Here is a 57,671-nt window from a genome sequence, read left to right as displayed (position 1 = left end):
TACGTCCTCGGCGAGGCCGACGTGCTGGGTCAGGCCGAACAGATAGCCGAGCCAGGCGCCATAAATACTCGGCAGGCCGATCAGCATCAGCGGCAACCAGCTGTGCAGGTAGAGGGCGGTGCCGATGACCACGGCATAAATTCCCACCCAGATCCGTGCCGCGCGGAATACCTTGGGCCATTCGGATTCAGGGATGAAGTCGGCCTCCTGGGCACTCATCTTGCCGGCCGCATGACGTGCCACGCCGCTGAAGGTCTTCCAGGCCAGGGGCAGGTTGAACAGGCTGAGGAACATCATCAGGAAGCTCGGCGGACGCGGCTCGACGATCTCCGGGTCGCGGCCGACGACGATGGTGTCGGTGTGGTGCCGCGCATGGCTCCAGCGCCACACATGGGGTTCGAAGATGCACATGAAGCTCGCGACCTGATACAGCACGTCGTTCATCCAGCGGGTCTTGAACGCGGTGCCGTGGCCGGTTTCGTGCCAGCGCGGATTGGACGCGGTGCCGTACAGCACGCCGTACACGATAAAGAACGGCACGCAGGCCCAGGAGCCCCAGAACCAGTAGCCGCCAAATCCGCTGGCGGCCAGCGCGATGACCCACAGGGCGGTGTCGCGCAGGGCCGGGCCGTCGCGGCGTTGCATCAGTTCTTTCATGCGCTTGCGGGAAATCGGTGATTGATACCAGCTGGCCGAGACCAGGCCTTTTTCGGCGGCGCGGGCGGCTTCGGGGCCGGTGAGGCTGTAGTCGCGCCGGGCGGTGTGAGCGGTGTGTTCAGGCATTGTTATTGTTCTCCGCAAGCGTGGGTTTCAGGTGCGTTGTGCAACCCACGATAGAGAAGCGCTAAATCGCCCTCAAGGCCTTGAATTCATTCCCTATCAAGCTATCATCCAGGCCCAGCGGGGCTTGATAGTTTTCTATCAAGACGCTCAAGGGGCCAGCCATGCACAACAATAAACGCCCAACCATCGCCACCGTTGCCGCCCAGGCGGGCCTCAGCGTGGCCACCGTCGACCGGGTGTTGAACGCCCGCGCGCCGGTCAATCCAGACACCGCCGAACAGGTGTTCCAGGCCGCCGAAGCCGTGGGCTATTTCGCCGCGCGGTTGATCGGCCAGCGCATCCGCGAACGCCGGCCGACTTACCGTTTTGGCATCCTGCTGCTGGCCACCGCCCAGGCGTTCTACGCCAGCCTGGCGCAGGCGATTGCCCAGGCGGCCGAGCACCACGCCGGCGCCAACCTGACCTGCCAATTCGACTACATCGTCGATCGCAGCCCCAGCGCCATCGTCGCGCAGATCGAACAACTGGCGGTGCAATGCGATGCCCTGGCGGTGGTGAGTTTTGCCCACCCGCTGATCAATGCCACGCTGGCGCAGATCCGCGCAGCCGGTGTGCCCGTGGTCGCCCTGCTCTCGGATATCCACGAGCAAGCGGCGGAACCCTACGTCGGCCAGGACAACCACGTGGTCGGTCGCACCATGGGCTGGCTGCTCGCCCGTACCTGCGGCGCGCGCAAAGGCAGCGTGGGCATTCTGCTCGGCGGCCACCGCTTCCTCGGCCACCAGGCGCGGGTCACGGGCCTCCACAGCTACCTCGCCGAACACGCGCCGGGGCTCAAGCCGTTGGAGCCCCTGATCAACCTGGACAACTGCGACATCACCGAAGAAGCCACCCTCGACCTGATCACCCGCCACACCGACCTGCGCGGCCTGTGCGTAGTGGGCGGCGGCGGCGACGGCATCATCAGCGCCCTGGCGCAACTGCCCAAGCGGCCGGCGTTGTGTTGCATCTTGCAGGAGTCCACCGAGCTGTCACGCCAGGCGCTGAGCCAGGGGTTGGTGGATGTGGTGATGGATTCGCAGCCGAGGCAGACGGCGGTGGCGTTGGTGGAGTTGTTGGTGGCGTTGCAGAGTGGCGAGGGGTTTGATCCGGTCAGGCATCGGGTGTATGTGCCGCCACAGATCGTGACCTCGGAGAACATGGGTAGCTGACTCATGGAGATCAAAATGTGGGAGCGGGCTTGTGTGGGAGCGGGCTTGCTCGCGAATACGGAGTGTCAGACCCGAATGAGTTGACTGATACACCGCCTTCGCGAGCAAGCCCGCTCCCACATTTGATCTGCGCAAGGCTTGAACTTCAGTTATTGCGATAGTCCCCAGCACTCAAGCCAAACCGGCTCATCTTGTTGTACAGCCCACCCCGCGACACGTTCAGTTGCCGCGCGGCCAAGCGGATATTGCCGCCCGTACTTTCCAGCGCCGCAACGATGGCGTTCATTTCATGGCTACTGAGGTCCTGTGCCGGCTGCGGCTCATACACCCGCAGCGACGTGCGCGGCTTGGTGTCCAACGGCAAATCAAGCGGCTGGATCAACGCCCCCATCGCCAGGTTGGTCGCCCGTTCGATGCTGTTTTCCAGCTCGCGCACATTGCCCGGCCATGGGTAGGCACACAGCAACGCCAGCGCTTCCGGCGCAAAGCCCTCCACCGATTTGCGCAACGAACGGGCGTAACGCGCAAGGAAGTGCCGCGCCAGCAGCGGAATGTCTTCACGGCGCATGCGCAACGGCGGCACGGTCAGGTTCAGCACGTTGAGCCGGTAGTAAAGGTCTTCACGAAACGCGCCCTCGGCCACCGCCTGGCTCAAGTTGCGGTGTGTGGCGGCAATGATGCGCACATCCACGCGCCGCGAGTTCTTTGCGCCGACGCGGGTCACTTCGCCTTCCTGCAACACCCGCAGCAGGCTGACTTGGGCGTCGAAAGCCATGTCGCCAATCTCATCGAGAAAAATCGTGCCGCCATCCGCCAGCTCGAACTTGCCCGCCGAGCCGCCTCGGGTGGCGCCGGTGAACGCGCCTTCGACATGCCCGAACAGTTCGCTTTGCACCAGATCGCGCGGGATCGCGCCGCAGTTGACCGCCACAAACGGGCCTTTATGGCGCTCGCTACCGTTATGGATCGCCTGGGCAAACAGCTCTTTGCCGGTGCCGCTTTCGCCGAGGATCAAGGTGGTGGAGTCGCTGCGACTGGCGATGCGCCCCAGGTGCAGGGCGTCCTGGATCGCCCGTGACTGGCCCTGGATGGTGTCGAAGGTATAGCTGGCCTGGGTGCCGATGATGCGCCGGGTGATTTCGCGGATGCGCCGGTTCTCGCGCAACGAGACGATCACCCCGCCCTGCTCCAGCGGGCACACCGAGACCAGGCACGCGAGTTGGCTGCGGTCGTGCAGGTGGAAAGTGCAGTCAAGGTCGCGCACGGGCTCGCCGAGGGTATCGCTCAGCTCGCTGCGGCCCAGGTGCTGGAACGGGCGGCCGATCAACTCCAGGCCCACGCCGAACAACTGCCGGGCGTAACGGTTGAGCGCCTTGATGCAGCCGCGCTCATCCAGCACCACCAGGCCTTCGTTGAGCACTTCGAGCACGGTTTGCTGTTCTTCCAGCAGCGCTTGCAGGGCCATCTGCCGCGACACCGCATCCGCCGCCGCTTGCACGGTGCCGAGGGTGTGGAAGTGAAACCAGCCGGGCTCGGCGGTGAGGGTGAGCATGGCCAGGGTCTGGCCCTGGGCGTTCTTGATCGGCGCGGCGGCGCAGTGCATGCGGCGCTGGCGCAGGCCCGTGGCGAAGTTTTCCTCGGCCAGCACGTACACCAGGTGATCCTCGGCCAGCGCCAGGCCGGTGCAGTTGGTGCCTTGCACCGACTCCGACAGGCGGCTGCCCACCGGGGTGATATCCAGCCCGCAAAAGTACAGGGTGGTGCCGTCGGCATCGGTGAGGTTGATATGCCCGCGCGGGTTGTAGGCCAGCAGGCCGTGCATGACTTGCGCCGCAGCGTCGATCAGCACGCGGTGCGTGGCCAGGGTCGCAGCCAGGCTATCCGGCGCCACGAAGCGATAGGCGTTGTCTGCCGGATCAATCCCGGCCTGGACACTGCGCCGCCACGAATCCCAGATCACTTGGCGCACAGCGGCCGGGCGTTCGACCGCGCCGGCCCGGCACGCGTGCCACGCCTGTTCCAGCGCGGCAACCGGGCCGTCATTCAACGCCGCAGGCCCCAGGGCGGTGAGGTAGTCGAGGTCTTGTACGCTGAACGTCATGCTCATCGGGGCGTGTCCATGTTCATGTTTTTGACATGTCAGTATAGGCATGTCATAGAAATGAACACTTTTTGTTTATAGATTATTAATAATCGTTAAATATCAACACGTTATAAGTTGGCACAGCCTTTGCTCCTACCCCTTTGCCCATCAGGACTGTCCTGAGGCCAACAATAAAAAAGGGGTCACTTCATGAGTACACAGAACATCCGCCTGGGCTTGATCGGTGCCGGTCGCATGGGCAGCTTCCACGGTTTGACGGCAGCGCGGCATATCCCCGGCGCCAGCCTCGTCGCCATCGCCGACCCCACCCCAGGTCAAGCCGCACGCCTGGCGGCGGAACTGGGGGTGGCCAAGGTCTACACCGACCCGCAGCAGCTGCTCGACGACCCGGACATCGACGGCGTGATCATCGCCGCCCCCGCCCGCAGCCACGCCGAACTGGTGATCAGCGCTGCCCGCGCCGGCAAGGGGATCTTCTGCGAAAAACCCATGGCCATCACCCTCGATGAAGCCGACCGCGCCATCGCCGCCGCTGCCGATGCACGCGTGCCATTGCAGGTCGGTTTCAACCGGCGCTTCGCCAAGAGCTTCCGTACCGCGCACCTCGACGTCGCCGCTGGGCGCATCGGTACGCCGCAGTTGCTGCGCTCGCTGACCCGCGACCCGGCGCTGAACAATCCCGCTGCGTCGCCGCAATGGGTGATTTTCCTCGAAACCCTGATCCACGACTTCGACACCCTGCGCTACCTCAACCCCGGCGCCGAAGCCGTGCAGGTGTATGTCATGGCTGACGCGCTGATCGCCCCGGCGTACAAGAGCAAAGGTTTCCTCGACACCGCCGTGGTCGCGATCCGCTTCGACAACGGCGCCATCGCCACCGCCGAGGCCAACTTCCAGGCCGTGTACGGTTACGACGTGCGCGGCGAAGTGTTCGGCAGCGAAGGCATGCTGAGCATGGGCAGCCTGAATGATTCGGACCTGGTGCGTTACCTGGCCCAGGGCATCCAGGCCGATACCCAGCGCCTGGACACTGATCTTTTGCGCGACGCCTACATCGCCGAACTCAACCACTTCGCCGACTGCCTGCGCACCGGCGCCAAGCCGATGGCCAGCGGCGAAGACGCCCGTGCCGCCCTGGCGATTGCCCGCGCGTGCATCGAGTCGTTCCAGCAAGGCAAGGCGGTGGCCGTATGAGCCCGTTCAAACTGGCGATCAGTGCCGAGATGGTGTTTCTCGACCTGCCGTTCATCGAACGGGTCAAGCGCATTCACGCCTTGGGCTTCAGTGCGGAAATCTGGAACTGGACCGACAAGGACATCGGCGCCCTGGCCGCCACCGGCGCTGACTTCACCTCGATGACCGGCTACATCAGCGGCACCCTCACCGACCCGGATGGCATCCGCCAGCTGCTCGACAGCGCCCGCGAATCCCTCGGCGTTGCCGAACGCTTGAATTGCCCCAGCCTCAACCTGCACGGCACCGGCCTGGGTGACGGCGGCCTGCCGGTGCAACCGGTCAGCCACACCACCGGGCGCATGTGGCTGAGCGCCTGCAAGACCCTGGAAAAAATCGCCCGCCTGGGGGAAGACGCCGGCCGCGTGTTCCTGCTGGAAAACCTCAACACCGAAGTCGACCACCCCGGCACCCCGTTCGCCCGCGCCGACGACACCCTGGGGCTGATCGAAGCCGTGGGCAGCCCGCACCTGAAAATGAACCTGGACCTGTACCACGCGCAGATCGGCGAAGGTAACTTGATCGAACTGATCCAGCGCGCCGGCAGCGCCATCGGTGAAATCCAGGTGGCCGATGTGCCCGGGCGCAAGGAACCCGGCACCGGTGAAATCCACTACCCTGCGATTGCCAGGGCCTTGCATGCCATGGGCTACACCGGCGTGGTCGGCCTTGAAGGCTGGGCCAGCGGCGACAGCGAACTGGCCCTGGAGCGATTCCGTCAAGCGTTCACCCTATAACAATAAAAGGACCACCCTTATGAACCGCTATTCGTTGATTGTTGCCTCGCTGTTACTGCTGTTCAGCCCGTGGACGCTCGCCGATTACCGCATCGGCGTGAGCATTGCGCGGGTCGACGATAACTTCATGACCTACGTGCGCAACGGCCTGGAAACAGCCGCCAAGCAGCAAGGGGTGAAGATCCAGTTCGAAGACGCCCAAGGCGATGTGGTGCGCCAGCTCAACCAGGTCGAAGGCTTTCTCAACCAGAAAGTCGACGCAGTGATCGTGCTGCCGGTGGACACTTCCGCCACCGCCAACATGACCCGCGCCGCCGTGGCCGCCAAGACTCCGCTGGTGTACGTCAACCGCCACCCGGACGAGCGCACCCTGCCCAAGGGCGTGGTCACCGTGGCCTCCAACGACATCGAGGCCGGGCAATTGCAGATGCGCTTCCTCGCGGAAAAACTCGGCGGCAAAGGCAACGTGGCGATCATCATGGGCGACCTCGCACAGAACGCCACCCATGACCGCACCGAAGGCGCCAAGCAGGTGCTCAAGGACTTTCCCGGGATCAAGGTGGTCGAGCAGCAAAGCGCCGAATGGCAACGCAGCAAAGGCATGGACCTGACCAGCAACTGGCTGCTGGCGGGCACCCAGTTCGATGCGATTGTCGCCAACAACGACGAAATGGCCATCGGCGCCGGGATGGCGTTGCAGCAGGCGGGCAAGGCCAAGGGTGATGTGGCGATTGTCGGCATCGACGGCTTGCCGGATGGGCTCGCGGCGGTGAAGCGTGGGTTGTTGGCGGCGTCGGTGTTCCAGGACCCGAAGGCGCAGGCGGCCAAGGCGGTGGAGTCGGCGATCCGGATGATCAAGGGTGAAGCGATTGAGTCGGAGGTGTGGGTGCCGTTTGAGCTGATCAAGCCGGAGCAGGTGGCGGTGTTTGAGCAGCGCTACAAATAGCCTGGAGTACACAGATCCAACTGTGGAACACAGATCCAACTGTGGGAGCGGGCTTGTGTGGGAGCGGGCTTGCTCGCGAATACAGGGTGTCAGTCACTTATATTTCGACTGAACCACCGCATTCGCGAGCAAGCCCGCTCCCACATTTTCTATCGCGTCAGTCCAGGTCGCTTGCGTCGTGCCGCTCGGCCAATTGCTCATGAGGCTCACCGGAAACCCGATTCACCCGCCGCCCCCGCTGCACCGCCGGTCGCGCTTCAATCGCCTCGGCCCAACGCAGCACGTGCTTGTACTCATGCACCGACAAAAACTCCGCCGCCCCATACAAACGCCCTTTGACCAACCCACCGTACCAAGGCCAGATGGCAATATCGGCGATGGTGTATTCATCCCCGGCGATGTATTCACTCACCGCCAAACGCTGGTCCAGCACGTCCAGCTGGCGCTTGGTCTCCATGGCAAAGCGGTTGATCGCGTATTCCATCTTGCTCGGCGCATAGGCATAAAAATGCCCGAAACCGCCGCCCAGGTACGGCGCGCTGCCCATCTGCCAGAACAGCCACGACAGGCACTCCGCACGGGCCGCCGGTTCAGTGGGGAAAAACTCGCCGAACTTCTCTGCCAGGTACTGCAGGATCGCGCCGGACTCGAACACGCGAATCGGCGTGGCGCCGCTGCGGTCCTGCAACGCCGGGATCTTGGAGTTCGGGTTGACCCCGACAAAGCCGCTGCCGAACTGGTCGCCGTCGCCGATCTTGATCAGCCAGGCATCGTATTCGGCGCCGCTGTGCCCCAGGGCCAGCAGCTCTTCGAGGAGAATCGTGACCTTTTGCCCATTGGGCGTGGCCAGGGAATACAACTGCAGCGGGTGCTTGCCGACCGGCAGCTCTTTGTCATGGGTGGCACCGGCAATGGGCCGGTTGATACTGGCAAAGGTGCCGCCGTTTTCGGTGTCCCAGGTCCACACTTTCGGGGGTACGTAGTCGGTCATGCTTACTGCTCCAGAGGCGCTTGCGATCAACGAAGCGCTCCAGACTAAACCAAAGGTTGATGGCTCGTCACACAGTGAATGCCGCCGCCACCCGCCGCAATCGCGTCGATATTGAGCTGTAGCACCTTGCGCTCCGGGTAGAGCCGGGACAGCAAGTCCAGCGCCTTGCGGTCTGCCAGCGGGTCGCCGAACTCCGGGGCGATAACCGCACCGTTTATCACGAAGTAATTGATGTAGCCCGCAGCGAAGTCCGGGTTGCCCTGGCTAAAGCGGTTTTTGCGTGGCTTGAGCGGCGGCGACACAGTGTGCACCTGCAACGGGCGGCCGTCGGCGTCGCTGGCGTTCTTGAGGATATCCAAATGCGCCAGGGTGACCTTGTGGTCGTAGGACTCGGGGTCGGTGTCGAGGTTGGCCAGCACCACGCCTGGTGCGACGAAGCGTGCATAGAAATCCACATGGGCGTCGGTGATGTCCTTGCCCTTGATGCCCGGCAGCCAGATGATCTTGCGCAGGCCCAGGCGCTCCTTAAGTTCGGCTTCGACCTCGGCCTTGCTCCAGTCGGGGTTGCGGTTGCGGTTGATCCAACTGCTTTCGGTCATGATGCCAGTGCCCAGGCCGTCCACCTCGATGGCACCGCCCTCGCCTACCAGCTCACTGCGGACATGCTTGGCCGCGGTTTCTTCGGCGACCAGCGCCGCCAGCAACGCATCGTCGGCGTGCTGCTGCTTGTTGCCCCAGCCGTTGAAATTGAAGTCCACCGCCCGCTGGCCGCCGGCGCCATCAATGACAAAATTGGCGCCGGTGTCGCGCATCCAGATGTCGTCCAGCGCGGTTTCGACAAAGGTGATATTGCGTGTGCCGCAGTGTTTTTCGGCCAGTGAACGCTCGTCTTCGCGGCAGAACACGGTGACCGGTTCATACGTGGCAATCGCTCGGGCGATGCGGCCCAGGGCGGCTTGCACATCGGCGGTGAAGTCCTCCCAGATCGCGTCCTGGGCGCCAAAGGCGATAAAGGCCTGGCGGTGTGTTTCGCCTTCGTCGGGCATGTAGAAACCACCGCGAGTGGCGGCGCGGATGTGCGGGGCAATCAGGGTCATGGCGCAGACCACAGCGGCTTGTTTGATGAAGGTGCGACGGGTTGGCATGAAGTTCTCTGCTTACAATTCTGAATTGAAAAACACCCCCTTTGTGGCGAGGGAGCTTGCTCCCGCTGGAGTGCGCAGCGCTCCCACGCTTCTGGGGCCGCTACGCAGCCCAGCGGGAGCAAGCTCCCTCGCCACAAAAGCATTCTCAGGGAACAAAAGTGTTCTCAGGGCGTTGCTGTCTTGAATTTAGTCCACACACGCATGCGTGCACGCATATCGGCCTGGGGAATGTCCTTGCCGGCGATCAACCTCGTGAAGGTGGCCGCATCGGGGTAGATGTCGGGGTTGTCGCGCAGGCTCGCTTCCACGTCCGGGCGGGCCTTGGCGTTCGACGTGGGGTAGCCGGTGAGGTTGGTGATGGCGGCCATGTTCTGCGGGCGCATCACGAAGTTGATAAACGCGTAGGCGTATTCCGGGTGCCGGGCATCGACGGGGATGGCCATGGTGTCCATCCATACCGTGGTGCCTTCGCGGGGGATGTGATAGCCGAACGTCACCGGCTTGCCGGCCGCGTCGGCGGCGCGCTGGGCCTGGGTCATGTCGCCGCTGTAGCCGAGGGACAGGCACAGATTGCCGTTGACCAGGTCGGTCACCGGTTGCGATTGGAACTTGCGGATATAGGGACGCACCTTGAGCAGCAATGCACTCGCCGCCGCCAGGTCCTCGGGCTTGGCGCTGCGCGGGTCGCGGCCCAGGTAGTTGAGCACCACGGCGAGGACTTCGTCCGGTGAGTCGATCAGCGAGATCCCGCAGTCGGCAAACTTCGCCGCCAGTTCCGGCTTGAACAGCAAGTCGAGGCTGTTGACCGGTGCGTTCGGCAAGCGTTGTTCAATCTGTCGGGTGTTGTAGGTCAGGCCGATGGTGCCCCAGGTGTACGGCACCGTGGCCTGGTTGGAATGCACATAGTGGGTGCGCAGCTGTTGCAGGCCCGGCTCGATATCCGCCAGCGCGGTGAGCTTGGCGGGGTCCAGGGTTTGCAGGCTGCCGGCACGCATCAGCCGTTCGGCCACGGTGTCGCCGGGGAAGATCAGGTCATAGCCGCTGCCGCCGGCCATCAACTTGGCTTCCAGGGTTTCGCTGCCGTCCATCACGTCATAGATCACCTGGATGCCGGTTTCGGCGGTGAAGTTGGCCAGGGTATCGGCGGCGAAATAATCGGCCCAGTTGTAGAGCTTGAGGGTTTTGTCATCCGCGGACACGCAGGCGCTGGTGAGCAGCAGCGCACAACTCAAGAGTATTTTCATGATGGACGACCGTCGAGGGTGAGCAGGCTGGCGTACATCTCCGGGCGACGGTCGCGGAAGATGCCCCAGGTCAGGCGTTCTTCGCGCATTACCGCCAGATCCAGGCGCTGCACGAGCACGCCGGTGCTGTCGCGGTCGGCTTCGGCCAGTAACTTGCCCTTGTGGTCGCAGATAAACGACGAGCCGTAGAAGGCCATTTGCAGCGCCGGGTCGGTGGTCGCCACTTCACGGCCGACGCGGTTGGCGGCCACCACCGGCAGGATATTCGCCGCCGCATGGCCGCGCATGGTCACTTGCCAATGGTCGCGCGAATCCAGGGTGGCACAGCCCGGCTCGGAGCCGATGGCGGTGGGAAACAGCAGCACCTCGGCGCCTTGCAACGCCAGGCAGCGCGCGGTTTCGGGAAACCACTGGTCCCAGCAGATGCCGATACCGAGGCGCCCGAAGGCCGTGTCCCACACGCGAAAACCCGTGTCGCCGGGGCTGAAATATTCCTTCTCCTGATAGCCGATGGCGTTGGGGATATGGGTCTTGCGGTACACCCCCAGCAAACGCCCGTCGGCGTCCGCCACGCTGAGGGAGTTGAAGAAGGCGTTGCCGGCCTTTTCGAACCAGCTCAACGGCAGCACCACCCCCAGTTCCCTGGCTAGGGCGGCGAAGCGCTGCAGCACGCGGCTATGAGCGTACTCCTCGGCCAGCGCCAAATGCTGGTGGTGCTGCTCGATGCAGAAGTACGGCGTGGCAAACAGCTCCTGCAAAAGGATCACTTGCGCGCCCTGCGCTGCCGCATCGCGGACCAGCTGTTCGGCGCGGTCGAGGTTGGCGGGCAGGTCCCAGGTGCAGGGCATCTGGGTGGTGGCAATCGTCAGCAGGCTCATGGCTTCACCCACACTGGCTGTTGTTGGGTGATGCAATGCACGCCGCCGCCGCCATGGGCCAAGTGGTTGATCTGCACCGGCACGATTTCGCGGCCGGGGAACGCCTGGGCCAGTACCTGCGCCGCCTCACGGTCGGCCGCAATGCCATAGGCCGGCATGATGATCGCGCCATTGGCGATGTAGAAGTTGGTGTAGGAGGCGCAGAACACGTCGGCGGCGCTGTCCACGGCGTCGCTGGCTTCGAACAGCTCGATCAGCTCGAAGCGCCGGCCCTGGGCGTCGGTGGCCAGTTCGAGGGCGCGGCGGTTTTCGCGTACTACGTCGGCATAGACCGAGCCTTGGTCGCGGGTGGCGTCTACCAGCAGTGCGCCAGGACGGGCGAACGCGCAAACGCCATCGACATGGCCGTCGGTCATGTCGCCGGTGACGTGATCCGGGTCGCCGGGCAGCCAGATGGTTTTGCGGATGCCCAGCAGGCGCGCGAAGATCTCTTCGATCTCGGCCTTGTTCATGCCCGGGTTGCGATTGGGGTTGAGCAGCACCGATTCGGTGGTGATCAGCGTGCCCTCGCCGTCGACATGGATGGCGCCGCCTTCGTTGCTCAGCGCGGTACCGAAGCAGTCCAGCCCCAGGTGGTTGAGCACCCGGCGCGCCAGGCTTTCATCCAGGTCATGGGCCGACTTGCCGCCCCACGCGTTGAAGCGCCAGCTCACCCCGGCCACGCCCTGTGGCTGGCAGATAAAGGTCGGGCCGGAATCACGGCACCAACTGTCGTTGACCGCCTGCGGGATCAGCTCGATGCCGGGACCGCACAACGCCGTGGCACTGGCCACAGCGGACGGGTCCACCAGCATCTTCACCGGTTCGAAGCGCGCGATGGCGTTGGCGACCCGGGCAAAGTCCTGCTGCACTTGGGCCAGGGTCACGCCCCAGGTGGTCTCCCACAAGGCTTGGTTGTGGGGCCAGACCATCCAGGTCGCCGCGTGCTGCGACCACTCCGCGGGCATCCATCCAATGCTGTTAGGAATTGTAGTGTGCTGCATGACAAGCCCCCTGTAGTTAAGTCATTGTGTTCAGCGAAAACTGCCCACGGGTTCGTGTCACACATGCTACGTAGGCGCATAAAGCCGAACAAACGATGAATTTTGTAGAAAACTGATTAGAGGAACTTATCAGCATGCTTAACCACTGGCCGCCACTCGGCACCCTGCGCGGCTTTGAAGCGGCCGCCCGGCTGGGCAGTTTCCACAAGGCCGCCGAAGAGCTGCACCTGACCCAATCGGCCATCAGCCAACAGATCCGCAGCCTGGAGGCCTACCTGGAACAGCCGCTGTTTCTGCGCAGTGGGCGCAGCGTCAGCCTGACCGACGCCGGCCACGACTTCCTCAGCACCACCCAGGCCCTGCTGCAACAACTGGCGGTGGGCGTGCGGCGCCTGGGGCAGTACCGCAAGCCCAATCAACTGGTGCTCAACACCACGCCGACCTTTGCGCGGCACTGGCTATTGCCGCGCCTGGCTGACTTTCGCCAGCAGCACCCGGAGGTGGACCTGTGGATTTTCAGCACCGACGAAGTGCCCGACATGGCCAGCCAGACCATCGACCTGGCAGTGCGTGACGACATCAGCTCCCAGGCCGAATGCAGCTTCAAGGTGCTGCACGCCGACCGGCTGTTCCCCGCCTGCCACCCGCGCCTGCTGCACACGCCGCCGGCGCAGCGCACTACCCTGCATGGCGAACGGGAAATGGACTGGAGCCACTGGGCGGTGGACGCCGGGATCGATGTGGGCCAGCAGGATCAGGGCCTGAACTTTTCCGACCCCGGCCTGTTGCTGGATGCAGTGTGCACGGGCCTGGGGATCGGCCTGGTCAGCCAGTTACTCAGCCAGCAGGCCCGTGCCGATGGCTTGCTCACGCCCTTGGTGGACGCGACGATTCGCGGGCCGAGTTGGGCGCTGCTGACCCACCGCGACAGTGAAAACGACCCACTGGCGCGCAGCTTTACCGCGTGGTTGCTGAGCCATTTGCAAATAGACGTGGCATAAGCCGCCCCAGTGCCCTTACTCTCTTGGGCCAATGACGTTGAGAGCAATGGAGGCTTCATGAAACTGGTCGGCATGTTGGACTCGCCTTACGTACGCCGCGTGGCTATCTCCCTGGAGCTGTACGGGGTGGAGTTCGAGCATCAATCGCTGTCGGTGTTCAGCACCTTCGACGAATTTTCGCAGATCAACCCGGTGGTCAAGGCCCCCACCCTGGTGCTGGACGACGGCACGGTGTTGATGGATTCCAGCCTGATCCTCGATTACCTGGAAGCCCTCGCCCCAGCCGATAAAAAACTGCTGCCCCAGGCCCCCGCCGCACGCGCCCGCGACTTGCAAGTGCTGGGCCTGGCGCTGGCGGCCTGTGAGAAGAGTGTGCAAATCGTCTATGAGCACAACCTGCGCCCGGCCGAGAAACTGCATGCGCCGTGGCTTGATCGCATCAGTGGGCAACTGCTGGCGGCCTATGGGTTGCTGGACAAGCTTGTGGCGGGCGATGACACGCTGAATCAGGCCAGCATTACTGCCGCTGTGGCGTGGTCGTTCAGCCAGTACACGGTGGCGTCGGTAGTGAAGGCTGAGGCGTTTCCCAACCTGCAACGCCTGGCGGAGCGGCTGGAGCAGCATCCGGCTTTTAAAAAATACCCCATCGAATAGACACCCCCTATCCCCCTGTAGGAATGGGCTTGTGTGGGAGCGGGCTTGCTCGCGAAGGCGGCGTATCAGTCACCAATTTTGTCGACTGACCCACCGCATTCGCGAGCAAGCCCGCTCCCACATTTGTCCTGTGTCGCCTGGAAGACTAGGCCCGGCTCAGACCCACCCACCATCCACAATAAAGTTCTGCGCCGAACACATCGCCGACGCATTCGAGGCCAGAAACAACGCCATATCGGCGATATGTTCCGGCAGTACACTGCCCGGCAAACATTGGCTGCGGGCGATCAGGGCCTTGGCGTCATCATCGACCCACATCGCCAGCTGTTTCTCGGTCATCACCCAACCCGGCACCAAGGTGTTCACGCGGATCTGGCTCGGCCCCAGTTCCCGCGCCAGGGCGCGGGTCATGCCGTGGGCGGCGGCCTTGCTGGCGGCGTATACCGGGTAGCCGGCCGAGGCCATCATCCAGCCGACCGAGCCGAGGTTGATGATCGAGCCGCCGCCCGCGCTTTTCATCATGGGCACCACGGCCTTGGCGGCGAAGAAGGCGTGCTTCAGGTTGACGCTGATGAGCTTGTCGAAGGTGTCCGAGTCGACTTCTTCGAGGGTGTGGCGCACGTCATTGGCGGCGTTGTTCACCAGCACGCTGATCGGCCCCAGGGAATGTTCGAAACGCGCGATGGCGGCCTTGTAGGCGATCTCGTCGGTGATGTCGCACTGCACGAACTCCACCGTGTGCCCCTTGGAACTCAACAGCGCCGCCAGGCGTTCACCCTGGCTTTGCGCACGGTCCACAAAACCGACCTTGGCGCCCTGCGCGGCGAAGGCGCGCACCATGAACTCGCCAATCCCCGATGCCCCTCCGGAGATCAGTACGGTCTTGCCTTCAAGGTCGGGGTATACGGTGTGTGGAGTCGTCATAACGTGTGGCCTCGCTTAATTAGTCTTATTTTATTTTGCATTAAAGGCGTTTAAGGCTATAAATCTGCTGTCGTATCGACAAAATATCGCACATTAGTAGAACTATTCCACTCAAAACAACAAAAGGAAGTTCGATCATGAAGCACCCTCGTTACCTGCTCTCGGGCCTGGCGATGTCCATGCTGATCGCCAGCGGTGGCGCCCAGGCGGCAGGCCTCAGCAGCGAGCACAAACCCTTCGGTAAAACCAATGACGGCACCGCCGTCGAGCAATACGTGCTGCGCAACAGCCATGGCATGCAAGCCACGGTGATTACCTACGGCGGCGTGTTGCAGTCGCTGAAGGTGCCGGACAAACACGGCAAGGTCGAAGACGTAGTGCTCGGCTTCGACGACGTGCAAGGCTATCAGGCCGGCACCGCGTTTTTCGGCGCGACCATCGGCCGCTTCGGCAATCGCCTGGCGGGCGGCGCCTTTGAGCTCGATGGCAAACGCTACCAGGTGCCGCTCAACGACGGCCCCAATTCCCTGCATGGCGGCGCCCAGGGTTTCGACAAGCACGTGTGGACCGCCACGCCCGTCAAGGCCAAGGACTCGGTGGGCGTGACCCTCACCTACCTGTCCAAGGACGGCGAGATGGGCTTCCCCGGCAACCTCAAGACCGAAGTCACCTACCGCCTCAACGACAACAACGAATTGCACATCGACTACAAGGCCACCACCGACAAACCGACGGTGCTCAACCTGACCAACCACAGCTACTTCAACCTTGCCGGCGCGGGCAATGGCGACATCCTCAAGCAAGTCGCCACCCTGCACGCCAGCCATTACACGCCAGTGAATGCCACGTTGATTCCCACCGGTGAACTGGCGCCGGTGAAGGGCACGCCGATGGATTTCCTCGCGCCCACGCCGATTGGCCAGCACATCAAGGACGATCATCCGCAGCTCAAGTTTGCCGAGCCCAAACAAGGTGGGTTCGATTTCAACTGGGCCTTGGATAGCAAAGGTGACGTGAAAAAACTCGCCGCCGAGGTGCATGACCCCGAGTCGGGGCGGCGCTTGCAGCTGTTTACCACCGAGCCTGGGGTGCAGTTTTATACCAGCAACTTCCTCGATGGGACGGTGAAGGGCAAGGCTGGGAAGACGTATCAGCATTGGAGTGGGTTTACGTTGGAGACCCAGCATTTTCCGGATGCGCCTAACCAGCCGACATTTGCGTCCACTCGCTTGAACCCGGGCCAGACCTATACCCAGAACACAATTTTCAGATTCACTGCGGACTAGAGCCCTGAGCTGGCTTCTGTGGGAGCTGGCTTGCCTGCGATAGCATCACCTTGGTACATCTGGCTCACCGAGGTGTCTGCATCGCAGGCAAGCCAGCTCCCACACAAACCAGTGCCCACATTTAGATCTCTATAAGACTTGGAATCAGCGTTGTTTCATCCGGTCGATTACGACCGCCAGGAGGAGGATCGAGCCCCGGATCACGTATTGGTAGAAGGTATCGATGTTCTTCAGGTTCATCGCATTCTCGATAATCGCCAAAATCAACACCCCCGCGATCACATGCCGGATCATGCCAATCCCGCCACTCAACGACACCCCGCCCAACACGCACGCCGAGATCACCGTCAGTTCAAAACCCTGGCCAATCATCGGCTGGCCCGAAGTCATGCGTGACGCCAGGATCACCCCGGCCAGCGCGCCGATCAGGCCGTGCACGGCGAAGATCAGGATCTTGGTGCGATCAACGTTAACCCCCGCGAGCAACGCCGCCTCCGGGTTGCCGCCGATGGCCATGGTGTTGCGCCCGTAGGTGGTGTAGTTGAGCAGCCAGCCAAAAAACAGGAAGCACAGGATCGTGATCAGGATCGGCACCGGCACGCCCAGCAACTGGCCGTTGCCGAACACGAAGAACTGCTCCTGGGACACGCCCACCGCTTTGCCATTCGCAAAGATGTAGGCCAGGCCGCGCACGATCTGCATGGTCGCCAGCGTGGTGATCAACGCGTTGACCCGCAGCTTGGCAATCACGATGCCGTTGATCAGCCCAACGGTCAGGCCCATCAGCAGTGCCGCGCCGATGCCCAGCATCACGCTGTCGGTATCACGCATCACGATGGCCGCAACCACCCCGGCGCAGGCAATCACCGAGCCCACCGACAAGTCGAAGTGCCCCGAGGCCAGGCAGAACAGCATGGTGCACGCGGCGATGCCGACGGTGGAAATCGCCAGGCCCAGGCCACGCATGTTCAGCGGTGAGAGGAAGTTGTCGATAAGCAAGGCGCACAGCAAAAAGATACTCACCGCCGCCAGCAGCATTGCCCAGTTGTCGAGCAGCGCGCGCAGGTCCAGGGGTTTGCGTGCCGTGGGCAACGCGTTTTGTTGAATGGTCATAACGTTCTCTCAGTTCGCCAGGCTGCGCGGCAGGGCCAGTTGCAGCAGGTTGGATTCGGTGGCGTTGGCGCGGGTTTGCTCGCCGCGCAGCGCGCCTTCGCACAGCACCAGGATGCGGTCGCTGATGCCCATCACTTCCATCAGGTCGCTGGACACCACGATCACCGCAATGCCCTGGGCCGCGAGGTTATGGATGATCTGGTAGATCTCGGCCTTGGCGCCGATATCGATGCCACGGGTCGGCTCATCCAGCAGCAGGACTTTCATCGGCATCGACAGCCAGCGTCCGAGGATCGCCTTCTGCTGGTTGCCGCCGGACAGGTACATGATTTTCTGCTGCGCGTTAGGCGTCTTGACCTTCATGGCCTTGATCTGCTGGTCGGCGTTGCCTTTTTCCCAGCCGTCGCGCAACAGCCAACCGAACGCGGAATGGGCGCCTCGGGCGCTGATGTTGATGTTCTCGGCGACGCTGGACAGCGGAATGATGCCTTCCTTCTTGCGGTCTTCCGGGCACAGCAGCACGCCGGCGGCGATGGCGTCGCGCGGTGAGCGCAGGTGCAGCGGTGTGCCGCACAACTCCAGGCTACCGGCACTGGTGCGTTCCAGGCCGCTGAGCAAGCGGAACAGTTCCGTGCGCCCTGCTCCGACCAGTCCGAAGAGGCCGAGGATCTCGCCCTTGCGCACCTCGAAGCTGATCGGCGCACGCAAGCCGGGGCCTTGCAGGCCGTCGACCTTCAACGCCACTTCGCCGTGCTCGCGCGGGCGGTAATCGTAGATGTCCTGGATATCGCGGCCGACCATGCAGGTCACCAACTGGTCATGACTCAACGCGCTCATGTCGTCGAAGGTGCGCACAAAACGGCCGTCCTTGAACACCGTCACCGCGTTGCAGATGCGGAACACCTCTTCCATGCGATGGGACACGTAGAGCACCACTTTGCCCTCATCGCGCAGGCGCGTGATGATCGCCATCAAGCGGTCGATCTCCCGCGCCGACAGGCTGCTGGTGGGTTCGTCGAAGGCAATCACATGGGCGCCACGGGACAACGCCTTGGCGATTTCCACCAGTTGGCGTTGACCCAGGGACAGGCGCCCGAGCTTCTCCGCCGGGTCGATTTCATCCGCCAGGCCCTTGAGGCAAGCGAGGGCCTGCTTGCGCAGCAGCCCCCGATTGACCACACCAAACCGCGACGGCAAGTGCCCGAGGAACAGGTTCTCGGCCACGGTCATTTCCGGCACCAGGTGCAGTTCCTGGTGGATCACCGCCACGCCGCTGGCGATGCTGTCGGCGGCGCATTTGAAGGCCATCGTCTGCTCGCCAATCTGCACCGTGCCGCTGCTCGGAATGTAGGCGCCACCGAGGATTTTCAGCAGCGTCGACTTGCCCGCGCCGTTCTCCCCCATCAACGCGTGCACCTGCCCGGGCTGGGCGCTGAAGCTGATGCCGTCCAGCGCCTTGACCCCGGGAAAGGTTTTGCCGATGCCGTCAAAGCGCAGGGCCGCAGCGGTCATTGCCACAACCCGATTTTGGTCAGTTCTTCCTTGAAGTTGTCGCGGGTGATCAGCGTCACTTCATCCATGGCGGTGTACTTCGCCGGTTCCGTGCCTTTGGTGACCCACTCGTACATCATCAGCGCGGTGTTGTAGCCCTCGATATGCGGGCTTGGCAGCATCGAGCCGAAGAAACCGCTGTTGGGCTTTTTCAGTTCGCCGATGGCGTCGGTGCCATTGATGCCGATACCGATGACATTGGCCGCCTTGAAGCCGGCGCTTTCGGTGGCGCGTACGCCGCCCAGCACAGTGTTGTCGTTCATGCCGCCGATGATCAGGTTTTTCGCGCCACTGGGCAGCTTGACCAGGGCCGAGTTGGTGGCGTCCATGCTGCCCGGCACGTCGAGGGTCTTGGCGGCGGTGAAGAGAATGTGGTCCTTGGGAATGCCCGCTTCTTCCAGGGATTTGACCGAGCCGTCGGTGCGTTTCTTGCCCGTGTCGAGTTCGTTGAAGGTGTTGATCACCGCGTAGGTGTCCTTCCAGTCCCAACCACGTTTTTTCGCTTCGGCGGCCATCGCCGCACCTTGTTTCTGGCCGACTTCAAACGCCGCCATGCCGAGGTACGGCACGTCTTCCATGAAGTTGCCCTTGGCATCGACGAAACGGTCATCCACCGCAATCACTTTGAGGCCATTGGCCTTGGCCTTGGCGACAATGGCCGGGCCGAGGGACACGTCCGGCGGGCAGATCACAAAGCCCTTGGCGCCGTTGGCGGCGAGGCTGTCGATGGCCGAGAGGGTTTTCTCGCCATCGGGCACGGCGATCTTGATCACCGTGAAACCGTGTTCCTTGCCGGCTTTTTCGGCGAAGGCCCATTCGGTCTGGAACCACGGTTCTTCGGCCTGCTTGACCAGGAAGCCGATCTTCACTTCTTCAGCGGCCAGCAACAGCCCGCTCAAGCTCATGGCCGAGACCGCCACAGCGGCGGCGCACAGGGAACGGATACCACGACGACGATTCATACGGTGACTCCTTGTTGTTGTTTTTAGATAGAACAGTGGGTGCAAGCTTGTTGTGGCGAGGGAGCTTGCTCCCGCTGGACTGCGCAGCAGGCCCAAGCTTTTGGGGGCGCTTCGCACCCCAGCGGGAGCAAGCTCCCTCGCCACAAGTTATCCGGCGAAACGGGTACAGGGTTTTCCAGGGACATCCACTTCAATCGCCAGCACGGCACCGTCCAAGGGGTGATCCAAAGGGCTGGCGGCGCTGGTGATATACAGGGTGGTGAGGTCTGGCCCGCCAAATACGCAACTGGTGGGCCGGCTGACAGGCAGCTCGATGACGCGATCCACCCCGCCATCCGGCGCAATGCGCAGCAGGCAGCTGCCGTCCCAGCGCGCATTCCAGATATAGCCCTCAACGTCCATCGCCGAGCCGTCTGGCCCGCCGCGTTCGTGGGGGCCGAACCAGGCATCGGCGGCGCCGAGTTGGCCGTCCGCCTGGATCGCAAACTGGTACAGCGTGCCGTCCAGGCTGTCGCCAAAATGCACAAGGCTGCCGTCGTCGTTCCACAGCAAGGTGTTGGGAATGCCCAGGCCGCTGAGCAACGGTGTGACCCGCGCGTCGGCATCGATACGAAACAGGCCACCGGAACGCCGCGTCACCGGCAGGTCTTCGCCCTGCTCACCGATATTGTTCTGCATGGTGCCCAGCCACAGGCGGCCCTGGGCATCGCAGCGTGCTTCATTGCCACGGTTGCCCGGTTGCGGGTCGGCCACGCACAGCAGGGTCAGCGCTTCGCTGTCGAGGTCGAGGCGATACACCCCGCTGCTCAAGGTGACCAACGCATCGCCACGCTCACACGGGATAAACGCCGAGACATGCTCGGGCAACTGCCATACCCGCAACTGCCCGCCCATCAAGCGCAGTGCCTGTTTGCCGGCGATATTCACCCAGTACAGCGCCTGGGTCGGCACGTCCCAGAACGGGCCCTCCCCCAGTTGCGCACGGTGTTCGGTAACGGCGTGAAACGACATGGTGCCTCCTGGATTTTTTGTTGTTCTCAGGTCTGCGTTTTACAACGGATCGCGCGACGGCGTGCCATCCACTAGCCGTTGGATACGCAACGGGTTGGCGTTTTTCAACGCATCGGGCAGCAGGCTATCAGGGTAGTTCTGGAAGCACACCGGGCGCAGGAAGCGGTCGATGGCCAGGGTACCGACCGAGGTGCCACGGGCATCGGAGGTCGCAGGATACGGGCCGCCGTGCACCATCGCGTCGCTGACTTCAACGCCGGTGGGGTAGCCGTTGAGCAGGATGCGCCCGACTTTCTGCTCCAGCAGCGGCGTCAGTTCGGCGAACTGTTGCAGGTCATTCAGCTCGCCAATGATCGTCGCCGTGAGTTGCCCATGCAGGCCATGCAAGGCGGCACTGAGTTGGGCCTGGTCAGCCACTTCGACAAATACCGTGGTGGGGCCGAAGACTTCCTCTTGCAGCACTTCATCGCCGTCGATCAGCAGACGCACATCGGCCTTGAACAGCTGCGGCTGGGCTTGGTTGCCCGCCTGTGGGTTGCCCGCCAAGTGCTCGATGCCCGGATGCGCGAGGAGTTTTTCCAGGCCCTTGCCGTAGCTGCCCAAGGTGCCGGCGTTGAGCATGGTTTGCGCCGGTTGATCGCCGATCAATTGCGCCACCTGCTGGGTGAACGCGGTAAATGCAGGCGACGCGAGACCGATCACCAAGCCCGGGTTGGTGCAGAACTGGCCGCAGCCTTGCACCACCGACGCGGTGAGGTCGCGGGCAATGGTTTCGGCGCGGGCCTGCAAAGCTTGGGGCAAGACGATCACCGGGTTGATGCTGGACATCTCGGCAAACACCGGGATCGGCTGCGGGCGCGCGGCCGCCATATCGCACAAGGCGCGACCGCCCTTGAGCGAACCGGTAAAGCCCACCGCCTGGATCGCCGGGTGCTTGACCAGCGCCTCGCCGACACCGCCGCCAAAGATCATGTTGAACACACCGGCCGGCATCCCGCTGGCTTCAGCGGCACGAATAATTGCATCGGCCACGCATTCGGCCGTCGCCATATGCCCGCTGTGGGCCTTGAACACCACCGGGCAACCGGCCGCCAACGCGGCAGCGGTATCACCGCCCGCCGTGGAGAACGCCAGAGGGAAATTGCTCGCCCCAAACACCGCCACCGGGCCGAGGCCGATGCGGTATTGACGCAGGTCCGGGCGCGGCAATGGCTGGCGCTCCGGCAAGGCCTTGTCGATGCGCGCGCCGTAGAAGTCCCCGCGCCGCAGCACGCTGGCGAACAGGCGCATCTGGCCGCTGGTACGCCCGCGCTCGCCTTTGATACGGGCGGCGGGCAGCGCGGTTTCGCGGCAGACCAGTGCGACGAAATCATCGCCCAGGGCGTCCAGCTCATCGGCGATCGCATCAAGGAACTGCGCCCGCCGCGCCGCACTCAGGGCGCGATAGGCCGGATACGCCTGCGCAGCGGCCTTGGCGGCGGCGTCAACTTCCTGCGGGGTGGCCTGGTAGAAATCCTGGGGCAAGGCTTCGCCGGTGCTCGCATCGACACTCTTGAGGGTCACGCTGCCGTTGGCACTGCGCTGGCCGCCGATATAGTTGTGGCCGAGAAACTGGGACATGAAGGGGCTCCTTAAAGGGGGGTGACGTGGCCGGGTGCGAACGCTGCGTCGCTGCTGCCGACACGGTTGACCAGCGGCGCGCCGAACTCGGCCTGGCTGATCTCGAACACATCCCCCGGCTGGGTACGTATACCGTCGGCGAATGACAGCGTGGCGGTGCCGAAGAAGTGGATGTGCACATCGCCCGGCCTGAGGAACTGGCGGTATTTGAAGTGGTGGTATTCGAGGTTGTCCAGGCTGTGGCACATGTTGGCTTCGCCGCTGAGGAACTCGTTCTGCCAGATCACTTCGCCGTTGCGCAGGATGCGGCTGCTGCCCGCCAGATGCTGCGGCAACTCACCGACGCGCAATTCGGGGCCGTAGCTGCAACTGCGCAGTTTGGAATGGGCCAGGTACAGGTAGTTCTTGCGCTCCATGACGTGGTCGGAAAACTCGTTGCCCACCGCAAAGCCGACGCGATAGGGCTGGCTGTCCGGGCCGATCACGTAGAGCCCGCCGATTTCCGGTTCTTCGCCGGCATCTTCGGCAAACGGTGGCACCGGGAACGCGGCACCGGGACGCACGACGATGCTGCCGTCGCCTTTGTAGAACCACTCGGGCTGCACACCGGCAACCCCGGCCGCCGGCTTGCCGCCCTCCACGCCCCATTTGAAGATGCGCATGGTGTCGGTCAGCGCGGTTTCGTCACCGGCCTGGTGCATCTTGTCGCGGGCCGAGGCGCTGCCCAGGTGGGTCAGGCCGGTGCCGCTGATGAGCATGTGGGCCGGGTCGGGATGGTCCAGCGGCGGCAGGATCTTCAAGTCGGCCAGTAATGCCGCGTAGTCATGGCTGGCGCCCAGGCCCAGGCTGTCGACCTGTTGCGCCAGGCCGACACCGGCTTCGATGGCCGCCAGGGCCAATTCACGCACGCTGCGCGCAGCCTTCACTTCGCGCAGTGTGTTGCCGTCCACCACGCCCACCCGGCGCTCACCGTTGGGCAATTCAAACTGAACTAAACGCATGCAACTTCTCCTCAATCAAGTACGTGAAGCGCCACGGGCGCTGGCGGCAAATTGGTCGGCGGGCAGCACGTGCTTGCGCTCCAGCACGCGGTACACCACCAAGGTCAGGATCAGCCCGAACACCATCACCGCCGACAGGAAGTACAGGCCCGAGGCGAGGTTGCCGGTGTATTCCTTGAGCGCACCAATCACGAACGGGCCGATATAGCCGCCGAGGTTGCCCACCGAGTTGATCAGCGCAATGCCTGCCGCCGCACTGGCGCCGGCGAAGAAACGCCCCGGCAAGGTCCAGAACACCGCGGTGCAGGAAAACAACGCGAATGCGGCCAGGCACAGCGCGGCCATTTGCAGCACCGGCACGCTCAGCCACGCGCTGAAAAACAGGCCGATGGCGCCCAGTACATAAAGCACTGCCAAGTGGCCGTAGCGATCATTCAAACGGTCGGAACTGCGCGGGATAATCAGCAGGCCGATGATGCCGAAGATATAGGGCACGGCGGAGACGAAGCCGGTGGTCAGGTCGCTGCCGCCGAACTGCTTGATCAGGGTTGGCAGCCATAGGCCCAGGCCGTAGATGCTCAGCGTCACCGGCAGGTAGAACAGTGCCAGCAGCAACACGCGTTTGTCTTTCAGCGCGTGCAACGGGTTGCCGTGGCGGGTCTGGCCGTAGGCTTGCAGGTCCTTGGCGAGTTCGCCGGTGAGCCAGGTCTTTTCTTCCTCGCTCATCCAGCTGACCTGCTTGGGACCGTCCGGCAAGTAGCGCAATACGGGCCAGGTGAGCAGGATCGCCGGGGTGCCAATCACGATGAACAACCACTGCCAGCCGTGCAGGCCGAGGATGCCGTCCATGCCCAACAAGCCACCGGACACCGGGCCGGTGATCATCATTGCAATCGGTTGGGACAGGATAAACAGCCCGAGGATCTTGCCGCGATGGCGCACCGGGAACCATTGGGTGATGTAGTACAGCACGCCCGGGAAGAACCCCGCCTCCGCCGCGCCGAGCAGAAAGCGCATTACATAGAAGCTGTGCGGCCCCTGCACAAAGGCCATGCCAATGGTGATGGCGCCCCAGGTGATCATGATCCGCGCAAACCAGCGCCGCGCACCGAAGCGGTCGAGCATCAGGTTGCTGGGGATCTCGAACAGGAAGTAGCCAATAAAGAACAGGCCTGCGCCCAAGCCATAGGCGGCATCGCCGATGCCGATGTCGGCGCCCATGTGCAACTTGGCGAAGCCCACGGCGGAACGGTCCACGTAGGCGATCAGGTACAGCAGGATCAGGAAGGGAATCAGTTTCAGCGTAATGCGCCGAATAAGCCGCAGTTCCTGGCTCATGGGGGTCGATCTCCACATTGTTGTTTTTATAGAAGCTCGGGGGACGCCTCTCGCGGAAATCCGCCAGGGTCATACCTCAGTTGAGACCGACTATATAGTATGACTATTTGCAAAACAACTCTTCCAAATAGGCGTTTTTGCGCTTATGTTTAGGTACGCAAGAACATATAGTCATACAATAAGAGAATCGATCATGTCTGATAAAAAGCCCGGCCTACGCTCCGCCCAGTGGTTTGGTACCGCCGACAAGAACGGCTTCATGTACCGCAGCTGGATGAAGAACCAGGGCATTGCCGACCATCAGTTCCATGGCAAGCCGATCATCGGCATCTGCAATACCTGGTCGGAGCTGACGCCGTGCAATGCGCATTTCCGCCAGATCGCCGAGCACGTCAAACGCGGCGTGATCGAGGCCGGTGGCTTCCCGGTGGAGTTCCCGGTGTTTTCCAATGGCGAATCCAACCTGCGCCCCACCGCCATGCTCACCCGCAACCTGGCGAGCATGGACGTGGAAGAAGCGATTCGCGGCAACCCGATTGACGGCGTGGTGCTGCTGACCGGCTGCGACAAAACCACCCCGGCCCTGCTGATGGGCGCCGCCAGTTGCGACGTACCGGCGATCGTGGTCACCGGTGGGCCGATGCTCAACGGCAAGCACAAGGGCCAGGACATTGGTTCGGGCACCGTGGTGTGGCAGCTCAGCGAGCAGGTCAAGGCCGGCACCATTACCCTGGATGATTTCCTTGCGGCCGAGGGCGGCATGTCGCGCTCGGCGGGCACCTGCAACACCATGGGCACGGCCTCCACCATGGCGTGCATGGCTGAAGCCCTGGGCACCTCGTTGCCGCACAACGCGGCGATTCCGGCAGTGGATGCACGGCGTTATGTGCTGGCGCATATGTCCGGCATGCGTGCTGTAGAGATGGTGCGCGAGGACTTGAAGCTGTCGAAGATCCTCACCAAAGAGGCGTTTGAAAACGCGATCCGCGTGAATGCGGCCATCGGCGGATCGACCAACGCCGTGATCCACTTGAAGGCTATCGCCGGGCGCATCGGCGTGGAGCTCGACCTCGACGACTGGACCCGCATGGGCCGCGGCATGCCGACCATCGTTGATTTGCAGCCGTCGGGGCGCTTCCTGATGGAAGAGTTCTACTATGCCGGCGGCCTGCCTGCGGTGTTGCGCCGCCTCGGTGAAGCCAACCTGATCCCCCATCCGAATGCGCTGACAGTGAATGGCAAGTCCCTCGGCGAGAACACCAAGGATTCGCCGATCTACGGCCAGGACGAAGTGATCCGCACCCTCGACAACCCGATCCGCGCCGACGGCGGCATCTGCGTATTGCGCGGCAACCTGGCGCCGCTGGGCGCGGTGCTCAAGCCGTCCGCCGCCAGCCCGGAGTTGATGCAGCATCGCGGCCGCGCGGTGGTGTTCGAGAACTTCGACATGTACAAGGCGCGCATCAACGACCCGGAGCTGGACGTGGACGCCAACTCGATCCTGGTCATGAAAAACTGCGGGCCCAAGGGTTACCCGGGCATGGCCGAGGTGGGCAACATGGGCCTGCCGGCCAAGCTGCTGGCGCAGGGTGTGACGGACATGGTGCGCATTTCCGACGCGCGCATGAGCGGCACGGCGTACGGCACGGTGGTCTTGCATGTGGCGCCGGAAGCCGCTGCGGGCGGGCCGTTGGCCACGGTAAAGGAAGGTGACTGGATTGAACTGGACTGCGCCAACGGCCGCCTGCACCTGGACATCCCCGACGCCGAGTTGGCGGCACGCATGGCGGATCTTGCGCCACCGCAAAAAATGATCGTCGGCGGTTATCGTCAGTTGTATATCGACCATGTATTGCAGGCGGATCAGGGTTGCGACTTTGACTTCCTGGTGGGTTGCCGTGGGGCGGAAGTCCCCCGGCATTCCCACTAATTGGGATGCTATGATGCCGCGTCTTTAAGTCAGAGCCTCCCCGTCGTTATGGATCACCAGCCGCCCAAGCCGCGCAAGAGCATGCATGCCCAGATCGTTCAGGACTTGGGCATGCACATCGTTTCCGGGCGCTTCAAGCCCGAAGAAAAGCTGCCCCTGGAGGCCACGCTCTGCGAGGAGTACAAGGTCAGCCGCTCGGTGTTGCGTGAAGCCACGCGGGTGCTCAGCGCCAAGGGCCTGGTGTATTCCAAGCCACGGGTGGGTGCGGTGGTGCGGCCACGCCTGAAATGGCATTTGCTCGACCCGGACGTGCTGTCCTGGTTGATGCAGTCCACGCCCCACAGCGAATTCTTCAACACCCTGGCCGGTGTGCGGCGCATCCTCGAACCGGAGATCGCCGCCATGGCCGCGACCACCGCCACCAATGAAGACATCGCCACCATCGAAAAAGCCTACCTGGGCATGGAAACGGCGAAGACCCACGAAGAGCTGCTACAGGCCGACCTGGACTTCCACCGCGCGATTGCAGACGCCACGCGCAACGACCTGCTGGCCTACATGTGCAACATGCTGTCGCTGCCGCTGCGCGAGTCGATCAACATCACCAACCGCCGCCCGGATATCCAGGGCCTGAGCCTGCCTCGGCACAAGGCGATCCTCACCGCGATCCAGAACCGCGATGCACTGGGTGCGCGGCATGCGTCGCTGGTGCAGCTGGATGACACGCGGGTGGCGTTGGATACGGTGATGAATGTGTTGACGCCGTTGTAGGCCGTCTAGGGAGCTGTTGCCTGGCCTACCGCTATCGCAGGCAAGCCAGCTCCCACATTTGACCGTGTTAACAGATCAGCATGTGGCAATAGATCAACCACTGTGGGAGCGGGCTTGCCCGCGAATGCGGTCTGTCAGCAGCAGATTCATTGGCTGACACACTGCTTTCGCAGGCAAGCCAGCTCCCACATTTGACCGTATTCACACATCAGTATGTGCAAACAGATCAACAACTGTGGGAGCGGGCTTGCCCGCGAATGCGGTCTGTCAGCAGCAGATTCATTGCCTGACACACCGCTTTCGCAGGCAAGCCAGCTCCCACATTTGACCGTGTTCACACATCAGTATGTGCAAACAGATCAACAACTGTGGGAGCGGGCTTGCCCGCGAATGCGGTCTGTCAGCAGCAGATTCATTGGCTGACACACTGCTTTCGCAGGCAAGCCAGCTCCCATATTTGACCGTGTTCACAGATCAGCATGTGGCAATAGATCAACAACTGTGGGAGCGGGCTTGCCCGCGAATGCGGTCTGTCAGCAGCAGATTCATTGGCTGACACACTGCTTTCGCAGGCAAGCCAGCTCCCACATTTGACCGTGTTAACAGATCAGCATGTGGCAATAGATCAACCACTGTGGGAGCGGGCTTGCCCGCGAATGCGGTCTGTCAGCAGCAGATTCATTGGCTGACACACCGCTTTCGCAGGCAAGCCAGCTCCCACATTTGACCGTGTTCACAGATCAGCATGTGGCAATAGATCAACCACTGTGGGAGCGGGCTTGCCCGCGAATGCGGTCTGCCAGCAATAGAGTCATTGGTTGACACACCGCTTTCGCAGGCAAGCCAGCTCCCACATGAGTGATGATTACAGGGTGTAGGCGATGCCGACCTGTACTGTCCGCGGCGTGCCTGGGTAAGCGTAGATATTGCCGAAAGCGCCCTCTTCAAACTCACGGTTGAACAGGTTCTTCACGTCGAGATTGAGACGCACCTTGTCGTTGACCTTGTAGTAGCTGAGCAGATCGACAACGGTGTAGGCGTCCATCGCGAACGCGGTATTGGCCGTTTGGCCTGCACGCTCATCCACGTATTTGGCGCCTGCACCCAAGCCAAGGCCCTTCAGTGTGCCGTCCTGGAACTCGTACACGTTGAGCAGGCTGAAGCTGTTGCGCGGGATGTTCATCAGCCGGGTGCCGGAGCGGAGCGTGTTGTCCTTGGTCACTTCGGCGTCCACGTAGGCATAACCACCGATAAGGCGCCATTCAGGCGTGAGGTTGCCCGCTACATTGAGGTCGAAACCACGGCTGCGTACCTGGCCTGCCGCAACGCTGAAGGTCGAGTCTACCGGGTCGGTGGTGAGGACGTTTTTCTTCTCGATCTGGTAGATCGCCGCATCGACGCTCAACTGGCGATCCAGTGCTTCCCACTTCACGCCCATCTCATAGGACTTGCCCTTCTCCGGCTCGAACCCGCCACCGACGCGCGCCGCGCCGGTGTTCGGCTTGAACGAGCGCGCAGCATCGGCATACACCGCTACGGTGTCGGTGAGGTCGTAGATCACACCCACACGCGGCGTGACCGCGTTGTCTGCGGCGCTCCACGGCTTGACGCCGCTCACGTAGCTTTCGTAGTCGTGCTCAAAGCGCTCGAAACGCGCGCCGGCCAGCACTTTCAGGCGTTCGGTGAGGGCCACTTGGTCTTGCACGAATGCGGCATAGGTCTTGAGGTTTTCCTTGTCGTGGGTCGGTGTGCGGGTGAGCGGCGGACGCGCTTGGCCGTAGACCGGGTCGAAGATGTCGATGGGGTAGGTCCCGGGCGCTGCGCTGGAACGCTGGATGATCGACTTGTAGTCGTAGTCTTCGAACTCGACACCGGTCAACAAGGTGTGATCGAAACCGCCAGCAGAGAAATGCCCGGTGAGGTTGAGCTGGGTGTCTTTATCGGTCCATTCCAGCTTGCGGTAGTTGAAGTTGCGTTGCAGGGTACGACCGTCGGCGCTCAGGCTGGTGGGGCCGTTGGCTTCAATGCCGTTGCCTTGCAAGGTTCCATCCAACCACTGGAACCCACCGCCCAAGGTCCAGTTGTCATTGAGCAGGTGCTCGAAACGCAGTTGGGCCATGCTGCTGTCGTTGTGCAACTTGCCCACGTCCTTGTCGCCCCAGAACGTGTCGCGCGAAGCAGTGCCTTTCTGCGTGGCAAAGCGCGTCAGGCCACGGTCCAACGGGTGATTGTTGCGCATGAAGTCGCCTTCAAAGATCACCTTGGTGGCGTCAGTGGCCTGCCAGGTGATCACCGGCGTGATGCCGTAGCGCTCGGTTTCGACATGGTCGCGGAAGGTCTCGCCGCCCTCGCCCACCACGTTCAGGCGGTAAGCCAGGCGGCCTTCGTCGTCCAGCGGGCCGGAGGCGTCCAGGGTGCCGCGCTTCATGCCTTGGTCGTTCAACTGGCTGCCCAGGGTCACGGTGCGCTCAGGCAACGGTTGCTTGGACACCACGTTGAAGGTGCCGCCTGGATCGCCACGGCCGTAGAGCATGGTGGCCGGGCCGCGCAGCACTTCGAGCCGTTCGATGGTGTTGGCGTCCGGCATGTTCGGGTAGCCACGGTTGATCGGGAAACCGTTGCGGTAGAACTCCCCGGTGGTGAAGCCACGCACGGTGAAGGTGGTGAGGCCCTGGCCGCCAAAGTTATTGGCACGGCCGACGCCGCCGGCATAGTCCAGCGCGTCTTGCAGGCGGGTGGCGCCGATGTCTTCGACGGCGTCCTTGGTCACCACGCTGATGGACTGCGGGGTTTCATGAATCGAGGTGTCGGTACGCGTCGCACTGGCGGAACGTGTGGCCAGGTAGCCCTTGACCGGGCCCTGGGCGGTCTCGTAGTCCGCGGTGCCGGTGATGGAGGTGGCTTGCAACTCCACGCTGGCCTTGTCGGCGGGGGCGACTTCGGCCCAGGTCAAAGGGGAAAACGCCTGAAGCACACAAATGGAAACCAGGGTACGACGCATGAATGATGAACCTAGTGAATGGGCCAAATGGGGCGGCATAGCTGCCAGATTTTCGCGGCGCGATGGTATATCACGCCGGCCATTATTGATATGCGTTCTCATTCACTATTTTTTGGGTAACAGCTTTGTATCCACTTGATAAAACCGGCGCAAAAAAAAAGCCACTCGAGTGAGTGGCTCCTGAAACGCTGATTCAAGCCTTAGCGATAACGCTCCAACCAATGCGCGTAAGGCGCCGGCAAGGTCCACGACGACTTTTCGACGCCCAATTCCTTGGCCGCAAAGTACGCCCAGTGCGGATCAGCCAAATGGGCACGGCCTACCGATACCAGGTCCAGATGCCCAGCCTGCAAGGCAGTCTCCGCCAGTTGCGGCGTGCCAAAGCCCCACGCCGAGGTCACCGGAATGCCCGCTTCGCGGCGTACACGCTCGGCAATCGGCCCCATGAATGCCGGGCCCCACGGGATATTGGTGTCGGGAATGGTGAAGCCGACGCTGACGCTCAACAGGTCCAGGCCACCGGCCTTGAAGCGGCGGGCCAGTTCGATGGATTCGGCGAGGGTCTGCTCGTCGCGGCCGTCGTATTCCAATACGCCGAAACGTGCGGTCAGCGGCAGGTTTTCGGGCCAGACTTCGCGTACGGCGGCCAGGGTTTCCAGGAGGAAACGGCTGCGGTTGTCAAAGCTGCCGCCGTAGGCGTCGGTGCGCTGGTTGGAGTGTTCGGAGAAGAAGCTCTGGCCCAGGTAACCGTGGGCGAAGTGCAGCTCGATCCATTCAAAACCGGCGTCACGGGCACGGCGCGCGCCATCGACGAAGTCCTGGCGCACGCGGGCGATGTCGTCCAGGGTCATGGCGCGTGGCACCTGCGGCAGGTTCGCGCCAAAGGCAATCGCCGACGGCGCGATGGTTTCCCACGAGCGCGGGTCGGAAGCGGCCATATGGTCATCGCCTTCCCACGGGCGGTTGGCGCTGGCTTTACGCCCGGCGTGGCCGATCTGGATGCCCGGCACCGAACCCGCCGCCTTGATGGCCTTGACCATGGGCACGAACGCCTCGGCGTGGGCATCGCTCCAGATACCGGCGCAGCCCGGGGTGATGCGGCCTTCCGGCGCGACGGCGGTGGCCTCGACCACTACCAGCCCTGCCCCACCACGGGCCATGCCTGCAAGGTGCACGTGGTGCCAGTCGTTGACGATGCCGTCATCGGCCATGTACTGACACATCGGCGGGATGGCAATGCGATTGCGCAGGGTGACATCTTTGAGTTTGTACGGTTCGAACAAAGCGGCCATGGGACAACTCCGGCAAAGTGATGATTGATTCGATAGTTCGATGGTAATCGAACTATAGTATTCAGCGATACCCCCCTGTTATCATTCGTTTCATGCGAGCCTTCAAACACCCCCTTGTCCAAGACCTTACCCTCGAACGCGTGCTGTACGCGCTGAGCGACCCGGTGCGCCTGGAAATCGTGCGCTGCCTGGCCGGCGTAGCCGAAGCCACGTGCGGCGAATTGGATGGCGGGCGGCCCAAGTCGAGCATGTCCCACCACTTTCGCGTGTTGCGTGATGCGGGATTGGTGCAGACGCGGAGTGTGGGGACCACGCATATGAATGCGCTGCGGGCGGAAGATCTTGAGGAGCGGTTTCCCGGGTTGCTGGCCAGTATTCTTGCCCAACGGTAAAGAAAGGGTTATTCCATTGGCGGAATCAACCGCCCTCTGTAGGTGTTGTAGATCTGTTGAACCTCGGGGTTGTCCAGGCTCTCGTAGGTAATCCCCTCCTTATCAAGCCCATCCAACCCTTTGATGCCACCGATCATTGCTGCCCACTCGTCACGGTGGGCAATGTCCACCACAAAGGGTTTCAAGTAATGACTCAGATGCCCTTTGAACGGTGACTCAATCTCTTCGCTGAGCGCCCTGAGGTAGTCATCCTTGTTGGTTCTGGACCATTCAATCGCGAACTTGGCTCGATAACAGAGCTCCATGAACACCAGCAGAATCGTACGTTCATTGCCATCCAGAAAAGGATGCGCGAAGGCTAGCTGGCCCATGACATCGCCAGGACTGTCGCGAAAACGTTTTTTGTTCGACGCCAATTCCAGTGCATAGTCGACTGAAAGCTTTATAGAGCCAGGATGCTCGAAGACGGTACGGTAAGGATCGTTTTCGGAGCCTTTGAAGACCGCGAGATGCGGGACAAGCTCGTTCCGATCCTTGCCCGCCCAGGGATAGAAACCAGAAAACAGGATCTCGTGCACTTTGCGCAACGACCGGTAATCAATTGGCTTTTTCCCGGCAAGAAACTCAAGCGCCTCTTCCAGGCTCAATTCAAACGAAAGATGCTCGGATTCTTTTACTTCGACGGGGTCTTTGAGCTGTAGAGCGTTTTGAAGATATCCAGCGGTTTCAAAATCGCCGAAAGGATCGAAGCTCATGCGCGAAGTTTCTTCGCCAAGCAGCGCTTTTCCTGGAGGTAGCTGCCTTGTAGCGCCAAGGTTTCCGACTTGCTCAGAACGCCCTTCCTCGTGAGGTTAACCAACAACTGCTCCACACCGTCCAGCTGGACCACATCGCCAGCCAGGCCGGTAATTGCCACGGCCATCCGGCTAACACCGTCACGTTCGGCGGTGACATGATGAATTTCAGCCATTTTGCGCACTTTATCAGCGATGGTTTCACGGGCTGTATCAGTCATTGCAAACTCCTCAATTAGCCTAAGAAGCATAGCATGGCGTTCGTTTCCCCTCTCCTCCCAGCGAACCTTTCCCCCCAAACCCGCGTCCGAGCTAAGGCACTCTTGCCCACCGTTCGCCGCGAGGTCGTCGTTTGAAAGCCGCCATCATCAAAAAATACCGCCTGATCATCAAGACCATGGGCTATGTAGGCTGGGCCCTGTTCTGGCTGTTGCTGTGGGATGTCGCCGTCACGGTGGATTTCATGCTGTTCCTCACCTACAAGATCAACCTGCCGCTGATGCCCCTGACCCTGCTCGGTTCGGCGCTGGTGGTGCTGATCAGTTTTCGCAACAGCAGCGCCTATAACCGTTGGTGGGAGGCGCGCACGCTGTGGGGGGCGATGGTCAACAATTCACGCAGTTTTGCGCGCCAGGTGCTGACGCTGCTGGATGACCCCGACAGCGAGGTCAACCCGGTCAAGGCCACCCTGTTGCGTCGGCATGTGGCCTATGTGAACTGCCTGGCGGTCCACCTCAAGGGACTGCCGTGCCCCGATGAGGTGCGTGCATTCATCCCCAGCGAAGAGTTCGCGCGCAACGGCACCACCAATAATTTTGCCAACGACATCCTCACCGGCTCGGCAGCCTTGCTGGCCAAGGAATACAAGGCCGGCCACCTGGACAGCATCCGCCTGGCGCGACTGGAGTCGACGCTGGTGGATCTGTCCAACGCCCAGGGCGGCATGGAACGCATCGCCAACACCCCGCTGCCCTACCCCTACGTGTACTTCCCGCGCCTGTTTATCTCGCTGTTCTGCCTGATCGTACCGGTGGGCCTGGTGGAATCCCTCGGCTGGTTCACCCCGCTGGCCTCGACGGTGGTGGGTTTTATGCTGCTGGCCATCGAGCGCATCGGCACCGACCTGCAAAGCCCGTTCAACTCCAGCGAGCACCAGATCCAGATGGACACCATCTGCGAAACCATCGAGAAAAACCTGCAATCGATGCAGCGTGATGCCCTGGGTGGCGAGCGCATCGGTTAAACCCTGCCCACGGCCTAAAGTGCGTGACCCACCGGTCGATATACCGGGGGTACGCATGGGCTATCCCCTCTAAAAACAACACATGCGACGCTCTTCGCTTTCCTCCGCCTTGCCAACTCTAATAAGTACCCTGCGGGAGATGTCATGAATATCAAACACAAGCTGACCTGGGCGTTTGCGACTATCGCGTGCGTGCCGGTGATCCTGGTGGCCGTGCTGGTGGTACTGAACCTGCGGGATGCGGCCGAGGCCAATTTCGTCGACAGCAGCAGCCGTGAAATCCGCCAGATCGACAACGGCATGAAGCAATTCTTCGACGGCATCAGCCAGAACGTCGAATTCGTCGCCAAAGACCCACGCATCGCCGCCGCCAAAGACCTGAAAAGCTATGCCGGTGCCGACGCCGCGCAAATCCCCCTGACCCCGACCAACAAAGCGCTGCTGGACATCTTCGACCAGTTCGCCAAAAGCCACCCGAGCACCGCTTACCTGTCCCTGGGCCTGAGCGACGGCGGCTACGCCAGTTGGCCCGACGACACCAAACTGAACAACTACGACCCGCGCCAACGCCCCTGGTACAAGGCCGCCGTGGCCGCGCCAGGCAACACCGTGCGCACCGGCGCTTATTACTGGGCACCGGATGACGTGGTGCTGATCGGCACCGTGCGCACCGTCGCCGACGCCACCGGCAATATCCTCGGCGTGGTCGGCCTGGACGTGTCGCTCAAGCAGCTCACCGAACTGGTGCGCAACATCAAGCTCGGCGACAGCGGTTACCTGATGCTGGTGGAAGCCAACGGCAACGTGCTGGTGGACCCCAGCGATGCCAAGCACAACTTCAAGCCCCTGGCCGACCTCGGCCCGCAATACGCCGAGCTGGCCAAGCGCACCGACGGCGCCACCCAGATCGAGATCAACGGCGTGCCCTACATGGCCAACGTGGTCAGCTCCAAAGACCTCGGCTGGCGCTTTATCGGCCTGATCAAGCGTGATGAAGTGATGGCCGGCGCGTCGAGCCTGACCTGGTTGATCGCCGCCATCGCCGCTGCCCTGGCCGTGGTCTTCGCCCTGGTCGGTGCAAGCTTTGCCAGCATGATCGTGCGCCCCATCCGCAGCGTTGCCGATGGCCTGCAAGAGATCGCCGAAGGTGAAGGCGACCTGACCCGCAAGCTCACCGTACAGGGCAAGGACGAAACCGCGACCCTGGCCGGCTGGTTCAACCAGTTCCTCGGTGCGATTGCGCAACTGGTGCAACGCATCGGCAGCGCCTCCACCGACCTGCAAAGCGCCGCCGCTGACACCAGCACCGTGGCCAACAACATGAACCAGGCCGCCGGCCGTCAGCGTGAAGCCGTGGAACTGGTGAGCACCGCGTTCAACGAGATGGTCGCCACCGCAAACGAAGTCGCGCGTTCGTGCAGCGCCGCCGCCACCAGTGCCGACGAAGGCTACCGCGACGTACACGACGGCCAGCAGCACATCGGTGAAGCCACCGGCAGCGTGCTCAAGTTGAGCGAAGACCTGCAAAAGTCGACCCAGACCATGCAGTTGCTGGAGCAGGACAGCCAGAACATCAACACCATCCTCGACACCATCCGCTCGATTGCCGAGCAGACCAACCTGCTGGCGCTCAACGCGGCAATCGAAGCCGCGCGCGCCGGCGATCAGGGCCGTGGTTTTGCGGTGGTGGCCGACGAAGTGCGCGCCCTCGCCCGCCGCACCGCCGACTCCACCGGCGAGATCGACAGCCTGCTGGGCAACCTCGCGCGGCGCACCCAGGAAGTCACCCAGCAGATGCAGGGCAGCCTGCTGGTGTCCCACACCAGCGTGGAACGCATCCAACAGGCCCGCGACAGCTTCGACAAGATCCGTGGCTCGGTGGACTCGATCCGCGACCAGAACACCCAGATCGCCACCGCTGCCGAAGAGCAGCACCAGGTGGCCGAAGAGATCAACCGGCACATCGCGCAGATCCATGCCGATGCGCAACTGGTCGAAGGCTTCGCCCACTCGGCGCAGACCGGCTCGGGTCGGTTGACGGACATTTCCGGTCAGCTCAAGGGGTTGGTGGGCCGGTTCAAATACTGACGTGACCGTGGGGCCCTCGACGTCAGCGTCGAGGGCTCATTCGCCAACTGATCAACTGATAAATCCCCAGCAAGGCCCCGGCCACCAGCAGCGTCCACTGCACACTCAGCGCCGCCGCCAACAGCCCGGCCAACAAGCCGCCAATCGCTTCAAAGCCGAAACGCATAGCGATGTAAAAGGCAATCACCCGCCCGCGCAGTGCTTCCGGCGCGGCACTTTGCAGGGTCATGTTGCTGCTGACATTGCTCACCGTAATCCCGAACCCCAACCCGGCCAGCGCCGCCAGGGTGAAAGCCAACGGCGGGTTCGCCGCCACCGCGCACAACGACACGGCGCACACCACTGTGCCCATCACGATGATGCGGCTCAGGCTCGATGAGCTACCGGCGAATGCCAGGAAGATTGTCGCCACAAACGCCCCCGCCCCCGCCGCGCCCCATAACCAGCCGAGGGTTTGGGCATCGCCGCTGAAGGCGTGCTTGGCCAGGATCGGCAGCAGCACCGTGTAGCAGGACGCCAACAGGTTGACCATCACCACGCTGATCAACAGGCGGCGGATGGACAAGGTGTTCCACAAATAACGCAAACCTTCGCGGAAGATCTCCCCGGTAGACCCTTTGGCCCGAACCGGTGCGCGGCTTTGCACCTTGCCCAGGCCAATCAACAGCATGCCAAAGGCGATGGAGGTCAGCAGGAAGCAACCGGCCTCGCCGCTCCAGGTGATCAGCAAGCCGGCCAGCGGCGGGCCGATAAAGCGCGCGGCGTTGATCAGCATGGCATTGAGCACAAGGGCGTTGGGCAGGTCCTTGGGCTCATCGACAAAGCTGGCGATCAAGGCTTGGCGCAGGGGTGTTTCCAGGGCATTGAGCAAGCCCAACAGCAACGCCATGGCGATGATCACGTCGCGGCCCATCCATTGCTGCCAGGTGAGCACCGCCAGCACCAGGGATTGCACGGCCAGGGTGGCCTGCACCGCCATCAGCAGGCGGCGCTTGTCATGGCGGTCGGACCAGGCGCCCGCCAGCGGCCCGACCAGCAACTGCGGCAACAGCGTCAGAAACGCAATCGCCCCCAGCAGCACGGCCGAGCCCGTCAGGTGATAGGCCAGCCACGACAGCGCGACCTGTTGCACCCATTTGCCCAGGGTGGAGAGGCCCTGGCCGACAAAGTAGATCTGGAAATTACGATGGCGCAGCGCACGGATCGGCGTGGGCCAGCGGGTGGTAGACGCAGGATTCAAATAAACTCGCAGCCCTTTTGTATAAGGGATTTAAGGACCCAGGTACGGTCGTTTTCGCCCAGCGCAATCTGTTCCAACTGCTTTTGCTCGGCGGCATGTTTGGCGTAGGCGCGATCATACACTTCAGCGACCTGGTCGAAAGGCACGCAGAGCAAGCCGTCTTCATCGCCGATCACCAGGTCGCCCGGCTCGATCACCATGCCAGCCAGGGCAATCGGTACGTTGACCTCGCCCGGGCCGTCCTTGTAAGGGCCGCGATGGGTGATACCCGCCGCAAACACCGGGAACTCCCCGGCACCAATGCTCGCCGCATCGCGAATCGCGCCGTTGATCACGATGCCGGCCACACCTTTCTTGATCGCATACGCCACCATCATTTCGCCGATCAGCGCGTTGCTCAGGTCACCGCCGGCATCCACCACAATAACGTCGCCCGGCTGGGCGATATCCAGCGCGTGATGCAGCATCAGGTTGTCCCCTGGGCGCGCCTTGACGGTCAGCGCCGGGCCCACCAGGACGCCGGTGCGGTGCATCGGTTTGAGGCTCGCGCCGCCGGCGGTCATGCGGTGCATCGAATCACTGATATTGGCGACGGGCACGCTGCGGTAACGCTCAACCCACTCGGCGGCAACCTTGCGTTGTTGCTTGAGCACTCTGAATCCGATGGACATGGGGTATTCCTCTGCTGATTTTTATGTTTTTTTGAAACGCCATTTCAAAATTACCATCATGATTTGCAACCAGCAAGGCTCAAGGCGGATTCAAAATCCAACGACCTGTGCCAAATAAAATTATAAATCTGAATAAACGTTAGATTTTATTGGGTTTTTTCACTGATACAGCGCCGATCAAAACAGCCTGGGTTAAATTTATTTATTGCAACGCCGTTTCATTATGCTAGTTTTCAACCACTGTTGAGCGCCGCAACGCGCCGCCAACTGCACACAGACAAGAAAACCAAGGTGCGCACAATGACCCGAACCCTCCTGCTGACCGGCCCGGAACTGACCGCCGACGCCATGGCCCACGCCGCCTCCCACGGCGTACGCGTAATCCCCACCACGCCCTACGCACCCGCCGATGAACTCACTGCAATCATTGCTCGCGAACAACCGGACGCAATCATCGTGCGCCAGGGCAAGCTGACCCGGGAGATGATCAACGCCTCGGCCGCGCTGAAAATCATCGCCAAGCACGGCGTGGGCTACGACACCATCGACATCGCCGCCGCCGCCGAGCGCCAGATCCCGGTGACCATCGCCTTGGGCGCCAACGCACAATCGGTGGCCGAGCACGCCCTGGCCCTGATGTTCAGCGTGGCGCGCCAGACCGCCCTGCTCGATGCGCGCATGCGTGACGGGCATTGGGACAAAGCCACCTCGGTGGGCATCGAACTGTCCGGCAAGACCCTCGGCCTGGTCGGCCTGGGCGCTATCGGCCAGATCCTGATGGACCTGGTGGCCCCGCTGCGCATGACCATCAAGGTGTTTGACCCGTACCTGGCGGAGTTGCCGAATGTAGAGCGCGTCAATAGCGTGGATGAGCTGCTGGCCAGCTGCGATATCATCAGCCTGCATTGCCCGCTGACCGAGCAGAACCGCAACCTGTTTGGCGCGGCGCAATTCAAGCGCATGCGCCCGGGCGCAATTTTGATCAACACCGCGCGCGGTGAACTGATCGACACCGAAGCGCTGGTCCACGCCCTGAGCACCGGGCAAATCGCCGGCGCCGGCCTCGACACTTTCAACCCCGAACCACCGCCGGCGGACTCGGCGCTGTGGGGTTTGCCGACACTGGTGGCGACGCCCCACGTCGGCGCCAACACCGCTGAAGCCCGAGACCGCGTGGGCCTGCTGGCGCTGCAACAGATCATCGATTTCTGGGACGGCACCGCGCCGCCGCCGCGTGCGGTGGTCAACCGCCATCTCTACGCACACTGACATCGCCCGCGTTGTAATCGCGGGCCCATAACGCTTCTCCAAAAAAAACAAAATGGGAGAGAGTCATGTCCATCAGTTCTACCGACATCAGCGCCATCGAGCGCTCAACCATGCGCAAGGTGGCGTGGCGGCTATTGCCGTTCCTGATCCTGTGCTACCTGCTGGCGATCATCGATCGCGGCAATATCGGCATGGCCTCCTTGCAGATGAACCAGGACCTGGGCCTGACTCCGGCGATCTTCGGCTTTGCCAGCAGCCTGTTTTTTGTCTCCTACTTCCTCGTGGAAGTGCCGAGCAACCTGGCCCTGCAACGCTTCGGCGCGCGGGTGTGGATTGCCCGGATCATGATCACCTGGGGCCTGATCTCCGCCGGCACCGCGTTTGTCACCGGCGCCAACTCGCTGTACGTGATGCGCTTTTTGCTGGGCGCGGCCGAGGCCGGCTTCTTCCCCGGCGTGCTGCTTTACCTCACTTACTGGCTGCCAGCGGCCTACCGTGGGCGCATGGTTGCGATCTTCATGGTGGCGATTCCCGGCGCCAACTTCATCGGCTCACCGCTGTCCGGCCTGCTGTTGAGCATGGACGGCTGGTTCGGCATGCGCGGCTGGCATTGGCTGTTCATCATCGAAGGGATTCCCGCCGTACTGCTGGGCATCGCCTGCCTGTTCGTGCTGACTGACCGCCCGGAGCAAGCCAAATGGCTGAGCCACGAGCAACGCCACTGGCTCACCAGCCGCCTCGACGAAGAGCGCAGCCGCAAGACAGCCATCGGGCATATCTCGCTGTGGAAACTGCTGCGCCACAAACACATCTGGGTGTTGGCACTGATCTACTCCGGCGCCTCGGCGGCGGGCAGCACCATGAGCGTGTGGGCACCGCAATTGCTCAAGACGTTTGGCCTGAGCAACCTGGAGATCGGCATGGTCAACGCCATCCCCTACGGGCTTGCGTCAATCCTGATGATCCTGTGGGGCCGCAGCTCCGACAAGACCGGCGAACGCCGCTGGCACACCGCGACCACCTTGCTGCTGATCACCGCAGGCTTGTTACTGGCGCTGGTGACATCTTCGCTGGTAGCGACGGTGTTCATGTTGTCGATGGTGCTGATCGGTGCGTACTCCATGAAAGGGCCGTTCTGGGCGCTGGTGTCGACCTGGCTCTCCTCCTCCACCGCTGCCGCTGGCTTGGCCGCCGTGGGCGCGATGGCCAACCTGATTGGTGGCGGGATCATGGTCAATGTGTACGGCACCATTCATCACGCCACCGGCAGTTATGCGCTGGCATTGCTGCCACTGGCGGCGCTGTGTGCGGCGGGGGCGGTGATGGTGTTGTTGATGGGGCGCAAGCAGATGAAGGAAGCGGGTGAGGCGGTGGAGCTCAGCAAGCCTGTGAGCGCAAGCTGACCACAGCATGGAGCAGCAGCAATGGATATGTACTCCGACCTGAAAGCTCCAACGCCAGACACATAGTCATCGCAGGCAAGCCAGCTCCCACAGGAGTTCGCTCTTGATCTACACCACTCAGGTCGGCTGTCAGGCCGCCGTGCTCTTGCTTTTGATCTTGATCTTGATCTTGATCTTGATCTTGATCTTGATCTTGGGCGCCCCGTTAAACACGCTGGCCGGAATTCGGCATGGATTTGGGGGGTAAACCGGCAGGGATACCGGTTTAGCCGCCCCGCGCCATGGATGGCGCGTGGCGGCGGCCCCCCAAATCCATGTCGGATTACGGGCACACCGAGCCTAGGCGAGGTGCCGAGTGTTGGGGCAAGAGCGTTTTGCTTACTTTTGCGCTCTTCAAAAGTGAGCCGCCGTAAGGGCGGAACCAATAGTCGCCGTTACCCAAATAACGGATATGTACACCGACAAGCCGCCATCGCAGGCAAGCCAGCTCCCATCCTGGAGCGGTGTGCAGCCAACAAAAAACTCAATCGCCTGACAGGCCGCCTTCGCGAGCAAGCCCGCTCCCACAATGGGATCGCGCAATAACCGAGAACTCCCAAGATTGCCCCCACCCGCCAATACCAGTATTTTGCAGCCTACCCCCAACAAGGAGCACCCCATGGTAAAAACCCGCCCACGCCCCGCAGTCACCGGGGTGGCTTCGGCCGATCGGGTGCTCACCGTGCTCACCGCCTTCAAGATGGGCGACACCGCCCTGGAACTGGCCGAACTGGCCGCACGCACCGGGCTGGTCAAAAGCACCATCATGCGCCTGATGGTATCCCTGGAAGACCACGGCCTGATCACCCGCCTGGCGGACGGCCGCTATCAACTGGCCACCGAAATCATGCGCCTGAACACCGTCTACCAGGACGGCCTCGACCTTGAACGCCACATCACCCCGCTGCTGCACCGCCTGACCCAGGAAACCGGCGAAACCGCCTCCTTCTACGTACGCCACGGCGCCTATCGCATGTGCCTGTACCGCGTAAACTCGCCCCACCACCTGCGCCTGCACCTGCAACCGGGCGACACCCGCCCCATGGACGGCGCCGCCGGGGCCGAAGCGTTGCGCACGCCGTATTCGCTGGCCGCGAAGATGATCAAGCCGATCTTCTCCCACGGCGCCACCGACCCCCACGCCGCGTCCATGGCCCTGCCGATCTTCGGCCCCGGCGAAAACCTGATCGGCGCCCTGGTGTTGTCCGGCCCCGCCAGCCGCCTGACCGCCGAGCAAGCGCAGACCCTGCACCCGCTGTTCCAGCAAGCCGCCGTCGAGCTGACCCGCAGCCTGGGTGGCGATGCCCTCGCCGATGACGCCGCCCCACACGGCAAAAAATCCGTCTAGAGTCTTTAGCAGACGCGTGCAGCAGCAGGGTGCGATGCACATCGCACCCTGGGCGACATTTGGCCACACCGCATCATCGCAGCAACTGTAATAGTCTATTGCAGGACTCTAATGTACTAACTAGTTACTTATCTTGCTAAAATCGCGTCTTTGCCCTCTCACCTTCGAGCATTTATCGATATGAAACGAGCATCGCGCGCCGCTGGCGTCCCTAGATTTATCCTGCTGGGCCTGGGCGTGATCATCGCCCTGCTCGGCGTGGCGCTGGCCGTTGGCGGCGTCAAACTGGCCAGCCTCGGTGGCTCGCTGTACTTCCTGATCGGCGGCCTGGCCATGGCCCTTTCCGGCCTGTTGATCGCCTGCCGCAAGCCGGCCGGTGCGTGGTTGTTCGCCGCCTTCCTGGTCGGCACGGCCATCTGGGCGGTGGCGGATGTCGGCCTGGTGTTCTGGCCGCTGTTCTCGCGGGTGTTCATGTTCGCGGCGATCGGCATGGTGGTGGCACTGGTCTACCCTTGGCTGGTCGGCCGCCCGGCACGCGCAGCCTATGGCGTGGCCGGCGTGCTGGCCGTCGGTGTGGTGGTCGCGGCGGGCAATATGTTTGTCGCCCACCCAAGCGTGGCGCCCACCGGTGCCGGCCCTGGCATCACCCCGGTGACCCCGGCCGATGCGCAGAAAGACTGGGCGCACTACGGCAACACCGAAGGTGGCAGCCGCTTCGCCGCGCTGGACCAGATCAACCGCGACACCGTCAACAAGCTGAAAGTGGCGTGGACCTACCACACCGGTGACGTCGCCATCAGCGACGGCAACGGCGCCGAAGACCAACTGACGCCCCTGCAGATCGGCAACAAGGTGTTCATCTGCACCCCGCACAACAACCTGATCGCCCTCGACGCCGACACCGGCAAAGAGCTGTGGAAGAACGAAGTCAACGCCAAGTCGGCAGTGTGGCAACGTTGCCGGGGCATGGCCTACTTCGACGCCACCGCGCCGATTGCCCAGCCGACCCAGCCAAACAGCTCGCCGATCATTGCCGCCAGCGTCCCTGCCGGTGCGCAATGCCAGCGTCGTTTGCTGACCAACACCATCGATGCGCGCCTGATCGCCGTAGACGCCGACACCGGCAAGTTCTGCGAAGACTTCGGCAGCCACGGTCAGGTGGACTTGAAAGCTGGCCTGGGTAACGTCCCGGACAGCTACTACCAGCTGTCCTCCGCCCCGCTGATCGCCGGCACCACCGTTGTCGTTGGCGGGCGTGTTGCCGACAACGTGCAGACCGACATGCCCGGCGGCGTGATCCGTGGCTTCGACGTCATCACCGGGCACATGCGCTGGGCGTTCGACCCGGGCAACCCGGAAGACAAAAACGCCCCGGCCGACGGCAGCACCTATGTGCGCAGCACGCCGAACAGCTGGGCGCCGATGTCCTACGACCCGCTGATGAACACCCTGTTCCTGCCGATGGGCAGCTCGTCCACCGACATCTACGGGGTTGAGCGCACGCAGTTGAACCACAAGTACGGCGCCTCGGTACTGGCGCTGGACGCCTCCACCGGCGCAGAAAAATGGGTGTACCAGACCGTCCACAATGACCTCTGGGACTTCGACCTGCCGATGCAGCCAAGCCTGATCGACTTCACCGCGCCGGGCACCGACAAAGCCGTGCCTGCGGTGGTGATCGGCACCAAGGCCGGGCAGATCTACGTGCTCGACCGCGCCACCGGCAAACCGCTGACCGACGTGCAGGAAGTACCGGTCAAGGCCGCCAACATCCCCAACGAACCGTACTCGCCGACCCAGCCGAAATCCCTCGGCATGCCGCAGATCGGTGCGCAAACCCTGACCGAAGCGGACATGTGGGGCGCCACGCCGTACGACCAGTTGCTGTGCCGCATCGACTTCAAGGGCATGCGCTACGACGGCCTGTACACCGCGCCGGGCACCGATAAATCCCTGAGCTTCCCGGGCTCCCTGGGCGGCATGAACTGGGGCAGCATTTCCACCGACCCGGTGCATGGTTTTATCTTCGTCAACGACATGCGCCTGGGCCTGTGGATCCAGATGGTGCCGTCGCAGAACAAGGCGCAGTCCTCGTCCGGTGGCGAAGCGCTGAACACCGGCATGGGCGCCGTACCGCTCAAGGGCACGCCGTATGCGGTGAACAAAAACCGCTTCCTCTCGGTGGCCGGCATTCCGTGCCAGGCGCCGCCGTTCGGCACCCTGACCGCCATCGACATGAAGACGCAGAAAGTCGCCTGGCAAGTGCCGGTGGGCACCGTTGAAGACACCGGCCCACTGGGGATCCGCATGCACCTGCCGATCAAGATCGGTCTGCCGACCCTCGGCGGCACCCTGTCCACCCAGGGCGGCCTGATCTTTATCGCCGGTACCCAGGACTTCTACCTGCGCGCCTTCAACAGCGCCAATGGCGATGAAATCTGGAAAGCCCGCCTGCCCGTGGGCAGCCAGGGTGGCCCGATGACCTATGTGTCGCCGAAAACCGGCAAGCAGTACGTGGTCATCACCGCCGGCGGCGCACGCCAGTCCACTGACCGTGGCGACTACGTGATCGCCTACGCCCTGCCATAACCCCTCGATCAAGCGCGGTGCCCCCCGCACCGCGCTTTCTGTCTGGAAGAACCCGCATGACCCCCACTTCTCACATCCCCTTCGGGCGCCTGTTGCTGGGCGTTGCCCTGAGCGCCGCCCTGCCCGTGCAAGCCGATGACAGCACCCTGACCGGCGACTGGGGCGGCCTGCGCCGCGAACTGGCAGACACCGGTATCCGCTTCACCGGCGATTACAGCGGCGAGACCGCCTACAACGCCCACGGCGGCCAGCACCGCTCGGCGCGCTACTCGCAGAACCTCAAGCTTGGCGTGCAGTTCGACCTGGGCAAGTTGTATGGCTTCAACAATGGCGACCGCATCCAGCTCACCATCAACGACCGTCGCGGCAACAGCGCTTCCGAAGACCTGGTGGGCAACCGCCTGCCGATCCAGGAAAACTACGGCGGCCTGTACACCCGTCTCACCGAGCTGAGCTACGAGCGCACCCTGTTCACCCCGGCGCTGAACGTCAAGTTGGGTTACATGGCCATGGGCAACGACCTCGGCGGCCTCGACAGCGGCATCCTGTGCAACTTCATGAACGCCGGTTTCTGCGGCCACCCGTTGAACATGTCCGGTGGCAGCGGCTGGACCAACTACCCGAATGCGCGCCTCGGTGCGCGGGTTAAATACGACTTCTCGCCGAGCTGGCAGTTGCGGGTGGCGGCCTTCAACGTCGACCCGGAAAGCAACGGCAATTCCAGCCGTGCCTGGCATTTGACCCCCAAGCACACCACCGGCACCGTGGTGCCCATCGAGTTGGTGTACAAACAGGCGGGCCGCCTGCCGGGTGAATACAAGCTGGGCTATTACTACGACAGCTCCGATGTGAAACGCATCGGCAGCAACAAGGACGTCAGCGGGCGCAGCGGGCATTACCTGCTGATCGACCAAGCCGTGTGGGCGTCGGATTCATCCGCGGGCCGCGTGCTGCACGCCTTCGGCCAATACTCGGCGGCCAGCACCGCCGCCGCGCCGTTCACCAAGTGGTACGGCGCGGGCGTGGTGCTGTACAAACCGTTCGAAGGCCGCCCGCGTGACACCGTCGCCCTCGGTTACGGCCGTGCGGTGCCGAACCCGCGCAGCCGCGATGTGCAGGAATTGGCGGCGTTCAATGCCGGCAACGACTACCCCAACCTGAACAACGCCGAGCAGTTGATCGAACTGAGCTACGGCTACCAGGCCACGCCCTGGCTGACCTTGCGCCCGGATGTGCAATACATCATCGAGCCGGGGGCGTTTTCCGGTGACAATATCGACAACGCGCTGGTCCTGGGCTTGCAGGTCAAGGCGACGTTCTAGACCACCGGCAGCGCGTTGTTGATAATCTCGCGTGCGTAGTTCGCCAGTTGCTTGGCGTTCATCGCCGCGACCTCATCCGCCTCGATGGGCGGATGGGCGATGATGCTGACATCAGTCCTGCGCCATGCGTTGTAAGCGATATGGTTGACCGCTGGGCTGATCGTCACCGGGACGATCCCCACCCCCATCTCCTTGGCCAGCCGAAAGGCGCCGCTCTTGAACGCGAGCATCTTTTCGCCATGGGTGCGCGTGCCTTCCGGGAAGATCCACAACGATGTGTTGTCGGCCACCACCCGCCTGGCGAGCTTGCGCAAACCCTTGATAGACGCCCTTGGGCTGCTGCGATCGATGAACAGGCTGCCGGTCAACCAGTACAACTGCCCTACCAGCGGCAACCATTTGAGTGAGTGTTTGGCGACAATCACCGTGCCGGGGTTGAGCGCTTGCGCCACGATCAGCACGTCATGGTTGCATTGGTGGTTGGCCACATAAATATAGGGCTGGGTCGTGGGCACTCGGTCAAAGCCGTGCACATCGACACGCACCGCGCAGATGCGATTGATCAGCGCGTAGACTCGACAGGCCACGTACAGGTTTCGGTTCTTCGAGGGGTTGATCAACATGTAGAGGCATAAAAACGGAAAGCTCGACACGATCAACAGCAGTACCAACAAGCCTCTGGCCAACGCAATCATAAATAACCCGCTTCAGGCCGCCAGGCACAAGGCGCGGGTGGTGGTGTCGTCGATGTCGATCCAGAAGGGCACGATGCGTTGGTTGTCGATGAGGTGCGGCGCCGAGATACGGCGCGTGGTGACGCCCATCCGCTTGAGCAGCCGCTCGTTGCCCACCGCGCTGAACGCAATCAGGCGAAAGGCACCCTTGGAGCGCGCCACATCAATCACTTCGCGAACCAGCTTCACCGTGTTCTGCCATGATTGCTCGGCGCTCAACACCTGCCCCTTGGGCTGGCTGATGGCGAACCGTGACAACTCCCAAATATCCGCAGAGAACGGCGGCGGGCTTTCCCCCATCAGATGCGGAAACACTTCGCCCAGCAGGTACGGGCCATTGGTGGGCAGCAACCGGGCGCAGCCGAAGATCTCGCGATCACGGTCGCAGGCCAGTACATAGACGGTATCCGGGCGATCAAACGCATCCAGCTCAAGCCCCTCTTCGCACGGCAAAGGCCAGCCCAGGGTTTTGACAAAGACCTCATACCGATACTTTGCCAAGGCACTTGCCATGCCTGGCAATAGTTCACCGCCTGTCCCCGTTACTGCCGTAAGCATGCCAACCACCCAGCCAATATAATCAGCCGAGTACAGCAAACCGATGATTGTGTGAGTAGCTGCCCGAATGGGCAGGTGGACTAAATCCAGAAGCTATGCGTCCGCCGCCCGGAACAGCCTGTATAATTCGGCTCCGCCCTGCAATCACGGGCGTTGAGCACGGAAGGTATTCCTGGTGAATGACTGGCGCGAAACGTTAGTCGAGGCAGTTTCGGGCTGCACGACCGAACATGAACTGTTCAATAAAATTAATACAATAACGTCCCACTTGGGCTTCGAATTCTGCTCTTACGGATTAAGAATTCCGTTGCCGTTAAGTGCACCCCACTTTGTGTTGCTGTCGAACTATCCGACCTCCTGGGAAAACAAATACGTCAGCGAGAACTATTTTTCCCAAGACCCTACCGTCGAGCATGGCCTGACACGCTCCATCCCCCTGCATTGGTCCGCCGCGCAACAGCACAAACAACTGGCCTTCTGGGAGGAAGCCCGGCACTACCAACTGAACCATGGCTGGTGCCTGTCTTCACAACGGGGGCCTAACGCGATTGGCCTGCTCTCGGTGTCCCGCTCCAATGAATATATTTCTGCACTGGAGCTGGAAAGCGTCGAAAACAAGCTGATCTGGCTCACGCAGTTGGCGCACGAATCCATGACCGGCTTTTTCTCTGACAAGTACCTGCCTGAAATCGACCAGCCCCTGACCGTTCGCGAGAAAGAAACCTTGCGCTGGACCGCACTGGGCAAGACCTACTTCGAGATCGGCATGATCCTGACCATCGACATCCGTACGGTGAAGTTTCATCTGGTCAACGCCATGCGCAAACTGCAGGCCAGCAACAAGGCCGAAGCAGCCGTCAAAGCGGCCCTGCTGGGGCTGCTTTTTTAACCCTGGCGATACTCCCGTGGCGTACACCCAAACTCGCGCCGAAACACCGTGTGCAGGTATTGCGCCGACTTGAAGCCGCAGTCCGCCGCGATGTCGGCAATCGCCAGTGCACGGTTCTCCAGGCCTTTGGCGGCGGCGGCCAGTTTGAAGCGCAGGATCTCGTCATGCACGCTGCAACCACGCTCCCGGCGAAAGTGCGCTTCCAGCGATGAACGCGACACGCCCACATAACCCGCCACCTGGGCGGTCTTGATCCCCTGACAGGCGTACTGACGGATAAACAACAACGCCTGCATCACATACGGATTGCCCAAGGGTTGATGCAGGCTGGAGGCTTGCACGTTGATCGCGTCCGGCGGCACCAGGATCTGCTCCCCCGCGCACGGCTTGCCGTGCAGCATCTGGTGCAGCAGCGCGGCGGCGGTACGGCCCATGGTCTCGGTGCCCTGGATTACCGAACTCAGCGGCACCCGTGTGAGGGTACGGGTCAGCGGGTCGTTGTCGATGCCGATCAACGCCACCTCTTCCGGCACCGCAATGCCGGCGGTGAGGCAGGCTTGCAGCAGCTGCCGGGCGCGGGCGTCGGTGACGGCGATGATGCCGATGGGTTTGGGCAGGCTTTGCAGCCAGGCGATCTGTTGCTCGACGGCGCTGTCCCACAGTGGCGCGCTGGTGCCCAGGCCGCGATAGACCTCGACGTGCAAGCCATCGCGTTGCAGCAGGCGGCGAAAGGCTTTCTCGCGCTCCTGGGCCCAGCGGTTGGCTTGGGCCTCGGGCAAGCTGAAACAGGCAAAACGCGTAAGCCCCGCTTCGATCAAGTGCTCGTAGGCCAGCTTCATCAAGGCATGGTTATCGGTGGCCACATAGGGAATGCCCTGCGGATAGGCCCGCGCATCCGCGTAGGAACCGCCCACCGCCACCACCGGCACCTTGATCCCGGCCAACGCTTCGCCGATCAGCGGGTCATCGAAGTCGGCAATGATGCCGTCGCCCTGCCAGCGCTCGATGCCTTTGAGGCGGCACAGGAAGTCTTCTTCGAGGAACAAGTCCCAGGACGCGCGGGTACTGCTCAGGTAATTGCCGATGCCGGCGATGATGCCGCGGTCGTAGATCTTGCTGCCGTTGAACAACAAGGCAATGCGGTGTACGGGCGGTAGGGTTTTCATTGTTTTTATCCTGGGGCCGGTCGCCACAGACTAGCCCTCGCCACGCAAAATCGCACCACCCGTTGGTGATTTTCATAATCGCCAGGCCCGACGCCGTTGCTAGTATCGAGACACCGCCAAGAACAATAAGGAAAACGCCATGCCGTACTTCCCCGGTGTCGAGAAGGTCCGCTTCGAAGGCCCCAACAGCGACGCTCCCCTCGCCTTTCGCCACTACGACGCGAACAAACTGATCCTCGGCAAACCCATGCGCGAACACCTGCGCATGGCGGCCTGTTATTGGCACACGTTTGTCTGGCCGGGGGCGGATATGTTTGGTGTCGGCACCTTCAAGCGCCCATGGCAGCGCAGCGGCGACCCAATGGAAGTGGCCATCGGCAAGGCCGAGGCGGCGTTTGAGTTCTTCTCCAAACTGGGCATCGACTACTACAGCTTTCACGATACCGATGTGGCCCCCGAAGGCAGCTCGCTGAAGGAGTACCGCAACCACTTCGCGCAGATGGTCGACCACCTGGAGCGCCATCAGGAACAGACCGGCATCCAGCTGCTGTGGGGCACCGCCAACTGCTTCAGCAACCCGCGCTTTGCCGCCGGCGCCGCCAGCAACCCAGACCCGGAAGTGTTCGCCGTGGCCGCCGCCCAGGTGTACAGCGCGATGAATGCGACGCTGCGCCTCAAGGGCGCCAACTATGTGCTGTGGGGCGGTCGCGAAGGCTACGAAACCCTGCTCAACACCGACCTCAAGCGTGAACGCGAACAGCTCGGGCGCTTTATGCGCATGGTGGTGGAGCACAAGCACAAGATCGGCTTCAAGGGTGACCTGCTGATCGAGCCCAAGCCCCAGGAGCCGACCAAGCACCAATACGATTACGACAGCGCCACGGTGTTCGGCTTCCTGCATGAGTACGGGCTGGAGCAGGAGATCAAGGTGAATATCGAGGCCAACCATGCGACGTTGGCCGGGCATAGTTTTCACCACGAGATCGCCACGGCGGTGTCCCTGGGGATCTTCGGCAGTATCGACGCCAACCGTGGCGACCCGCAGAACGGCTGGGACACCGACCAGTTCCCCAACAGCGTCGAAGAGATGACCCTGGCCACCTATGAAATCCTCAAGGCTGGCGGGTTCAAGAATGGCGGCTATAACTTTGACTCCAAGGTGCGCCGCCAGAGCCTGGATGAAGTGGACCTGTTCCACGGGCATGTGGCGGCCATGGATGTACTGGCGCTGGCCCTGGAACGCGCGGCGGCGATGGTGCAGAACGATCGTTTGCAGCAGTTCAAGGACCAGCGGTATGCCGGTTGGCAGCAGCCGTTGGGCAAGGGCGTGCTGGCCGGAGAGTTCAGCCTGGAGTCGCTGGCCCTGCATGCGTTTGCCCATGAGCTGAATCCCCAAGCCGTAAGCGGCAGGCAGGAGATGCTCGAAGGGATAGTGAACCGGTTTATCTACCGGTAGAGGCCGCTGACTGTGGCGAGGGAGCTTGCTCCCGCTGGAGTGCGCAGCGCTCCCAGGCTTTTGGGGCCGCTTCGCAGCCCAGCGGGAGCAAGCTCCCTCGCCACAGGTACCGTGTTTGTTTTGAGTCTTCCAACTTCCAACAACAATAAAAGGACGCACAAACCATGAAACGCACACTGATCGCCACTGCCCTGGCCCTGCTCGCCCTGCCGGTGATGGCTGACCCGGCGCACCCGAAGATCGGCTTCTCCATCGATGACCTGCGCCTGGAACGCTGGTCCCGTGACCGCGATTACTTCGTCGCCGCCGCCGAAAAACTCGACGCCAAGGTCTTCGTGCAATCGGCCGATGCCAACGAGCAAAAACAGATCTCGCAGATCGAAAACCTCATCTCCCGTGGCGTCGATGTGATCGTCATCGTGCCGTTCAACGCCACCGTACTGACCAACGCGGTGGCCGAAGCGAAGAAGGCCGGGATCAAGGTGGTGTCCTATGACCGCCTGATCCTCAACGCCGACATCGACGCCTATATCTCCTTCGATAACGAAAAAGTCGGCGAGATGCAGGCCAGCGGCGTGCTGCAAGCGGCGCCCAAGGGCAACTACTTCCTGCTCGGCGGCGCGCCCACCGACAACAACGCCAAGGTGCTGCGCGAAGGCCAGATGAAAGTGCTGCAACCGGCCATCGACAAGGGCGACATCAAGGTGGTGGGCCAGCAATGGGTCAAGGAATGGAACCCCACCGAAGCCTTGAGCATCGTGGAGAACGCGCTCACTCGAAACGACAACAAGATCGACGCCATCGTCGCCTCCAACGACGCCACCGCCGGCGGCGCGATCCAGGCCCTGGCCGCGCAGAAACTGGCGGGCAAGGTGCCGATCTCAGGCCAGGACGCCGACCTCGCCGCAATCAAGCGCGTGATCGACGGCACCCAGACCATGACCGTCTACAAGCCGCTCAAGCTGATCGCCACCGAAGCCGCCAAGCTCTCGGTGCAGCTGGCGCGCAGTGAGAAACCGGCCTACAGCTCGCAATACGACAACGGCAGCAAGAAAGTCGACACCATCCTGCTCACCCCCACCCCACTGACCAAGGCCAATATCGACCTGCTGGAAAAGGACGGCTTCTACACCAAAGAGCAGATCGCCGGGCAATGAGCGCCATGGCCGACTACCTGCTGCAAATGAACGGCATCGTCAAAACCTTTGGCGGTGTCAACGCCCTCAACGGCATCGACCTCAAGGTGCGGCCGGGGGAATGCATCGGCCTGTGCGGCGAGAACGGCGCCGGCAAATCCACCTTGATGAAGGTGCTGTCGGCGGTCTATCCCCACGGCACCTGGGACGGTGAAATCCTCTGGGACGGGCAACCGCTCAGAGCCCAATCCATCAGCGACACCGAGGCAGCGGGCATCGTGATCATCCACCAGGAACTGACCCTGGTGCCCGACCTCTCGGTGGCCGAAAACATCTTCATGGGCCACGAGCTGACCTTGCCGGGTGGGCGCATGAACTACCCGGCGATGTTCCACCGCGCCGAAGCCTTGATGCGTGAGCTCAAGGTGCCGGACATCAACGTGGCGCTGCCGGTGTCGCAGTACGGTGGCGGTTACCAGCAATTGGTGGAAATCGCCAAGGCCCTCAACAAACAGGCGCGCCTGCTGATCCTCGACGAGCCCTCCTCGGCCCTGACCCGCTCGGAAATCGAGGTGCTGCTGGACATCATCCGCAGCCTCAAGGCCAAGGGCGTGGCTTGCGTGTACATCTCCCACAAGCTCGATGAAGTGGCGGCGGTGTGCGACACCATCGCGGTGATCCGCGATGGCAAGCACATTGCGACCACGGCCATGGCCGACATGGACATCGCGCAGATCATCACGCAGATGGTCGGCCGCGAGATGAGCAACCTCTACCCCACCGAACCCCACGCCATCGGCGAAGTGATTTTCGAGGCGCGCAACGTCACGTGCTATGACGTGGACAACCCCAAGCGCAAGCGCGTCGACGACATTTCCTTTGCGCTCAAGCGCGGGGAAATCCTCGGCATCGCCGGGCTGGTGGGCGCCGGGCGCACGGAACTGGTGTCGGCGTTGTTCGGCGCCTACCCCGGGCGCTACAGCTGCGAGGTGTGGCTGGACGGCCAGGTGATCGACACGCGCACGCCACTCAAAGCGATCCGCGCCGGGCTGTGCATGGTGCCCGAAGACCGCAAGCGCCAAGGCATCATCCCCGACCTTGGCGTGGGCCAGAACATCACCCTGGCGGTGCTCGACACCTACGCCCACCTGACGCGCATCGATGCCGAAGCCGAACTGGGCAGCATCGACCAGCAGATCGCGCGCATGCACCTGAAGACCTCCAGCCCGTTCCTGCCGATCACCAGCCTGTCCGGTGGCAACCAGCAAAAGGCCGTGCTGGCAAAAATGCTGATGGCCAAGCCGCGGGTGCTGATCCTCGATGAACCCACGCGCGGCGTGGACGTGGGCGCCAAGTATGAGATCTACAAACTGATGGGCGCGCTGGCGGCTGCTGGGGTGGCGATCATCATGGTTTCGTCGGAGCTGGCCGAGGTGCTGGGGGTGTCTGACCGTGTGCTGGTGATCGGCGAGGGCCAGTTGCGCGGCGACTTCATCAACGACGGGCTCACCCAGGAACAGGTGCTCGCCGCTGCGCTCAGCCACAACAATAATAATGATCGGAAGACCGCGTAGATGAATCAGGTCAAACAACTGTTCAGCCGCTACAAAATGCTCGCCCTGGTGATTGCCGTGGCGGTGATCTGGGTGTTTTTCAGCTGGCAGACCGAGGGCGGGTTCCTCACGCCGCGCAACCTGTCCAACCTGCTGCGGCAGATGTCGATCACCGGGATTCTGGCGTGCGGCATGGTGCTGGTGATCATCAGCGGCGAGATCGACTTGTCGGTGGGCTCATTGCTCGGGTTGCTGGGCGGGTTGGCGGCGATCCTGGATGTGGTGTATCACGTGCCGCTGTTGGCCAACCTGAGCCTGGTGGCGTTGTGCGGGCTGATGATCGGCTTGGCCAATGGGTATATGACGGCCTATCTGCGCATCCCGTCGTTTATCGTCGGTTTGGGCGGGATGCTGGCGTTTCGCGGAATTCTGCTGGGGATCACCGGGGGCACGACCATTGCGCCGGTGTCGCCGTCGCTGGTGTATGTGGGCCAGGGTTACTTGCCGCATTCGGTGGGCATTGGGCTGGGCGTCTTGTTGTTTGCGCTGACGTTGTTCCTGACCTGGAAACAGCGGCGCAATCGCGCCCTGCATGGCTTGGCGGCACACTCGCTGGCGCGGGATCTACTGCGCGTGGCGGTGATCGGCGCCGTGCTCGCCGGGTTCGTCACCACCCTCAACAGTTACGACGGCATTCCCGTACCGGTGCTGTTGCTGCTGGTGCTGCTCGGCGTATTCAGCTACGTCACCAGCCAGACCGTGTTTGGCCGCCGCGTGTATGCGGTGGGCAGCAATATGGAAGCCACGCGGCTGTCGGGCATCAATGTGCAGGCGGTGAAGTTGTGGATCTTCGGCATCATGGGGGTGATGTGCGCGCTGGCCGGCCTGGTCAACACGGCGCGCCTGGCGGCGGGTTCGCCGTCTGCGGGGAGCATGGGCGAACTGGATGCCATCGCCGCGTGTTTTATCGGCGGCACCTCGATGCGCGGCGGCTCGGGCACGGTGTATGGCGCGCTGCTCGGGGCGTTGGTGATTACCAGCCTGGATAACGGCATGTCGATGCTGGATGTGGACAGCTACTGGCAGATGATCGTCAAGGGCAGCATTCTGGTGTTGGCGGTGTGGGTGGATGTGAGTACGCGCACCGGCAGACGCTGAGGGCTTTATTGTCCCAATAACACCGCCCCGTCGCCCTCCTGCCCCAAGCGATCCCCCGGATTGCGCAGCGGGCAGTCAGCCAGGGACAGGCACCCGCAGCCGATGCACCCATCGAGCTGGTCGCGCAGTTGCGTGAGGCTGTTGATTCGCTCATTCAACATGTCGCGCCAACGCGTGGAGAGCTGCGTCCAGTCCTTGGCCGTCAGCGGTCGCTCCGATGGCAGTTCCTCCAGTGCGGCCTTGATGGTTGCCAATGGAATCCCCGCGCGCTGCGCCACCTTGATCACCGCAATGCGCCGCAGCACGTCACGGTGGTAGCGCCGCTGATTGCCTGGGCTGCGTTGGCCGTGGATCAAACCCTTGGCTTCGTAGAAATGCACCGTGGCCACGGTCACCCCGCTACGCCGCGCCACTTCACCGACCCCGAGGGGGATGTGCACATCGATTTTCGCTGTCATCGGCGCCTTGACCTCATCTATACATGAGGTCTTATAAAGAGTGTCGGCTTGTCCTGGCAAGCCTTCATTCCTTTGACATGGAGTCTCCATGAACACAGCGCAAACCTCTCCCTCCAACTGGGCTGCCTTGCTGTCCGGTGCAAACGGCGTACGCTCACTGGCCCTGGCCGGCGGCGTGGTGCTGCATGCGATCAACGTCTACATCGCCACCACGATTCTGCCGTCAGTGGTCGAGGACATCGGCGGCATCGACTATTACGCCTGGAACACCACGCTGTTTGTCGCCGCCTCGATCCTCGGCTCGGCGTTGTCTGCGCGCTTGCTTGGCCGCCTGGGGCCGCGCGGGGCTTACCTGGTTGCCAGCCTGGTGTTCGCCGGCGGGGCATTGGCCTGTGCATTTGCGCCGTCCATGCCAGTGATGCTGGTCGGACGGCTGGTACAGGGCCTGGGCGGCGGGTTCTTGTTCGCGCTGTCCTACGCGATGATTCGGCTGGTATTCGATGAACGCTTGTGGCCACGGGCAATGGCGCTGGTCTCCGGGATGTGGGGTGTCGCAACGCTGGTCGGGCCAGCGGTGGGCGGCGTGTTTGCCGAACTGGGCATCTGGCGGGCGGCGTTCTGGTCCTTGATCCCAGTGGCCGGGTTGTTCGCGGTGCTGGCCGCCGCAGTACTGCCTGGGCGCAGCACAGACCGCGTTGAGCCCACACCGTTGCCGATCACGCAGTTGTGGTTGCTGACGGCGGCGGTGCTTTCGGTGTCGGCCGGCAGTGTCTCCTCCACCCTGCCCCTGAACCTGCTGGGGCTTGCAGCGGCCGCCCTGTTCACTGGGCTGCTGATCATCACGGAAAGCCGCGCCCGCCATCGACTGTTGCCCGCAGGCGCCTTTCGGCTGACCACTGCGCTTGGCGCGCTGTACGCCACCATGGCGTTGTTGGCGGTCGCGGTCACCAGTGGCGAAATCTTTGTACCGCTGTTCCTTCAAGTCCTGCACCACCAGTCGCCCCTGGTAGCCGGCTATCTCGCCGCACTGATGGCGGCCGGCTGGACGCTGGGGTCAATCGCCAGTGCAAGCATCACCGGCGCGAATGTTCGCCGGGCGATCCTCGCCGGACCGACCCTGGGTGTGGTGGGCATGCTGGCGCTGGCGCTGCTTATGCCTGGCGAAAGCCCTGGCGATGCGCAGACGATTGTGCCGATCTGCGTGGCCCTTGTCCTGATCGGCCTGGGGGTGGGCCTGGCATGGCCGCACTTGTTGACCCGGGTGTTCCAAGTGGCACCCGCCGGCGAACAGGACCTGGCCTCGGCGTCCATTACCACCGTGCAACTGTTCGCCACCGCGTTTGGTGCGGCACTGGCAGGCATGGTCGCGAACATCGCGGGCCTCACTGAACCCGGCGGAATCGTAGGCACGGCAAGCGCAGCGGTGTGGTTGTTTGGGGTGTTTGCGCTGGCGCCGTTGGTGGGTGTGCTGATTGCCAGGCGGGTCGTAAGACTGATCGGTTAGCGGTTGACCTGGGCTTCGAAGACGCCCTGCTCGACACTGCCTGAAACTCGGTTAAAAAATGTGGGAGCGGGCTTGCTCGCGAATGCGGTGTATCAGTGGATATAGAGGTGACTGACAGACCGCATTCGCGAGCAAGCCCGCTCCCACATTTTTGAGCGCATTCCAATGTTGGATGTGTGGGGTTACTGGCGTTTTGTCATGGTTTGTAAAGGGCCAGCAAGTCGTGTCGCTTTAAATTGCAGGACGTTTCCGAGACAATCCCCGCCGCCTTGTGCCTGCTGGAATCGGTGGCTAGTCTGCGGTCCGTCACTGCTCATTCAGTGATCGGGTTTAGCAGCCTGATATCAATAGGTACACGGTCCACATCTGCGTTTATGGTGGCTGTGCGCGGGGCACTTTCGGGTGCGCTGGTTTTCCTATTGACCAGTCTGCTAACCCGCGTACAGCTACCACCCACGTTTAGCAGCGTTGACGGTAGCTCCCTTGCCCAATAGGAGTTACACCATGAACAAAGCCCTACCCGACCCACCCATAGACCGCGCCGCCTTCAACCGCGCCATCGACCATTACCTGCCAGCCCAAGGCTTCCACTCGGTCAACGAAGACCTGAGCTTCGAAGACGCCCTGCTCTACACCGCCAGTTTGCTGGACAGTGCTTCGGCGACGGCGCTGGATTGTGGTGAACAACTGGAGAGCCCCGAACGGGCGAAGATTCTGGCGGTGTGGCACCTGCTGGAGATTGCCCGGACCACGGTGGACCGCTCCATCAACTGCCTGAAACTCGGTTAAAACATGTGGGAGCGGGCTTGAACTGGTCAAGTAATCTTGGACACCGATTAAGGTTCATGCCGCCAACCTTTCCTTCGCGACCGGCGACCGGTAGTCGTTGTA

At 62.4% G+C, this 57,671-nt stretch carries 48 protein-coding genes and 2 pseudogenes (1 of these 50 running past the window's edge); 25 read left to right on the top strand and 25 right to left on the bottom strand.

All coding sequences use genetic code 11. From position 1 onward, the window contains the following. On the bottom strand, nt 1-783 hold the 5' portion of the coding sequence (locus tag ACZRMO_RS25410) for a fatty acid desaturase family protein (protein ID WP_463974652.1). It extends 357 nt beyond the left edge of the window; the window shows 783 of its 1,140 coding nt (coding positions 1-783); the start codon lies at nt 781-783; its stop codon lies beyond the left edge, outside the window. Nucleotides 784-944: 161 nt separating this feature from the next. On the opposite strand from ACZRMO_RS25410, the gene ACZRMO_RS25405 reads away from it, so the two are divergent. After that, nucleotides 945-1,994, top strand: a complete 1,050-nt coding sequence (locus tag ACZRMO_RS25405; RefSeq protein ID WP_463974651.1) for a LacI family DNA-binding transcriptional regulator — start codon at nt 945-947, stop codon at nt 1,992-1,994. 145 nt (nt 1,995-2,139) lie between these two features. Here ACZRMO_RS25405 and ACZRMO_RS25400 read toward each other — a convergent pair whose 3' ends face one another. Beyond that, complete coding sequence (locus ACZRMO_RS25400) at nt 2,140-4,101, bottom strand: sigma-54 interaction domain-containing protein (RefSeq protein ID WP_463974650.1); 1,962 nt, start codon at nt 4,099-4,101, stop codon at nt 2,140-2,142. A 186-nt stretch (nt 4,102-4,287) separates the two neighbouring features. Here ACZRMO_RS25400 and ACZRMO_RS25395 point away from each other — a divergent pair, with 186 nt between their 5' ends. The 3 genes from ACZRMO_RS25395 to ACZRMO_RS25385 are packed head-to-tail and all read left to right on the top strand — an operon-like array spanning nt 4,288 to nt 7,014. Then, nucleotides 4,288-5,292, top strand: coding sequence for a Gfo/Idh/MocA family oxidoreductase (locus ACZRMO_RS25395; RefSeq protein WP_463974649.1), 1,005 nt, complete (start codon nt 4,288-4,290; stop codon nt 5,290-5,292). Beyond that, a complete protein-coding gene (locus tag ACZRMO_RS25390; protein ID WP_463974648.1) occupies nt 5,289-6,068 on the top strand; it encodes a TIM barrel protein in 780 nt (259 codons plus the stop codon). The genes ACZRMO_RS25395 and ACZRMO_RS25390 overlap by 4 nt, the downstream gene beginning before the upstream one ends. A gap of 19 nt (nt 6,069-6,087) precedes the next feature. Beyond that, a complete protein-coding gene (locus ACZRMO_RS25385; RefSeq protein WP_017735287.1) occupies nt 6,088-7,014 on the top strand; it encodes a sugar ABC transporter substrate-binding protein in 927 nt (308 codons plus the stop codon). Nucleotides 7,015-7,171: 157 nt separating this feature from the next. Here the strand turns inward: ACZRMO_RS25385 and yghU are convergent, their stop codons facing one another. The 5 genes from yghU to ACZRMO_RS25360 all read right to left on the bottom strand — a co-directional run bounded on the left by yghU (nt 7,172) and on the right by ACZRMO_RS25360 (nt 12,315). Next, on the bottom strand, nt 7,172-8,005 hold the full coding sequence (yghU, locus tag ACZRMO_RS25380) for a glutathione-dependent disulfide-bond oxidoreductase (protein WP_463974647.1): 834 nt from the start codon (nt 8,003-8,005) through the stop codon (nt 7,172-7,174). Nucleotides 8,006-8,049: 44 nt separating this feature from the next. Next, entirely contained in the window at nt 8,050-9,150 is a 1,101-nt protein-coding gene (locus ACZRMO_RS25375) for an agmatine deiminase family protein (RefSeq protein ID WP_463974646.1), read from the bottom strand. Nucleotides 9,151-9,314: 164 nt separating this feature from the next. Then, the gene (locus tag ACZRMO_RS25370; protein WP_463974645.1) at nt 9,315-10,394 is read right to left on the bottom strand and encodes an extracellular solute-binding protein; all 1,080 of its coding nucleotides are present in this window, start codon (nt 10,392-10,394) and stop codon (nt 9,315-9,317) included. Then, nucleotides 10,391-11,272, bottom strand: a complete 882-nt coding sequence (gene aguB / locus ACZRMO_RS25365) for an N-carbamoylputrescine amidase (RefSeq protein ID WP_463974644.1) — start codon at nt 11,270-11,272, stop codon at nt 10,391-10,393. The genes ACZRMO_RS25370 and aguB overlap by 4 nt, the downstream gene beginning before the upstream one ends. Beyond that, nucleotides 11,269-12,315: an agmatine deiminase family protein gene (locus tag ACZRMO_RS25360; protein WP_463974643.1), complete on the bottom strand. Its 1,047-nt coding sequence runs from the start codon at nt 12,313-12,315 to the stop codon at nt 11,269-11,271. Before ACZRMO_RS25360 ends, aguB begins: the two co-directional genes overlap by 4 nt. Before the next feature lie 134 nt (nt 12,316-12,449). On the opposite strand from ACZRMO_RS25360, the gene ACZRMO_RS25355 reads away from it, so the two are divergent. Then, nucleotides 12,450-13,316 (top strand): LysR substrate-binding domain-containing protein, encoded by an 867-nt coding sequence (locus tag ACZRMO_RS25355; protein WP_463974642.1) that lies wholly within the window; start codon nt 12,450-12,452, stop codon nt 13,314-13,316. 57 nt (nt 13,317-13,373) lie between these two features. After that, nucleotides 13,374-13,970, top strand: a complete 597-nt coding sequence (locus ACZRMO_RS25350; RefSeq protein WP_463974641.1) for a glutathione S-transferase family protein — start codon at nt 13,374-13,376, stop codon at nt 13,968-13,970. 156 nt (nt 13,971-14,126) lie between these two features. Here the strand turns inward: ACZRMO_RS25350 and ACZRMO_RS25345 are convergent, their stop codons facing one another. Further along, nucleotides 14,127-14,894 carry an SDR family NAD(P)-dependent oxidoreductase gene (locus ACZRMO_RS25345; RefSeq protein WP_463974640.1) on the bottom strand — a complete coding sequence of 256 codons (768 nt, stop codon included), beginning with the start codon at nt 14,892-14,894 and terminating at the stop codon, nt 14,127-14,129. A gap of 137 nt (nt 14,895-15,031) precedes the next feature. Between ACZRMO_RS25345 and ACZRMO_RS25340 the strand changes: the two genes are divergently transcribed. Then, nucleotides 15,032-16,180 carry an aldose epimerase family protein gene (locus ACZRMO_RS25340; protein ID WP_463974639.1) on the top strand — a complete coding sequence of 383 codons (1,149 nt, stop codon included), beginning with the start codon at nt 15,032-15,034 and terminating at the stop codon, nt 16,178-16,180. Between the two features lie 144 nt (nt 16,181-16,324). Here ACZRMO_RS25340 and araH read toward each other — a convergent pair whose 3' ends face one another. From araH to ACZRMO_RS25305, 7 genes are all read right to left on the bottom strand, one after another. After that, a complete protein-coding gene (gene araH / locus ACZRMO_RS25335) occupies nt 16,325-17,293 on the bottom strand; it encodes an L-arabinose ABC transporter permease AraH (protein WP_124528674.1) in 969 nt (322 codons plus the stop codon). 9 nt (nt 17,294-17,302) lie between these two features. Next, a complete protein-coding gene (araG, locus tag ACZRMO_RS25330; protein WP_463974638.1) occupies nt 17,303-18,805 on the bottom strand; it encodes an L-arabinose ABC transporter ATP-binding protein AraG in 1,503 nt (500 codons plus the stop codon). Next, nucleotides 18,802-19,806: a substrate-binding domain-containing protein gene (locus ACZRMO_RS25325; protein WP_463974637.1), complete on the bottom strand. Its 1,005-nt coding sequence runs from the start codon at nt 19,804-19,806 to the stop codon at nt 18,802-18,804. The genes araG and ACZRMO_RS25325 overlap by 4 nt, the downstream gene beginning before the upstream one ends. A 147-nt stretch (nt 19,807-19,953) precedes the next feature. Then, entirely contained in the window at nt 19,954-20,817 is an 864-nt protein-coding gene (locus ACZRMO_RS25320; protein ID WP_463974636.1) for an SMP-30/gluconolactonase/LRE family protein, read from the bottom strand. Between the two features lie 39 nt (nt 20,818-20,856). Next, complete coding sequence (locus tag ACZRMO_RS25315) at nt 20,857-22,437, bottom strand: aldehyde dehydrogenase (NADP(+)) (RefSeq protein WP_463974635.1); 1,581 nt, start codon at nt 22,435-22,437, stop codon at nt 20,857-20,859. An 11-nt stretch (nt 22,438-22,448) separates the two neighbouring features. Further along, on the bottom strand, nt 22,449-23,438 hold the full coding sequence (araD1, locus tag ACZRMO_RS25310; protein WP_463974634.1) for an AraD1 family protein: 990 nt from the start codon (nt 23,436-23,438) through the stop codon (nt 22,449-22,451). A gap of 15 nt (nt 23,439-23,453) precedes the next feature. After that, a complete protein-coding gene (locus ACZRMO_RS25305; protein ID WP_463974633.1) occupies nt 23,454-24,776 on the bottom strand; it encodes an MFS transporter in 1,323 nt (440 codons plus the stop codon). A gap of 193 nt (nt 24,777-24,969) precedes the next feature. Between ACZRMO_RS25305 and ACZRMO_RS25300 the strand changes: the two genes are divergently transcribed. Beyond that, a complete protein-coding gene (locus tag ACZRMO_RS25300) occupies nt 24,970-26,706 on the top strand; it encodes an IlvD/Edd family dehydratase (protein ID WP_463974632.1) in 1,737 nt (578 codons plus the stop codon). 48 nt (nt 26,707-26,754) lie between these two features. Continuing rightward, nucleotides 26,755-27,477: a FadR/GntR family transcriptional regulator gene (locus tag ACZRMO_RS25295; protein ID WP_463974631.1), complete on the top strand. Its 723-nt coding sequence runs from the start codon at nt 26,755-26,757 to the stop codon at nt 27,475-27,477. A gap of 865 nt (nt 27,478-28,342) precedes the next feature. Here ACZRMO_RS25295 and ACZRMO_RS25290 read toward each other — a convergent pair. Beyond that, nucleotides 28,343-30,478 carry a TonB-dependent siderophore receptor gene (locus tag ACZRMO_RS25290; RefSeq protein WP_463974630.1) on the bottom strand — a complete coding sequence of 712 codons (2,136 nt, stop codon included), beginning with the start codon at nt 30,476-30,478 and terminating at the stop codon, nt 28,343-28,345. A 200-nt stretch (nt 30,479-30,678) separates the two neighbouring features. Then, nucleotides 30,679-31,770 (bottom strand): NADH:flavin oxidoreductase/NADH oxidase, encoded by a 1,092-nt coding sequence (locus ACZRMO_RS25285; RefSeq protein WP_463974629.1) that lies wholly within the window; start codon nt 31,768-31,770, stop codon nt 30,679-30,681. Between the two features lie 92 nt (nt 31,771-31,862). On the opposite strand from ACZRMO_RS25285, the gene ACZRMO_RS25280 reads away from it, so the two are divergent. Beyond that, nucleotides 31,863-32,162, top strand: coding sequence for an ArsR/SmtB family transcription factor (locus ACZRMO_RS25280; protein ID WP_177414127.1), 300 nt, complete (start codon nt 31,863-31,865; stop codon nt 32,160-32,162). An 8-nt stretch (nt 32,163-32,170) separates the two neighbouring features. On the opposite strand, the gene ACZRMO_RS25275 is transcribed toward ACZRMO_RS25280, so the two are convergent. Next, nucleotides 32,171-32,917, bottom strand: coding sequence for a Fic family protein (locus ACZRMO_RS25275; RefSeq protein ID WP_463974628.1), 747 nt, complete (start codon nt 32,915-32,917; stop codon nt 32,171-32,173). After that, nucleotides 32,914-33,177 carry a hypothetical protein gene (locus tag ACZRMO_RS25270; RefSeq protein ID WP_124528697.1) on the bottom strand — a complete coding sequence of 88 codons (264 nt, stop codon included), beginning with the start codon at nt 33,175-33,177 and terminating at the stop codon, nt 32,914-32,916. The genes ACZRMO_RS25275 and ACZRMO_RS25270 overlap by 4 nt, the downstream gene beginning before the upstream one ends. A gap of 131 nt (nt 33,178-33,308) precedes the next feature. Between ACZRMO_RS25270 and ACZRMO_RS25265 the strand changes: the two genes are divergently transcribed. From ACZRMO_RS25265 to ACZRMO_RS25255, 3 genes and pseudogenes are all read left to right on the top strand, one after another. Beyond that, entirely contained in the window at nt 33,309-34,199 is an 891-nt protein-coding gene (locus tag ACZRMO_RS25265; protein ID WP_463974627.1) for a bestrophin family protein, read from the top strand. Nucleotides 34,200-34,343: 144 nt separating this feature from the next. Beyond that, nucleotides 34,344-35,426 (top strand): annotated as a pseudogene (locus ACZRMO_RS25260) (HAMP domain-containing protein); the annotation flags it as partial. Nucleotides 35,427-35,771: 345 nt separating this feature from the next. Beyond that, a pseudogene (locus ACZRMO_RS25255) lies at nt 35,772-36,287 on the top strand (methyl-accepting chemotaxis protein); the annotation flags it as partial. 22 nt (nt 36,288-36,309) lie between these two features. On the opposite strand, the gene ACZRMO_RS25250 reads toward ACZRMO_RS25255, so the two are convergent. Together ACZRMO_RS25250 and ACZRMO_RS25245 are read right to left on the bottom strand one after the other, a co-directional pair. Continuing rightward, on the bottom strand, nt 36,310-37,527 hold the full coding sequence (locus ACZRMO_RS25250) for an MFS transporter (RefSeq protein WP_463974626.1): 1,218 nt from the start codon (nt 37,525-37,527) through the stop codon (nt 36,310-36,312). Beyond that, nucleotides 37,524-38,198: an RraA family protein gene (locus ACZRMO_RS25245; RefSeq protein ID WP_124528711.1), complete on the bottom strand. Its 675-nt coding sequence runs from the start codon at nt 38,196-38,198 to the stop codon at nt 37,524-37,526. The genes ACZRMO_RS25250 and ACZRMO_RS25245 overlap by 4 nt, the downstream gene beginning before the upstream one ends. A gap of 300 nt (nt 38,199-38,498) precedes the next feature. Between ACZRMO_RS25245 and ACZRMO_RS25240 the strand changes: the two genes are divergently transcribed. From ACZRMO_RS25240 to ACZRMO_RS25220, 5 genes are all read left to right on the top strand, one after another. Beyond that, entirely contained in the window at nt 38,499-39,467 is a 969-nt protein-coding gene (locus ACZRMO_RS25240) for a hydroxyacid dehydrogenase (protein WP_124528713.1), read from the top strand. Between the two features lie 65 nt (nt 39,468-39,532). Next, nucleotides 39,533-40,870 (top strand): MFS transporter, encoded by a 1,338-nt coding sequence (locus ACZRMO_RS25235; protein ID WP_463974625.1) that lies wholly within the window; start codon nt 39,533-39,535, stop codon nt 40,868-40,870. A 658-nt stretch (nt 40,871-41,528) separates the two neighbouring features. Next, nucleotides 41,529-42,257 carry an IclR family transcriptional regulator gene (locus ACZRMO_RS25230; RefSeq protein WP_124528717.1) on the top strand — a complete coding sequence of 243 codons (729 nt, stop codon included), beginning with the start codon at nt 41,529-41,531 and terminating at the stop codon, nt 42,255-42,257. A gap of 180 nt (nt 42,258-42,437) precedes the next feature. After that, on the top strand, nt 42,438-44,846 hold the full coding sequence (locus ACZRMO_RS25225; RefSeq protein ID WP_463974624.1) for a glucose/quinate/shikimate family membrane-bound PQQ-dependent dehydrogenase: 2,409 nt from the start codon (nt 42,438-42,440) through the stop codon (nt 44,844-44,846). A gap of 56 nt (nt 44,847-44,902) precedes the next feature. Further along, complete coding sequence (locus ACZRMO_RS25220; protein WP_463974623.1) at nt 44,903-46,168, top strand: carbohydrate porin; 1,266 nt, start codon at nt 44,903-44,905, stop codon at nt 46,166-46,168. Here ACZRMO_RS25220 and ACZRMO_RS25215 read toward each other — a convergent pair. Both ACZRMO_RS25215 and ACZRMO_RS25210 read right to left on the bottom strand, forming a co-directional pair. Then, complete coding sequence (locus ACZRMO_RS25215; RefSeq protein ID WP_463974622.1) at nt 46,165-46,863, bottom strand: lysophospholipid acyltransferase family protein; 699 nt, start codon at nt 46,861-46,863, stop codon at nt 46,165-46,167. The genes ACZRMO_RS25220 and ACZRMO_RS25215 overlap by 4 nt on opposite strands. Nucleotides 46,864-46,875: 12 nt before the next feature. After that, a complete protein-coding gene (locus ACZRMO_RS25210; protein WP_463974621.1) occupies nt 46,876-47,403 on the bottom strand; it encodes an acyl-homoserine-lactone synthase in 528 nt (175 codons plus the stop codon). A gap of 232 nt (nt 47,404-47,635) precedes the next feature. Here ACZRMO_RS25210 and ACZRMO_RS25205 point away from each other — a divergent pair, with 232 nt between their 5' ends. Beyond that, complete coding sequence (locus ACZRMO_RS25205; RefSeq protein WP_463974620.1) at nt 47,636-48,349, top strand: autoinducer binding domain-containing protein; 714 nt, start codon at nt 47,636-47,638, stop codon at nt 48,347-48,349. Here the strand turns inward: ACZRMO_RS25205 and ACZRMO_RS25200 are convergent. After that, nucleotides 48,346-49,515 (bottom strand): XylR family transcriptional regulator, encoded by a 1,170-nt coding sequence (locus ACZRMO_RS25200; RefSeq protein ID WP_463974619.1) that lies wholly within the window; start codon nt 49,513-49,515, stop codon nt 48,346-48,348. The genes ACZRMO_RS25205 and ACZRMO_RS25200 overlap by 4 nt on opposite strands. A gap of 139 nt (nt 49,516-49,654) precedes the next feature. Here ACZRMO_RS25200 and xylA point away from each other — a divergent pair, with 139 nt between their 5' ends. The 4 genes from xylA to ACZRMO_RS25180 all read left to right on the top strand — a co-directional run bounded on the left by xylA (nt 49,655) and on the right by ACZRMO_RS25180 (nt 54,818). Then, nucleotides 49,655-50,971, top strand: a complete 1,317-nt coding sequence (gene xylA, locus ACZRMO_RS25195) for a xylose isomerase (RefSeq protein ID WP_463974618.1) — start codon at nt 49,655-49,657, stop codon at nt 50,969-50,971. A gap of 164 nt (nt 50,972-51,135) precedes the next feature. Further along, nucleotides 51,136-52,128 (top strand): D-xylose ABC transporter substrate-binding protein, encoded by a 993-nt coding sequence (gene xylF / locus ACZRMO_RS25190; protein WP_017739483.1) that lies wholly within the window; start codon nt 51,136-51,138, stop codon nt 52,126-52,128. Next, nucleotides 52,125-53,681 (top strand): D-xylose ABC transporter ATP-binding protein, encoded by a 1,557-nt coding sequence (gene xylG / locus ACZRMO_RS25185; protein ID WP_463974617.1) that lies wholly within the window; start codon nt 52,125-52,127, stop codon nt 53,679-53,681. The genes xylF and xylG overlap by 4 nt, the downstream gene beginning before the upstream one ends. Then, nucleotides 53,682-54,818: a sugar ABC transporter permease gene (locus ACZRMO_RS25180; protein ID WP_463974616.1), complete on the top strand. Its 1,137-nt coding sequence runs from the start codon at nt 53,682-53,684 to the stop codon at nt 54,816-54,818. 5 nt (nt 54,819-54,823) lie between these two features. Here ACZRMO_RS25180 and soxR read toward each other — a convergent pair whose 3' ends face one another. Beyond that, nucleotides 54,824-55,276, bottom strand: coding sequence for a redox-sensitive transcriptional activator SoxR (gene soxR / locus ACZRMO_RS25175; protein WP_463974615.1), 453 nt, complete (start codon nt 55,274-55,276; stop codon nt 54,824-54,826). An 88-nt stretch (nt 55,277-55,364) separates the two neighbouring features. Between soxR and ACZRMO_RS25170 the strand changes: the two genes are divergently transcribed. Both ACZRMO_RS25170 and ACZRMO_RS25165 read left to right on the top strand, forming a co-directional pair. Beyond that, nucleotides 55,365-56,780 (top strand): MFS transporter, encoded by a 1,416-nt coding sequence (locus ACZRMO_RS25170; RefSeq protein WP_463974614.1) that lies wholly within the window; start codon nt 55,365-55,367, stop codon nt 56,778-56,780. Nucleotides 56,781-57,284: 504 nt separating this feature from the next. After that, complete coding sequence (locus ACZRMO_RS25165; protein WP_463974613.1) at nt 57,285-57,569, top strand: DUF6124 family protein; 285 nt, start codon at nt 57,285-57,287, stop codon at nt 57,567-57,569. Nucleotides 57,570-57,671 lie beyond the last annotated feature (102 nt).

This window comes from Pseudomonas sp. B611 (genome assembly GCF_055407965.1).
Note: the sequence above shows the minus strand (reverse complement) of the source record. Positions and strands in the feature narration are given on the sequence as shown.

Excerpts from the sequence above, each read along its gene's own strand:
- ACZRMO_RS25405 (WP_463974651.1), top strand. The coding sequence starts at position 945 with ATGCACAACAATAAACGCCCAACCATCGCCACCGTTGCCGCCCAGGCG.
- ACZRMO_RS25400 (WP_463974650.1), bottom strand. The coding sequence starts at position 4,101 with ATGAGCATGACGTTCAGCGTACAAGACCTCGACTACCTCACCGCCCTG.
- ACZRMO_RS25395 (WP_463974649.1), top strand. The coding sequence starts at position 4,288 with ATGAGTACACAGAACATCCGCCTGGGCTTGATCGGTGCCGGTCGCATG.
- ACZRMO_RS25390 (WP_463974648.1), top strand. The coding sequence starts at position 5,289 with ATGAGCCCGTTCAAACTGGCGATCAGTGCCGAGATGGTGTTTCTCGAC.
- ACZRMO_RS25385 (WP_017735287.1), top strand. The coding sequence starts at position 6,088 with ATGAACCGCTATTCGTTGATTGTTGCCTCGCTGTTACTGCTGTTCAGC.
- yghU (WP_463974647.1), bottom strand. The coding sequence starts at position 8,005 with ATGACCGACTACGTACCCCCGAAAGTGTGGACCTGGGACACCGAAAAC.
- ACZRMO_RS25375 (WP_463974646.1), bottom strand. The coding sequence starts at position 9,150 with ATGCCAACCCGTCGCACCTTCATCAAACAAGCCGCTGTGGTCTGCGCC.
- ACZRMO_RS25370 (WP_463974645.1), bottom strand. The coding sequence starts at position 10,394 with ATGAAAATACTCTTGAGTTGTGCGCTGCTGCTCACCAGCGCCTGCGTG.
- aguB (WP_463974644.1), bottom strand. The coding sequence starts at position 11,272 with ATGAGCCTGCTGACGATTGCCACCACCCAGATGCCCTGCACCTGGGAC.
- ACZRMO_RS25360 (WP_463974643.1), bottom strand. The coding sequence starts at position 12,315 with ATGCAGCACACTACAATTCCTAACAGCATTGGATGGATGCCCGCGGAG.
- ACZRMO_RS25355 (WP_463974642.1), top strand. The coding sequence starts at position 12,450 with ATGCTTAACCACTGGCCGCCACTCGGCACCCTGCGCGGCTTTGAAGCG.
- ACZRMO_RS25350 (WP_463974641.1), top strand. The coding sequence starts at position 13,374 with ATGAAACTGGTCGGCATGTTGGACTCGCCTTACGTACGCCGCGTGGCT.
- ACZRMO_RS25345 (WP_463974640.1), bottom strand. The coding sequence starts at position 14,894 with ATGACGACTCCACACACCGTATACCCCGACCTTGAAGGCAAGACCGTA.
- ACZRMO_RS25340 (WP_463974639.1), top strand. The coding sequence starts at position 15,032 with ATGAAGCACCCTCGTTACCTGCTCTCGGGCCTGGCGATGTCCATGCTG.
- araH (WP_124528674.1), bottom strand. The coding sequence starts at position 17,293 with ATGACCATTCAACAAAACGCGTTGCCCACGGCACGCAAACCCCTGGAC.
- araG (WP_463974638.1), bottom strand. The coding sequence starts at position 18,805 with ATGACCGCTGCGGCCCTGCGCTTTGACGGCATCGGCAAAACCTTTCCC.
- ACZRMO_RS25325 (WP_463974637.1), bottom strand. The coding sequence starts at position 19,806 with ATGAATCGTCGTCGTGGTATCCGTTCCCTGTGCGCCGCCGCTGTGGCG.
- ACZRMO_RS25320 (WP_463974636.1), bottom strand. The coding sequence starts at position 20,817 with ATGTCGTTTCACGCCGTTACCGAACACCGTGCGCAACTGGGGGAGGGC.
- ACZRMO_RS25315 (WP_463974635.1), bottom strand. The coding sequence starts at position 22,437 with ATGTCCCAGTTTCTCGGCCACAACTATATCGGCGGCCAGCGCAGTGCC.
- araD1 (WP_463974634.1), bottom strand. The coding sequence starts at position 23,438 with ATGCGTTTAGTTCAGTTTGAATTGCCCAACGGTGAGCGCCGGGTGGGC.
- ACZRMO_RS25305 (WP_463974633.1), bottom strand. The coding sequence starts at position 24,776 with ATGAGCCAGGAACTGCGGCTTATTCGGCGCATTACGCTGAAACTGATT.
- ACZRMO_RS25300 (WP_463974632.1), top strand. The coding sequence starts at position 24,970 with ATGTCTGATAAAAAGCCCGGCCTACGCTCCGCCCAGTGGTTTGGTACC.
- ACZRMO_RS25295 (WP_463974631.1), top strand. The coding sequence starts at position 26,755 with ATGGATCACCAGCCGCCCAAGCCGCGCAAGAGCATGCATGCCCAGATC.
- ACZRMO_RS25290 (WP_463974630.1), bottom strand. The coding sequence starts at position 30,478 with ATGCGTCGTACCCTGGTTTCCATTTGTGTGCTTCAGGCGTTTTCCCCT.
- ACZRMO_RS25285 (WP_463974629.1), bottom strand. The coding sequence starts at position 31,770 with ATGGCCGCTTTGTTCGAACCGTACAAACTCAAAGATGTCACCCTGCGC.
- ACZRMO_RS25280 (WP_177414127.1), top strand. The coding sequence starts at position 31,863 with ATGCGAGCCTTCAAACACCCCCTTGTCCAAGACCTTACCCTCGAACGC.
- ACZRMO_RS25275 (WP_463974628.1), bottom strand. The coding sequence starts at position 32,917 with ATGAGCTTCGATCCTTTCGGCGATTTTGAAACCGCTGGATATCTTCAA.
- ACZRMO_RS25270 (WP_124528697.1), bottom strand. The coding sequence starts at position 33,177 with ATGACTGATACAGCCCGTGAAACCATCGCTGATAAAGTGCGCAAAATG.
- ACZRMO_RS25245 (WP_124528711.1), bottom strand. The coding sequence starts at position 38,198 with ATGTCCATCGGATTCAGAGTGCTCAAGCAACAACGCAAGGTTGCCGCC.
- ACZRMO_RS25240 (WP_124528713.1), top strand. The coding sequence starts at position 38,499 with ATGACCCGAACCCTCCTGCTGACCGGCCCGGAACTGACCGCCGACGCC.
- ACZRMO_RS25235 (WP_463974625.1), top strand. The coding sequence starts at position 39,533 with ATGTCCATCAGTTCTACCGACATCAGCGCCATCGAGCGCTCAACCATG.
- ACZRMO_RS25230 (WP_124528717.1), top strand. The coding sequence starts at position 41,529 with ATGGTAAAAACCCGCCCACGCCCCGCAGTCACCGGGGTGGCTTCGGCC.
- ACZRMO_RS25225 (WP_463974624.1), top strand. The coding sequence starts at position 42,438 with ATGAAACGAGCATCGCGCGCCGCTGGCGTCCCTAGATTTATCCTGCTG.
- ACZRMO_RS25220 (WP_463974623.1), top strand. The coding sequence starts at position 44,903 with ATGACCCCCACTTCTCACATCCCCTTCGGGCGCCTGTTGCTGGGCGTT.
- ACZRMO_RS25215 (WP_463974622.1), bottom strand. The coding sequence starts at position 46,863 with ATGATTGCGTTGGCCAGAGGCTTGTTGGTACTGCTGTTGATCGTGTCG.
- ACZRMO_RS25200 (WP_463974619.1), bottom strand. The coding sequence starts at position 49,515 with ATGAAAACCCTACCGCCCGTACACCGCATTGCCTTGTTGTTCAACGGC.
- xylA (WP_463974618.1), top strand. The coding sequence starts at position 49,655 with ATGCCGTACTTCCCCGGTGTCGAGAAGGTCCGCTTCGAAGGCCCCAAC.
- xylF (WP_017739483.1), top strand. The coding sequence starts at position 51,136 with ATGAAACGCACACTGATCGCCACTGCCCTGGCCCTGCTCGCCCTGCCG.
- xylG (WP_463974617.1), top strand. The coding sequence starts at position 52,125 with ATGAGCGCCATGGCCGACTACCTGCTGCAAATGAACGGCATCGTCAAA.
- ACZRMO_RS25180 (WP_463974616.1), top strand. The coding sequence starts at position 53,682 with ATGAATCAGGTCAAACAACTGTTCAGCCGCTACAAAATGCTCGCCCTG.
- soxR (WP_463974615.1), bottom strand. The coding sequence starts at position 55,276 with ATGACAGCGAAAATCGATGTGCACATCCCCCTCGGGGTCGGTGAAGTG.
- ACZRMO_RS25170 (WP_463974614.1), top strand. The coding sequence starts at position 55,365 with ATGAACACAGCGCAAACCTCTCCCTCCAACTGGGCTGCCTTGCTGTCC.
- ACZRMO_RS25165 (WP_463974613.1), top strand. The coding sequence starts at position 57,285 with ATGAACAAAGCCCTACCCGACCCACCCATAGACCGCGCCGCCTTCAAC.